Raw genomic sequence first — 57671 nt, 5'->3', positions numbered from 1 at the left:
CACACCTTAAATCTAAAAGCTGTGGTAGTGCTTCTGGAAACAATGCAGATTCAGGTGATGGACAAGGCTGTTGGAATGAAATACGCACAGAAGGTGCTAATGCATTCGCAAATTGGCTTGATAGCAAACCAACCGGTGTTGACGACGAAGATACTATTTTAGTCGGCGATATGAATGCTTACGCAATGGAAGATCCTATACGTGCATTTGCTGATAAAGGCTACAAAAATGTAGTTGCAGAAATTGATGGTGATACGCTTGGTTATTCTTACAGCTTTTCTGGTCGCGCTGGTAGTTTAGATCATGCAGTAGCTACCCAATCACTATTTAGCAAAATTGTCGCAGCAACAGATTGGCACATCAACGCAGATGAACCTATTTCTCTTGATTACAATGTAGAGTTTAAAAGCGAAGGTCAACAATCTAGTTTGTACTCTGAAAGTGCATACCGCGCATCAGATCACGACCCTGTAATTATTGATATTAAATCTGAAATCACTTTAACACCTGAAGAGCAAACGCCAGTTATTAAAGCTGATCAAGTTTTTGCAGTCGATGAAAACAGCGCAATTGGAACAATTATCGGCACACTCGATTTTAGTGATCCAAATGCCGATGAATCACCAGTTGTTAAATTTATTACATCTGATAATGACAGCGTTTCTATTAACAATCAGGGGCAGCTAATTGTTGCTGGAGAGATTGATTACGAATTTGAAAATCGTATTACTTTAACAGTGCAAGCTCAGGATAGCGTGGGTAACTTATCTAACGTTGAAAAAGTAGCCGTGAAAGTAAATAACTTACGCTCAGATGATAATAATGATGCAGGTTCATTATTATGGTTATCACTTCTTTTAGCACCACTATCAATAGTGCGTCGATTTAAAAAGAAATAACTAAGTTAAATCTAAACATTTAAAAGCCGCTCTTGCGGCTTTTTTATTTTATACAAATGTAATTCAGACAAGCTTCATTAAACCCCCCGTAATATGTTCAGACGATCTGTGAATCTTCTAGTAATTAATCAGTAACAACTACATACATTTGAGTGAATTTTACACAAAAAAACCTCAGTGAATTATGTATATAAATATTACCTATTGAAAAATATGAACTTTTATTTAGGTTTAAATTTTGCTCTAAGTTATTTAGAAGATACTTACAAAATAAAATCAATATTTACCCTAAACGTAAAAATAAGTCGTGTTTTTATAAAGGAATGAGAATGAAACAACTAACCCAAAATCTGCCTAAATGGCAAAAGAAGTCAGCACCACTACTGGGTCTACTTATTATTTTTTCGACTTGGGGCAATAGCAACCAAGCGATTGCTGCAACCGTTGATGTAGCAATCCCACAAAGTAGCTTATTTGACGTAATTAGCGCCCGCGCTAAAAAGTTAGCAAGCGAAGAATACGTGGCGCCTAAAAACATTGAGCTTGAAGCACTTAACAATATTGATTATCAAGATTACCGTTCAATTCGATTTAAAAAAGACAAAGCAGTATGGAAAGATGAAGGCCTGTACGAGCTGCAATTATTCCATCCTGGTTTTTTATATAAAACACCTGTGACAATAAATACCGTTGATAGCGACTCTAAACGCAGTCGCTTACCTTTCAGTACTGACTTTTACCAATACGATGGCACTGCTGCACCACTACAAGAAGAAATAGCTAAAAGTGTTGCGGATACTCAACTAGGCCATGCTGGATTTCGCTTACATTACCCGTTAAATACTAACGAGTATAAAGACGAAGTAATGGTATTTCAGGGAGCATCGTATTTTAGAGTTGTTGGCCCTCAGCAAGTTTATGGATTATCAGCTAGAGGCCTTGCCATTGATACTGCAGAAAATTCAGGTGAAGAATTTCCAATGTTCAAAGAGTTTTGGTTAGTTAAACCAAAGGCCGACCAAACACAAATTACCATTTTTGCATTATTAGATAGCCCATCTATATCGGGTGCATACAAGTTTAGTGTTGACCCTACAACTAATATGCTAGTTGATGTTGATATGCAGATATTTGCACGTAAAGACATTAAAAAGCTCGGCGTAGCTCCATTAACGAGTATGTTTTACCACGGTGAAAACAGTACCAAATTTTTTGATGACTATCGCCCTGAAGTTCATGACTCGGATGGCCTATTAACTCAATCTGCTGATGATAAATGGGTATGGCGCCCTCTTAACAACCCTTCACAGCTAAGTGTAACTTCGTTTTCATACAATAATCCAAAAGGTTTTGGGTTAGCTCAACGAGATCGAGATTTTAATAACTATCTGGACACAGAAGCACATTACCACAACCGCCCTAGTCTATGGATTGAACCACAAGGTGAATGGGGAAATGGCCGTGTAGAGCTTGTAGAGATACCTACTGACACAGAAACTAACGACAATATCGTCAGTTACTGGGTACCAGAAAAGCCAATGAAAGCCGGTGATTCGTTAAAGCTAAGCTACAAAATGACGACCTTTAATGCAGCTTTAACTCAGCACGAAAAAGCGAGAGTACTGCGCACAAGAATCGGTAGTGCTGCTTTACCTGGTGAGGACAACCCTCCACCAAAAAGCCATCGCCAATTTACTGTTGATTTTACTGGGTCAGAAATAAATCAACTCTCTGAACAGTTAAAGCTAGATGCCGACATTCAACTTACAACAGGCGAAGTAACCGACGTGAATGTACAAAAACTGCCTGATTCACGAGGATGGCGTGTAGCCTTTAAAATTGCACCACAGGACGATCAACCCGTTGATATGCGTTTATCGTTAAAACTACGTGATAAAGAAATTAGCGAGGTATGGAGTTATGTTTGGTACCCAAATGACATCAAGTAATAAAGGTAAGGGCACTCCAATGCCATTCAAAACATTAAGAGTTTGGCTATTTGCTATTGCAGCGCTTGGCACATCTGGCTACGGCATATCTATTATGTTTGAGATTTTAAGCTCAAACGGTATGACATTACTTGAGTATGCTCTTTTAGTATTATTCTCAATCACTTTTGCCTGGATTGTAACGGCATTTTGTAGTGGAACAATCGGCTTTGTATTACAGCTATTACGAATTGACCCACTTACGCTAAAGCGTATTAAACCAATTGAGTTCAATAGTGAGGCAATTAACGCCCAAAAAACCGCCGTTGTAATGCCTATTTACAACGAAGACACCCACCGTGTTATCGCGGGCTTTGAAGTTAGTCTGCAATCGTTAAAAGAAACAGGTCAACTTGCAAACTTTGATTTTTACTTATTAAGCGACACGCAAGACCCAGAAATAGCTAAAAACGAGCTAAGTGCATGGCATGCATTGTGTGAACGTTTAGGTGATACGGCTAAAAACGTTTTTTATCGTCGTCGCGAAGATAACAAACACCGTAAAGTAGGTAACCTAACCGACTTTTGTGAGCGCTGGGGCAGCCAGTACGACCATATGATTGTGCTTGATGCAGATAGCGTAATGACCGGGAAATGTATGCTAGAGCTTACTACAAGTATGCTCAACAACCCACAAGCAGGCCTGATCCAAACTATTCCGATCCCTGTTCGTCAAGATACCTTTTTTGGCCGCTTTTTACAGTTTGCGTCAGTGCTATATAGCCCAATGCTCGCTACTGGCTCAGCTTTTTGGCAAACTGATAAAGCCAACTACTGGGGTCATAATGCAATCATTAGAGTTGAAGCATTTATAACGTGCTGTGGCTTGCCAACACTAAAAGGTAATGCACCTTTTGGCGGCGAAATTTTAAGTCATGACTTTGTAGAAGCTTCACTACTTCACAGTGCTGGTTGGGATGTATTGTTGCTATCAGATATTGAAGGTAGCTATGAAGAAGTACCAAGTAACATTCTAGACTACGCTGTACGCGATAGACGCTGGGTGCAAGGTAATATTCAGCACTTAGGTTTACTATCATCATCAAAATTAAAATTAATGAGTAAGCTACACTTTTTACTCGGTGCCACAGCCTATATTTCATCACTAATTTGGCTCTCAATGCTAGCGCTAAGTACTATTGATGCAGTAACGCGCGCATTAAATAGTGATGTGTACTTTAACCGTGTTTATCAATTATTCCCTACATGGCAAATAGCTAAAACCGATCTGATTGATTCACTCTTGTATTTAACTATTGTTATTTTATTAATGCCTAAACTAATGGGCATAATAGTAACCTTAATACATAGAAACAAACGCTTTGGTGGTTCATTTAAGCTCATACTAGGTTCAATCATTGAAACCGTATTCGCTATTATTGTTGCCCCATTAATGATGGTATTTCATGCTTACTTTGTACTTTGTGTGTTTTTAGGTAAAAAAGTGAAGTGGGATGCACAACCGCGCGAAGGTCGTATGGTTCCGTGGAAAGAGGCGTTTGGTTATACGTTATTCTCAACTATTGTGGCTATTGCATGGGGTTGTACGGCTTACTACTTCACGCCAGTATTCTTTTGGTGGTTATCACCTATATTGCTGGGCTTAGTATTAGGCGCTCCGATTATCCGTTATACCAGTAGCATTAAACTCGGTGTACAACTAAGAAAGTTAGGTATATTTATTTGCCCTAGTGAAGTTGATAACGACTCAACTCTAGAAGCACTTAAAATACATCTAAAAGAAATTTCGGTACCAAAGGAAGGTGCTTATCCACAAACAATACCGGCACTACCACAAGAGCAGTTGGTAACAATGCCTATCCAGTCTTTTAAGAAGCCACGCAGGCTAAAGATGAAAGCGCTAAAAGCTAAGGCTATAAAAAAGTTTAATTAGCGCGTTATAAAATACAAAAACAAAAAAGGAGCGATTAATCGCTCCTTTTTGCTATCTAAATTAAAGATCAAGCATTGCATTTATCGCTAATATTTTCAATTTTGTTAGCTAACTTATTGCAGTACATTTTAGAAATAGCTGATTGCGTTTCATCATCAAGTTGCCAGTTATAAAAATGGAACGTTTTACCATTATCTAACTCCACCTTAAAAATGGTGAAAAGAAAAAACGAACTAAATGATACGCAACTAATTTCCTCGCTATTGATATAACGCTTTGTGCATAAACGCGTATAACAAATGCCTGCTTTATAACAATGTAAAAAACGAAGATGAAGAATATTAAAAGTAGTAATAATCAGTAGAGCTGGCATTACAGTGAGAAAAACAATTTTTAGGTTCACAGAAAATATAATATGAATTAAAAATATTAAGCTGAATGCTAAAACGCATTTTGTAAATTGTAGCCACCAGTTTGGTGCTAATTTAATAGATTTCATGATTGTTACGTCTTATATAGAATTAATAGCAAACGTCTCTGCTGCGGAGACTTCCTTATCTGACTTTAGAGCTCTAGTCTAAAAGTGCTAGTATTCTACATTACGTATATAGATGCATCAATAGAAGTTCTTAAAATTCATACAGTTACATTTACTTTACAATTAACCTCTTATAAACCAACCAATTAAGTAATTGAGGTAAATAAATTGCTCTCTAGTACCTTTTTATTAATTAGTAACATAGGACTAATTAATAATAAAAAGTAGTTATAAACAACTAAAAAAATAAAACCAAATTATAGGCAATAAAAAACCCGCAACATGTGCGGGTTTTTTTAAAGAGTTAAAGAGCTAATTACTTAGCAGCTTTTTTCTCTTTTTCTGCAGCGATTACTGTATCAGCAACGTTTTGCGGACATGCAGCGTAGTGTGAGAACTCCATAGAGAACTGACCACGACCAGATGTCATTGTACGTAGTGTACCGATGTAACCGAACATTTCTGATAACGGTACGTCAGCTTTAATACGGCTGCCTGTTAAACCAGCTTCTTGGTCTTTCATCATGCCACGACGACGGTTAAGGTCACCGATTACGTCACCAACGTGATCTTCTGGAGTGAACACGTCAACATTCATGATTGGCTCAAGAAGTTGTGCGCCCGCTTTAGGGATCGATTGACGGAAAGCGCCTTTAGCAGCGATTTCGAACGCGATTGCAGATGAATCCACGGCATGGAAACCACCGTCGAAAAGTTCAATTTCAACGTCAAGTACAGGGAAGCCAGCTAGAACACCAGTACCCATCATTGACTTGAAGCCTTTCTCAACTGCAGGCCAGAATTCTTTAGGTACGTTACCACCAACAACTGATGATTTAAACGTGAAACCTGAAGCAACTTCGCCTGGCTTGATGCGGTAGTCGATTTTACCGAACTGACCAGAACCACCAGATTGTTTCTTATGCGTGTAGCTATCTTCAATTTCTTTAGTGATAGTTTCACGGTAAGCAACTTGTGGTTGACCAACAATAAGGTCTACGCCGTAAGTACGCTTAAGAATATCTACTTTGATATCTAAGTGAAGCTCACCCATACCTTTAAGGATAGTCTCGCCTGAATCTTCATCAGTCTCAACTTGGAAAGATGGATCTTCTGCAACCATTTTACCGATAGCAACACCCATTTTCTCATTACCGCCTTTATCTTTAGGCTGTACAGCAATCGAGATTACTGGAGTTGGGAATACCATTGGCTCAAGTGTTACTGGGTGCTTAGGATCACATAGAGTGTGACCAGTTTGCACGTTTTTCATACCTACGATAGCAATGATGTCACCAGCTTGCGCGCTAGTTAATTCGTTACGATCATCTGCTTGCATCTCAACCATACGGCCAACACGCTCAGTTTTACCAGTAAACGAGTTAAGGATAGTGTCACCCTTGTTTAGTTTACCTGAGTAAATACGTACGAATGTTAATGCACCAAAACGGTCATCCATTATTTTGAATGCTAACGCTTTGAAAGGTTCGTCAGTAGATACTACTGCGAACTCGCCATTTTCGTTACCTTCTTCATCCATAAGAGGTTGAGGATCAACTTCTGTAGGACATGGTAAGTAATCAACAACAGCGTCAAGAATAAGCTGCATACCTTTGTTCTTAAACGCAGAACCACAGTATGTTGGGAAGAAAGCAAGGTCACGAGTACCTTTACGGATACAACGTTTGATGTCTTCTAAAGAAGGTGCTTCACCTTCCATGTAAGCTTCAAGTAGTGCATCGTCTTGCTCAAGGGCAGTTTCAACAAGCATTTCATAATACTCGTCAGTTTTATCTACCATGTCTGCAGGAATGTCTGTGATTTCGTAGTTTTCAGGAAGACCAGTGTCATCCCAAACGTATGCTTTTTTAGTTAAAACATCTACAACACCAACAAACTCATCTTCAATACCAATTGGTAAAGTCATGATTAGTGGAGTTGCGCCAAGTACTTTACGTACTTGCTCAGTTACACGGTAAAAATCAGCACCCATACGGTCTAATTTATTTACGAAGATAATACGTGCAACTTCTGAATCATTAGCATAACGCCAGTTAGTTTCTGATTGTGGTTCAACACCACCAGAACCACAGAACACACCGATGCCGCCATCTAGTACTTTAAGTGAACGGTAAACTTCAACTGTGAAGTCAACGTGTCCAGGAGTATCGATAACGTTAAAGCGGTGATCTTTCCAGAAACAGCTTACAGCCGCAGACTGAATAGTAATACCGCGCTCAGCTTCTTGTTCCATGAAGTCAGTAGTAGATTCACCATCATGAACCTCACCAGTTTTATGGATTTGACCAGTAAGCTTTAGGATACGCTCAGTAGTCGTGGTCTTACCCGCATCAACGTGCGCGAAAATACCAATGTTTCTGTACTTCGATAAATCTGCCATTAATTTTGCTCTTAATAAAGTCGATAAATTATTCCGCAGGAGTATAACATCACTTAAAGCGAACATCACCATACAAGCCGCTTAAAATGCAATCAATTCAACATATTTTTTTTATCGTCAGTATCTATTAAATATCAAACATAACAAAAAAAACGTAAGGCACTGAAATAAATAGCATTTAATGTTTTAGCATCAGGTACACAAAGTTACTTCGCTATTTTATAGCAACGTTCAGGGCGGCCAATACTGCCATAACTTTGATCCGCTGTTAACTTACCTGATTCAAGTAAATACTCCAAGTAACGGCGTGCTGTAGAGCGACTAACACCAACCAAATCGCCCATTTGCTGAGCGGTAAATGCAGTGGTTGCGTGCTCTACAAAAGCATCATGTATTTTTTGCAGGGTAAGTTGATCGACCCCTTTTGGTAAACGAACAGACGTGTTGGTTTGCTGCTTTGAACCAAATAACGTATCAACCATTGACTGCGTTACTTCACTTGCATCAGAAAAACATTGTTGACGTGATTCAAAACGTGCGAGTGCTTGATCAAGTCGGTTTAACATTAATGGTTTTACTAAAAAGTCGCATGCACCTAACTGCATTGCTTTTTCAAGGGTTTCGACCTCTTTTGCAGCAGTGAGCAGCATAACCTCACTTTTAATCGTTCGACGTCGTAAGTCGGTCAATAAATCAAGTCCGTTACCATCAGGTAAATGTATATCGAGTAAAATCAAATCGGGTTCAATTGCATGCAGTAAGGCTGTTGCCGTGCTTAAATTACCTGCAATGCCCACTACCTGATACTGTGCTTGCCTTAAACTTTGCTTTGGCGTTTGACTACCTGCGACACCATTTGGTAATAACAAGTACTGCGCTAATAGCTGTGCTACCTCTACTTCGTCTTCAATTATTACTACTGAATACGTCATGTTTAATGCTCTTATTATTTTGGAATGTAAACACTTAGTCTTGCACCAAGTAGGTCTGACTCACCAATTTCTAACGTGCCACCGCATGAGTCTAAATTTGTTTTTACTAAATATAAACCAATACCATGCTCTGCTCCTGATTTAGAGCTGTACTGAGGGGTAAAAATAACATCATGGTCTGAACCTAACCCAAAGCCTGTATCTTCTACATCAAATAAGAGAGTTTGGCTGGTTTCATCAACGGTTACCCGTACTTTTGCAGGGCGAGAGTTCGATGACCTAATAGCAGCCTCAATCGCATTATCTATAAGGTTACCTAAAATAGATACAACTCGCTCGAGCATATCTTTACGTGCAATAACACCAAGTAGGCTGTCGGGGTTAAGCTCAAGCGCAACATTTAATTCTCTTGCTTTATGATATTTACCCACCAACAAACCAGCAAGCACAGGGTCTTGTATGCGCTCTAACAAGTTATGAATTTGTGCCTGAGAGCCCTGGCTTTCTTGCCCTATTATTTCTATAGCTTGTTCGTTTTTGCCCATTTGCACTAACGCACCAATTAAGTTGAGCTTATTAGAATAGTCATGAGTTTGTACCCTTAAAAGCTCTGCAAAAGCCTGAACTTTAGTAAGTTGTTGGCTTAAATACTCAAGTTCATCAGAGGGGCGCATACTCAGTAAAATACCATCCGCCTGCCCTTGCACTTGCAAAGAAAATCTCGATAAAATAAGGCGTTTATCGGCGGCAAATAATTCAAAACCCACTATTTTACGTCGCTGATTACGCAATAAAAATTCTGCATGTTCAGGTAATAAATCGTTTAAGCTGAGGTTCTGATTAATAATTGAAGTTGGTTTATCTAATATTTCGCAGGCGCGTTGATTGAGTTTTCGTACTTTTCCGTCCGGGTCGAGTGCAATAATACCGCTGCGTACCGTATTTAAAATTGCATCTTGTTCTGAAAACAAACGTGCAATTTCATCTGGCTGCAGGCCAAAAATAGCATTTCTGACACGCTGTCCAATATAAATAGCCGCCAGTATACTTAAACCTACAAGTATTAAGCCCCATATTAAAATTTCACTACTGCGAGAGAGAATAAGCGGATCGATTGATTGTACTAAAAAACCAACCGATACAACGCCTACTATTTCATTATTACCTGCGTACACCGGCACTTTGCCACGAATTGATTCACCTAAGCTACCATGGGCCACCGAAATATAGCGCTCACCTTTTAATGCAGCTTGGCTATCGCCTCCGACCATTTTTTTGCCAATTTTATCTTCATCTGGATGCACAATACGAAGCGCATTTTCATCGCCAACAACAATAAAATCAGCACCTACAAGCTGTCGTAAATCTTCAATTTGCATATTAATAGCGGTTAAGTCACTAGGTATTTTCAGTGCATTAATTACATCAGCACGTGTGGCAATACTGCTTGCTACAGCTAATGCTTTATCACCAATATGGTTATGTAAGCTTTGCGCTGTAAGTTGATACACCAACGCGCCAAATAATAAAGCCTGCAATACACACAATCCTGTTACCCAAATAATTAATCGTGTTTCTAATCGCTTAGGTTTTATGGCCATGTTTTGCAATGGATTTAGCTTGTTGGTGTTTTTCATTTCATTCTCAATTATGCATTTACTTTGTCTGCACGGCGTTGCATTAAATAATCTTTTAACGGAAACAACAGCACTAAAATTGAAATTACAAATATGCTCAATGTTAGCGGACGATCCCATAAAAAGCTTAATGAGCCATCAGAAATCATCATTGAACGACGGAAGTTTCGCTCAATCATATCTCCTAATATAAAACCTAATAATAATGGTGCCATAGGAAATGACAGTAATCGCAATACTAGCGCAACCACCGCAAATCCTACCATCATAAATAAGTCGAAGGTATTGAAGGACACTAAGTAAACACCAATTAAGCTAAAGAACAATATCATCACGGTGAGTACCGACTTAGGCATTGCTAATACTTTTGCAAAGTAAGGAATAAGCGGCAAATTTAAAATAAGCAGTACAATATTACCAAAGTACATACTTACAATAACCGCCCAAAATACACTTGGGTTTTCTTGCATAAGCATTGGACCTGGTTGAATGCCGTAAGCAATCAAAGCACCTAGCATAATTGCCGTAGTACCTGAGCCCGGAATACCAAGCGTTAACAGTGGAACAAACGATCCTGTACACGCCGCATTATTTGCCGACTCTGGCGCAGCTAAACCACGTAATGAGCCTTTACCAAACTTTTCTTTCAAACCTTTTGGCGCTAAATTTCGCTCTGTTGCATAAGCCATAAAGCTTGCAATAGTTGCACCAGCACCCGGTAACACCCCCACTATAAAACCTAAAATAGACGAGCGACCAATCACTGGTGCTATCTCTTTAATCTCGGCTTTACTTAACTTGGTTGAACCTATTTGCGGTGTGTCTGAGTCATTAATGTTTTTAGCATCTTTTTTCTCTGGTTTTACAACATTTACAAGCGCCTCGGCTAATGCAAATGTTGCCATAGCAACCAGTAAAAAGCTTATTCCATCGAGTAAATCAGGTTGCCCGAAGGTAAATCGGTCAGTACCTGATGATGGATCAATTCCAACCGTTGCTAGCATCAAGCCAAACACAGTCATCATCATTGCTTTTAAAAATTGCCCTTTATTTGAAAATGCTGCAATAGCTGTTAGGCCTAAAAACATCAGCACAACATAATCAGGGGATTGAAAACTCAATGACACTTTTGCTAATAAAGGCGCAGCTACCATTAATAATATGGCGCCAATCGTTCCGCCTATAAAGGAGGAATAAGCAGCAATTGCCAATGCTTTACCTGCGTGCCCTTGTTTAGCAAGCGGGTAGCCATCAAAGGAGGAAGCTACCGTACCCGCCACGCCTGGCGCATTAATTAAAATAGATGACGTAGAGCCACCAAAAATAGCGCCGTAATAAACACCCGCCATTAAAATCATGCCCGAATCGGCGCCAATGCTGTAAGTAATTGGGATCATCAAGGCAATTGCGGTAATTGGCCCCAATCCTGGTAACATACCTATAAAAGTACCTACCAAGCAGCCAGCTATAACGTACATTAAATTATTAAAGTCGAGCACGGTCGACAAACCAAGCATAATTCCATCAAACATAACTTAACTCCACAAATCGCCCGGAACCAAGTAAATACCTAATACTTGAGTCATCAAAAACCAAAAAAACACCGCAACCGGTATCGATGCAAATAGCAAAATTCCCTTACGTCTTTCGCCCATCACAAAAAAGCCCGCAAGCAAAAACGCACTAGTAGAAATTAAAAAACCAATTGGCTCCAGTGCCGCGCTATAAATTACCATTAATATTAATAAACCAAAGGTGCGCAGTACGTGTGACTTTTCAAGAACATCATCAGTATTAGTTTTCTCTCTTGGTTTAAGCAATGTTGAACCAATAGAAAGTAAGCACACCACAATACCAAACCCGGCATATACTTTAGGAAGTGTCGCTGAGGTAACCGTTTCGTATTCTTCAAACGGTAGTAGCGGAATTTGCCATGCAACCACAGCGTATAAAGTAAATAGCGCCAAGAATAAACTTGGCCCTATTAATTCTCGATTCGTCATTTTAAAACCTCGATTACGGCAATGTGCGGATAAAGCCAAGCTCTTCCATTACAGCTCTAAGCTGCACTTCTTGTGCTTCTAGTGACTTAATAAACTCATCTTTTTCTTGAAAAAGATTTAGCCAACCGTTACGAGCTCGTACAGCTTCCCACTCAGGTGTACTTTGCAACTCACGTAGTTTTTTTGTGTACTGTGCTAACTTTTCAGCGGGTAAATTAGGCGCAGCAAAAAGACCACGCCAATTAACAAATTCCATATCGTAACCTAGTGACTTAAGTGTGGGTATTTTTGGGTAATCAGGTAAGGGCTCACCCGATGTAACCGCTAAAATACGTGCTTGACCACCGTTAGCTACTTCAAGCGCTTCACTTAAGCCAGTAGAAAGTAAATTCACTTCGCCTGAAAGCAACCCAGCCTTAGCTTTACCGCCTGCATCGTAAGGAATATAACGTAGGCGTCGACCATCTATACCCGCAGCTTTAACTGCTTGAGCCGCCACTAAGTGATCCATACTGCCGCGAGCAGAACCGCCCGCTACTTTTACCGAACTTGGATCTTCTTTTATTGATTTAATAACATCCTCCCAAGTTTTAAATGGAGAATCGTTACGCACTACAAACGCGCCATAATCTGCAATCATACTGGCTACAGGTGTTAAATCGCGATAGCTATAAGGAATTCGGCCACTTAACGCGCGCAATACGATAGGCGTTGAGTTAACCATTAAAATATCGCCCTTTTTAGTGCCCGACTCAATTAAATACGCAATAGCACGACCGCCTCCACCACCAGACATATTTTGAAAAGATGCATTATTTTCAATGCCTGACTTAACTAAACCTTCGCCTATACCACGGGCTGTTGTATCCCAACCACCACCAGGTCCGCCAGGGATTAAAAAGTGAGTGTCGGCCATTGCCATTGGGCTGCTAAGTACTAACGATGCTGCAAGTATGGTCGTTTGTAATGATTTAAATAATTTCATTGTGTGTCCCTTTAAAATAAATACTGCATACGTGCACTAAAGCCCATACCAGAGTCTTCGTCGCCAACCAGCGCAGTAGTACCGGCACCTTCTACATCGCTGTAAATTAGATTACCCATAAACTTAATATCACTACTTACGTAATAAGATGTACCTAATGTATAAGTTGTCGCTTTTGTGCCTTGTAAGCTACTTGTAGCATCTACTTCTGAAACACGTGCCACCAACTCCCATGCATCTTTAATATTTTTAGGTTGTACAAATAATGCAGAGCTCGCTTTGTATTGGCGCTGTTCTCCACCTAAAAAGTAACTTGCCGATACATGAAAACCATCAAAGCGCTCGCCATCTAAAAAATCAGCACTATTAGCGGCATCAAGTGAGCGGCTTGCATATTCAGCCTCAAGTGTTAAAGAATCCGCCTGATAAGCAAACTCAAGACCGGTTTGCGATAAACTATCAAGTGGGCTTGTTACACCACCAGCAGCATAATCAACAAGGCGAGTATTAGTCTCGCGCACTTCACCACGCGCAAAACGTGCGCCTAATTCATTGCCACCCATATCGCGATATGAATGCCACACGCCTAAATGAATTACATCGCCAGGTGATGCACTCGACCATGTAGCACGCCCAGTAATAGCAAGAGTAAGCTTGTCGTTTTCATCGCTACCTGTTGCACCAAATGCATCATTTTTATAAACGCCTATCGCGTAACGAAAGCCAGAGTCTTTAAAATATTGATAGGCAGAAGCGCCCCAACGAAAAAATGGGGAGAAAGTATTGGCAAGCGAACTACGCTCAATTGTATTAATGTGCTTTGAACTGGTTAATGCATTTAGCGATATATCTTCGCGAATTTTACCTGCTTTAACTTTAAGTCCGTTATCAAACGCATAACGAACACGCGCCATCACTATTTCAGCAGTGCCTTCGGCAAACTCGAGTAACAACTTGTGATCCCAATTTCCGTGCTCACTTTCAACGTAAGTACGAATACGACGAGGGAAAAAATTGCTCCCGCCAGAGCCCTCGTTATCAGCATTGTAAGCACCATCAAAATAGTTGTAGTCGAGCTGAACCCGTCCACCAAACTCTAAATTAAAACCACTGGTTGTTTTTAATGCACTTACTTCTTTTTGTAACGCATCTAATTGCTCTTGTAGTTTTTGCGTATCGTTATCGGCTAAAACGGATGTACTTGCTAATGCTGCAGCAACTGCCAAAGCGAGTTGTGTGTTACTTGCTTTCATTATTTTCTCCACGCTTGTGTATGTATTTATTGTCAGGTAGATAAGCGACGACAAACTGCTATCTAACTCGCAGCTTATTGTTAACGTGAAATTAACTAAATATTTAGAAGGTAAGGTGCATTGATGATCGTTATATGCTTTTTGCTCATAAAGTTCATGAACAAAAAGAGCAAAAACAGTTACTGTTATATTTTGATTTATAAACACTTTTAAAGGTTTGAATGATTACCGTACGAATAAATAGATAGGATTTTTGCAGCTCTAATAAAGCCCACAATAAAGTAGGCTTAGCTAATTATGATTTAGCAATACAACTAGAAAATCATTTTAGGAACATTTGAGGGGGGTTAAGCGTTTCGCACTTACCATAGCAGTTTATTTATATACTATTAATTAACTGCTCAACAGTGAATTTGTTAACATCTCATTGTCAAAAAAGCCTAAATTTGGTACATTATTCCCTCAATAGTATTTATAAAAACAACTATAAGACCCTACAATGAAATGGAACTTCCTTCGACTCAGCTCTTGGCTAATTGCACTTACCTTATTAATTTTCTCTCATAGTATTTTTGCGCAGCAATATAAAATAGATAAACCAGCTAATTGGGTTAATACACATATTATTGAGCAACCCAAGCATTCCGACATAACCAAGGTACGTGACGGCACACTTTATTTGTTACTCGATAACCAATCCTATATACCGAGCAGACAAAAACAGCAACGCTATACGCGTTTGGTTATGAAAGCTTTAAATCAAAGTGGTGTTGATTATATAAGCCAGCTTAATCTTGATTTTGATCCAAGTTACGAGTCGCTAACACTAAATAGCTTAACGATTATTAGAAATAATGAGCGCATTGATAAGCTTGGTAGCGCGAGAATGACGGTTATACAAGGTGAATCTGAATTAGCTGATCGTATTTATAATGGTAGCTTATCACTCAATATTATTATTGATGATATGCGCAGTGGCGACATACTCGATTACAGCTACACAGTGGCAGGTAGCAACCCTATATATGCTAATAAATTTAGTACAAGACGCACGCTAAACTGGTCGGTACCCGTAGTGCAACAAAATATGCGTGTACTTTGGGGTAAACAAACGCCTTTACATATTAATACAATAAACGGCACAGCAGATATTCAAGAAACGCTTAACAAATATGGCAAAGATTATTCTATAACTCTTTTTGAAGAACCCTTACTCGAGCAAAATTCTCAAACCCCAACGTGGTACGACCCATATACACAAGTTTACTTTTCTGAGTTTGACGATTGGGGTCAGGTAGTTAACTGGGCATATCCACTTTATCAGTCAGCCATAGAAACCCCAAACAGCATTTTGGATGTAGCTGAAGAAATAAAAGCAAAACACACAAAAACATCAGACAAAATTGCAGCAGCACTGCGCTTTAGCCAAGACGAAGTTCGATATTTAGGGCTTGAAATGGGCACTAACTCGCATCAACCAACGTCAGCTTCAGAAACGCTTTCGCTACGATATGGCGATTGCAAAGATAAAACAGTACTGCTTATCTCGTTATTAAAAGCGATGGATATAGAGGCCTTCCCTGCGCTAGTTGATACAGAGGAAACCAAACGTTTAAAAGAACTTCCACCTTCTGCAAGTGTATTTAATCACGTAATTGTTACGCTTAAACAAAACGGAAAACGCTACTGGCTCGATCCTACGGTTAGCTACCAACGAGGTACTCTCGAATATTTAGCACAGCCTGATTATGGCTATGCCCTAATTATTGATAAAGGTGAAACCACTTTAACTTCAATGGCGCAAAAACCTGTACATACAAATGTATCTGTAGAAGATAACTTTTTTATTGCTGAAAAAGTATCTGAGCCATCACGTTTTGAAACCCAGTACACTTATGCTGAATTTGAAGCTATTAACCGAAGAAGCAGTATAGCCAGCAGTGGTCTAAATAGCGTTGCTAAATCTTATTTCGAGTATTACCAAGGCTTTTTAAATGGTCTATCAATCAATGAAGCAATGACTATTAGTGAACAAGAACAAACGGGTAAACTAATAACCAAAGAATCGTATTTAATTAGTGAATTTTGGGAAAAAACAGACGAAGGCTACGAAGCTAGTTTTTACGCGAATGAAATACAAAATAGCGTTTACGAACCAAAGCAGGTAAATCGCACCGACCCACTCTACTTTGGCTACCCCAATATAATTAACACCACAATAAAACTACATTTTGCAGAAAAAGGTTGGGGATTTGATAGCGATCAACAAGAAATTGATAACGACTACTTCAATCTAAAAACAACTACTGAATTTAATGATAACGTTTTAACACTGAGTTATGACTATTACGCAAAACAAGATCATATTAAAGCCGCTCAAATAGATGATTATTTAGCACAGCGTAAAAAGTTAATATCAGCAACCCATTACCCTATTCTAAAATACGCGGAAACGACCGAAACGCCTCAAACAACAGCTGATGTGCTAGATAGCTTTGGTTATAGTTGGCTTAAATATGTGTTGGCTGGCTATATTTTAGTACTCATATTCTTTTTCGCCGATTGGCGATTAGAGTCAGCAAAAAAAGTGAAATTTGAAGATAGTCCATTTTATGCAGTATCTGTAAGTAAGTTTATTATTTACAGTATTTTAAGTTTAGGCATATTTGTTAACTACTGGAGTTATCGTAACTTTAAAGCCATTAAAGAGCGCGATAACTCAAGTATTATGCCTATTGCTCGAGGTATATTTGCATTTTTATGGTATTACCCTTTGTATCTCGCACTTGCAGAGCACAGCCAACAACAGTTAAACAAAAATAGAGTAATGCCTAACTGGACTGCCTTAACACTCTGGCTAATGGTACTTGCCAGCGCCTTTGCTTATCGAATGGACGAATACGCAACCATAGTGATTTGTATAATGCCATTTTTATGGTTGCCTCTAGTTAGTTACATTGAACAAACCGATACAAGTAAAGAAGCCCTACATTACAACTCGTACTGGCGAATTAGACAGTATTTAATCTCGCTTGCGTTTGCACCTCTATTATTTTTAGGCGTACTTCAAGAAGTAAATATTTTACCCAATACCGCAATTATAAAAGGCGATAGTTTATGGTCTTACCAAGTACACTTTTTAAAACGTAATCGCCTAACACCTGAAAACGAAGAAATACTTTATTTTTATAGCGATGCAGTATTTGATTACCGAGAAGACGGTAACGGAATAACCGAGAACTATATTTTTAGTTACTACAAAAACGATGACGGCAGGCTTGAATCGGATCTTAGTCACTTTAAAGACATAGAAAAAATAGAAACCACCTACGGTAAAACCAAACTTGATAACACAAGCATTAAAGTAATAAAAACTGACGGTAGTGATTTCTTGCTCATTGTAGGGCGTCTAAACAAGCAGGATAAAGTACTAGTGGAGCAGATTAATTTACGTATAACAGCAAATAAAGTGCGTTAGTGGCTTAAAATATCCAATTAAGTACGAATATTTTTAGCCACTAATTAAAGGCTGTTGATCTTTGGGGGTTAAGATTTTATAAGAGACTATTTTATTTGATATCAAAGCAGTCGCTGTCTTGGAAGGCGATAAAATCATTCCTAGCTTGAATTTATTTTAACTTTGAAAGATCAATACTTTTATAATAAAAATTCATATCAAATTATTCAATAAGTATTAAACATCTATTTTTTATTCTTAATTTTTCAGCCAAGATAAGCATTTTTATGAAATGGCAGTGCTAACTAGCCGATTTATATATGAATAAAAAACAAGCGCCACAATAATAAGAATTATTTGCATTTAGGTGTTGACAGATAGTTAGATCTAACTGATAATCAATATCAACAAGACGGATTGCATACCACTTGTTAAGGAATGAATTGATTTGTTTCTCGACCCTGAAACAACGTGTGGCGCACGTAAACAGCTATGGTTACTTGTTATGAACCGCAACGCCCCTTGATGTTGATGATGAGTAACCGCCCTACTATTTTACTTGCTACATTGCTCATATCGGTGACGGTAGATATGAAACTAAAAAAGCCCTTACGGGCTTTTTTTATGTCTGTAATTTAATAAAACTAAATCACTTTAATTAAATAACCTGAACTCTGGTTAAATATTAACGACGGTTTTTACGAGCTCTTGCCCGGCGTTGAAGCTTCTCTTCTTCTTTAGCTGCTTTTTTAGCTTCTGCAGCGGCGCGTAAACCAGCAACCATTACTTCTTCTTCCTCACGCATCTGCGGAGTTTCCATAGTAATACGGCCAATAATACCGTCGCGTAATTCGTTGATTAGTATTTCAGACATTTTATATGTGTCTATTTGGTTACCACCACGAATACAGCCGCGTTTTTTACCCGCCATTTCAACAAACTCCCAATCACTTTCAGGTAGTTCGGCAATTTTATAACGTGCTTTTAAAAGCTCAGGGTATGCACGCAATAAGTATTCAGCGGTGTAACTTGCTACTTCTTCATACTCAAGCGCCGTATCACGAATGGCACCTGTAGCGCCTAAACGATAACCTGAGTTTTCATTTTCTACTTTTGGCCACAACATACCTGGCGTATCGTAAAGCATAATACCGTCTTCAAGCTTAATGCGTTGTTGTGCTTTGGTTACCGCAGGTTCATTACCTGTTTTTGCAACTATGCGTCCAGCCAGTACATTAATTAACGTAGATTTACCCACGTTAGGAATACCCATTATCATGGCTTTAATTTGCTTATCTGCACCCACTTTATGCGGCACTAACTTTTTACAAAGCTCATTTATACGACTTACTTCAGCTGCTTTATCATGTCCAAAAGAAATCGCTTTAACACCATTTTCTTGCTCAAAATAATCTTTCCAGATTTGAGTCATTTTAGGATCAGCTAAATCAGCTTTGTTCAAAATTTTGATGACCGGCTTACCTTCACGCAAGGTTGCCACCATCGGGTTTTCACTACTGTAGGGAATGCGCGCATCAAGCACTTCAATGATCACATCCATTTGTGGCATTATTTCTTTAATTTCATTGCGGGCTTTATTCATATGCCCAGGGAACCACTGGATAGCCATTTTTAACTCCTAACGTATAATTAACCGCTATTTTAACTGGCAATTCATTTAATTGCGCTATACTGACGCAAATTTTTTCAGATTAGTTGTTATGGCTCTTAAATCCACCATTATGAAAGTGCAGTTATCGCTTAGCGATATGGACCGCCACGTTTATCAAGATTTTAATTTAACCTTGGCTCAACACCCATCAGAAACCGATCAGCGGTTGATGATTCGCTTACTCGCTTTTGCGCTAAATAGCTGTGATGGTTTAGAATTTACTAAAGGATTAAGCGCTGATGATGAGCCTGAACTTTGGCATGTAAGCTATAGTGAAGAAATAGAGCTGTGGATTGAACTTGGCTTACCAGATGAAAAACGCCTTAAAAAAGCCTGTAATAAATCTAAAAAAGTGGTGCTATATACTTATGGTGAAAACAATCAAGCAATTTGGTGGCAAAAACACCAACCTAAATTGTATGAATTTAAAAATCTAAGTATTTTTAGCCTTGATTATGCAGCAACACAAGCACTTGCTGCTTTGGTTGATCGTGGAATTAAGCTCGCCATTACCATTCAAGATGGTGAAGTATGGATAAATACCGATACAACCAATATTGAAATAAAACCGCTACAGTTAATGTAATTACGGTAGTTATACCAATTGCATTAAATTAGTTATCTATTATAGCGACAAATAAATAAGTCGATAACAAGGCGAAAATTATGACATATAGTTGTTCTATCTAAATAATTCTTAACGCAGGTAGCGGATTATTTAATACGCTAGAATGATCATGTTTTTAATAAAATTGGTATTAGGGAGCATATGAAAGTTAAACACGTTATTGTTTTACATGGCTTGTATATGTCTGGCTTTGTTATGCGCCCACTTTGTTCACGACTTGAAGAATCGGGGATGACGGTATTAAACATTACCTATAATACGCTCGACCCTCACCGCGATACCATATTTGCACAAATTGATGAGTGTATTTCTAACGAACCTGCAGCGCTTGTATGCCACTCAATGGGAGGGCTTATTGCACGTGCTTACCTAGAGGCAAACTCCCCTGCTAGCCAGAATGTTACGAAGGTAATTACACTGGGTACTCCACATAAAGGCAGCCATATAGCGCAAAAAATGAAGCAAAAAGGGTTTGAATCATTTTTAAAAAATAGTGTTGAATTTTTACTCACTAAAAATGGTAATTGGCCTTTTAAAGCTAAGCTTTACAGTATTGCGGGCGATTTACCTATTGGGCTTATGCCCTTAATAGTCAAAGGTAGCCAGTCAGATGGCACTGTATTACTAGATGAAACCAAACTTAAAGGTATGGCCGAACATAAAGTGTTTCATTTAAGCCATACCAGTATGATTTACTCGCGCCAAGTACTCGATTACATTTTAAAGTGCTTAAACGAGAAAGATTAATCCTCAGCATTGGCTGCTATTTTATAACTAATTAAAAATACCACTGCCAATATAAGCGGAATCGGCGCCGCAATGTAGCCAAAAAAATCTGAGTTCGCAAAGCTTGCACCCGCTAAGTGCGCTACTAACCCAAGTACAAATGCGATGACTGCAATTCCTACCACTATTAACTCTGCTTTATTTTGTTTCGCTGTTTTTGCATGCATGTTATCTCTCCTAATTATTTCGACAACATTATTATGCGCCGTTAGGGTGGATGATTTTTGACCTGCATCAATAAAAAAATAGCTAAGTTATTACCTTGAATAAAGTTTGTTTTAGATCATGATTTATATACTTTTGAGGTTTATTTACTTTTGAGGGGTAGTATTTTTATTAATCAGACCCACTTCTATTAATAGTCTAAAGTGAATATAGGTATCAAAAACAGCTAATAGGTTAAAACTATTAACTAGATACATTTAAACGATTTTACTAATTTATCGAAATTAGTAATACTTATCACAAGTTCACAAATCAACGGTTATTCAAGGAGCAAGTTATGTCACATGTAAACGCAATTGGTCTAAACAGCGCAAAAAGCGAAGACATCATAAAGTCACTCAATACATTATTGAGTAGCTACCAGATTCAATACATGAACGCGCGTGGTTTTCACTGGAATATTAAAGGCCGTAACTTTTTTGAACTACACGTTAAGTTTGAAGAAATTTATAACTTACTACTTCTTAAAGTAGATGAAGTTGCAGAACGTATTTTAACGTTAGATGGCGCACCTCTACATGCATTTTCTGATTACCTTGAAGTAAGTAAAATTAAAGAAGCTAAAGGTATTAGTGATGGTGTTACAGCCGTAGAGAATCTACTTGCTGGTTACAGTACATTAATTCACATGCAGCGTGATATTTTAACCCAAGCTGGTGATGCAGACGACGAAGGTACAGCCTCACTAATGAGCGATTACATCTCAGAGCAAGAAAAATTGGTTTGGATGCTAAAGGCTTACTTAGACTAAACTAGCAAAAAAAAAGCCCTCAATGAAGAGGGCCACAAATAGGGATAAATCGTTAAATAATCAAGCGATTCGGTTACTATATTAGTCTCCTCCCAATACTAAACAACGCCCCTGTTACCAGTGGCGTTGTTTTTGGTTTAAGTGGGCACAATGCTCATATATTGGGATAAACAATGTATAAGCATTACTGCTCTTATTATTTTTTCCAATAAAAAAGCCCCAGCGATACTGAGGCTTTGTGAACGTAACTAATTAAGTAACTATATTAGTGTCGTTATTGTTGGTTAGAATTTACTTCTAAAACCTATGTAGAATGATTGACCAATTGGGTCGTACGTACCAGCATCAGTTTCAGTACCAGTACTTGAACCGCTCACACCCGATAAAATGCGTGGTGGCTCTTTATCAAATAAGTTACTTGCACCAGCGTAAAGCTCTGTTGAATCGCTGATATGGTAACTTGCTTGAACATCATGATACGTTACTGAACCAATCCCTACTCCACCTGGAGCAATACCAAAACCACTTAAGAATTGATCATCAAAGTCTGCAGCGCCAATGTAAGTTAAGCTCCAGTTAAAATCAAAGTCGTTAAGTTTATAACCAAAGTTCCAGTTAGCTTTATGCTCTGATGCACCAATTTCTCCAGCAAACTCATCTTTATCAGCGCCTGGAAGTGGAATGCTATAACCATCGATTAGGTAAGTATAAGCAAGGCGAGTTCTAAACGCACCAGGACCAATATCAGCAGAGTACGTTAGTGTTAAATCAACACCTTCTGTACCTAAACCACCACTGTTAGATACACCACTGTCGATAAATTCTAGTGAACCAGCACTATTATTACCTGATGGCGCACTACGACGAGTTACAAAGTCACAAAAGCTTGTATCGCCGCCGCCATAACATTGGTCAAGAATAAACTGACGAGGTGTTGATACGATTGCATCTGTAATTTCGATATCAAAGTAATCAAGCGTAATATCTAGTCCTGATATTAGGTTTTCTGGTGTAAATACTAAACCTACTGTTACAGAGTCACCAACTTCTTCTTTTAAATCTTGGTTACCACGGTTAAAGCCACTAATGCCTTGTAAGTCAGACTGGTTAAGCGTGAACTCACCATTTGAAGCGATATTAGTTGTAACACCACCATCTGTTCGACAAGCATCACCAGCAGCACCACCGCCACTATTAGTAACACCTAAACATGGATCGTTTAAGCCACTTGGGAAAGTTTGTGAAGGCGGAGAAAATAGTTCATCGATATTTGGAGCACGTGTTGAACGAGCACGAGTAGCACGTAAACGTAAGCTATCCATTACTTCCCAATCAACACCCACATTCCAACTTTCAGTGCTACCTACAGTTGAATAGTCAGATAAACGAACAGCTGCGTTCATTGTTACAGTATCAAGCACAGGGATATTTGCTTCTACATAATACTCAGTTACATCAAACGAGCCTTCTGTTGCTGGGATTGCATTACCCGCATTAAGACCTGCTTGCTGTAGTGCATCAAATTCACTGCGTGAAAATTCTTCGCGGTATTCAAAACCAGCTGCAATACCTACCGTACCTGCTGGTAAATCAAATAAATCACCTGAAATATTACCACCAATGATTTCTTGCTCAACCGACGTTGAAAGCGAACTAGGTGCACTTACAAAATCAATAGCACCTTGCGATAACGAATTAAAACCATAAATGTCTACTGGTGCACAATTAAAGCCACGTGCTGTCGCATCGATACAGATAGCCTCATCAGTAATACCATCACCATCTAAATCTTGGCTATCGATCACAGCTTCTAAACCTTGACGGAAGCTTTGTACATTAACTAGACCGCCTGAAACTTGTTGCTCTTTTGTTTTACCGTATACATAGTAAGTATCGTAAAACCAACCATCGGCTATTTCACCTTGAAAACCAAGTGCTAAACGGAATGTATCACGCTCTGCTCGTGCTCCACGATTACCGATATCACTTAAACGTTTTGCAAAGAAGATATCTCGTGCGCCATCACCGTCGGTATCGGTTGCTGCGTTATATATATCGTCTGGAACAAACGCGTTACGTAAAAGCTCACCATTTACATTAAATTCAATTGGTACCTGGCCATTTGCATAAATGTCGTCAGAGGCAAAAGGAAATGGCTCTAATTCAGAAACGGTTGTTGTTGCAGCGTAAGTGCCTTCATAAAAAAAGCTATGCTTGTCGCTTAACTCGTAGCTACCATTTGAGGCAAATAAGTAACGTTCTGTAGGTATTGCTATTGTACGTACACCGCTTCGGTTAAAACCATTTGCAGCTACGCCATCGCCGCCATTAGTACTAAATGAGTTTTGTAGGTTGTTTGCATCATTAAACGTAAATGTTTCATCCCCAGCGCTAAAACGACCTTGTGGTGGAAATGAAGATAAAAACGGGCTTACTGCATCAAATACAGAACCTGGATTTGCTACTGGATCATCTTCGAAGAAAATACCTGAAAATTGGTCTACCGCTGAGCGATCACGGTCACGTGAGAAAACAGCGCCTTGATCAGAGTAACCAAGGTGAAACATTGCGTGTCCTTTACCATCTGAGCTTGATAAGCCTGAGGTAAAGTTAAATTGGCGTGACTCATCATCACCTTCACTCGATTCACCATACTGACCATCAAACTCAACGCCTTCAAAGTCATCTTTTAAAACAAAGTTAACTACACCAGCAACAGCGTCAGAGCCATAAACAGATGAAGCACCACCTGTCATAATTTCAACACGTTCAATAAATTGGCTCGGAATAGTGTTTAAATCGACAGCAGAGCTACCTGGTACACCTGATACATAACGACGACCGTTAACTAATACCAATGTACGGTTAGAACCTAAATTACGTAAATCTACAGTCGCAACACCTGCACTCGCTGTACTAAAGTTTGAGTTAGTACGACTGATTGCCGGTGAACCAAATGCTGGATTATCTAGTAGTAAATCTTGAATATTTAATGAACCAGATGCGTCGATTGCTGTGCTATCTACAACTTGAATAGGCGCTGATGACATCGCCTCAGCTGAACGAATGCGAGAGCCTGTAACTTGTACACGTTCTATTTTAGTAATTTCGTCATCTTCTGCAGCCACACCTTGAAATGAAATGCTTGCAAGTATCGCGCTGCTTAGCGCAACTGTTAACGACGATTTTTTAAATAATCGCGCGCTACCTTTGTTAGTTAATATCATATAATTCCCCTGAATTGTTATTTTTGTAACTAAATAGTTACTTCGCGGATTACAGTAAGGGGATTTATTTAAACACTCTACGTACGTTATTTATTAGGCGTAATCTTTGGTATGAATAGCTAGTTTGATGGGACGAATTAGTACGTCACAATTATTTTATAAATATATTGTACTTTTCATAACAGTTTTTCCGCTAAGCACGGTCTTTATTATTATATACAGCAAGAGATATAAAATAATGGTCGCTTCTTTTCATGCATTAACTTTTGTTAGTAACACTAAGTTTGCAACATTTTTAACAAAGCGCGTGCAAGAGCACCGACACTTTGAATCTCAATCTTTTATTCAGGCAAACAGATTAGATCAGATAGATACAGATCAATACAACGTACTGTTTTACGAACTAACTAATCTGGCTGACCCTATGCAAATAGTGCATTTAACAGAGCTAGCTAAAAAACTTAAGTTAGTCATTATTGCCCAGTCGGGTCATTTTGCGAGTTTTGCTTTTGAAGTTGGCGCTGTTGATTTTTTAATAGTAGATTCAACTGCACCACGTATTGATAAATGCTTTGATAAACTAATTCACCTTTGCCCGATTGCAAGCGCGGCCGAACGTCAATATCAACAAAGCACACAAACCGAAAAACCATCATCACATATCGTAGTTAAAGATGTAGGTAAGGTAAGGCTAATTGATATAAAAGATATTATTTGGATTAATGGTGCGGGCAATTATGTAGAGCTGCATTTTACCCAAGGTAGTACACCGGTATTACACCGCGAAACCATGAAAAATATTGAACAGCAGCTAGAGCCAGAAGGGTTTATTCGTATTCATCGCTCAACGCTGGTAAGAAAACAAGCTATCTGCGAACTGATGCCTACTGACAGTGGCGATTATAAAGTTAGACTTAAAAACGATATGTGCTTAAACCTTTCAAGGCGCTATAAAGGGTGTTTAGAGAGTATTATAAGCCCTCTTCAGTAGCGGTTTATAATACTCATATTAATTACCAGTTCTGTTTTATATAACTATCACTTGGATGCACTAATAAATAGCTTTCAGTATCTTTATAAAAATTAACTTCTACATCGCTATTTTTCCATACTTTTTCAAACATGTTTTTAGCTATGATATTAATGTTTATATAGTCAACTCGTTGATAGCCACGTTCTTTTACACCCGCAAAATAGGCCTCTAACGAATCAAGACTATCTAAAGTTAACAGTTCAAACTCTTTTAAATTAACAATCACAAACTTAATCGTATTTTCAGGGTGAGTGCTCAATTCTTGAATAACACCATTAGTTAATGATGTTATACCTTCATTGTTAAAGCTCCCCTTCAATTTTAAATACATATGAGGGGGCTGTGAACAAATCTGAAATTCGCCATGTGCTCCAAACATAAATTACCTTATATATATCAACTTCTATATATAGAGTAATACAATTTTCCGATTTTGCAGTTAATTTAACAGCGCAATAAAAAAGGCCATTTCGAGGGCTTTTTCTTCTAAGCTTTTAAAACGACCTGATGCACCGCCATGGCCTGCATCCATATCGGTTTTAAAGACTAAAATATTACTGTCTGTTTTAAGTTCACGCATTTTTGCAACCCACTTCATAGGCTCCCAATACTGTACTTGTGAGTCATGAAGACCGGTAGTAACGAGTATGTTCGGGTAGTTTTGTGCGCTAATATTGTCATAAGGTGAGTAAGCTTCAATTACATCATAAAATTGAGGCTCATTTGGATTACCCCATTCATCGTATTCATTTGTTGTGAGCGGAATACTCTCATCAAGCATTGTGGTTAATACGTCTAAAAATGGTACATGACAGCCAACACCGCAATATAACTCTGGTGCCTGGTTTACAACCGCCCCCATTAATAGGCCACCGGCACTGCCGCCTGAGGCAAACACCTTATTGCTATCACAATAACCTTGATCAACAAGCGCTTTTGTCACATCAATAAAGTCACTAAAGCTATTTTGTTTATGCTCTTTTTTACCTTGCTCATACCATTCGCGACCTAGCATTTCAGAGCCTCGAACATGCGCAATAACATAAACAAAGCCACGATCGAGCAAGCTCAGTGACGAACTAGAAAAACTAGGATCAATCGTATAGCCATAGGCGCCATAGCCGTATTGAAATAACGGATTTGTGCCATCTTTTTTAAAGCTGTCTTTTCGATAAACAACAGATACAGGTACTTTAACTCCGTCGCGAGCAGTTACCATTAATCGCTCCGACTGATAGTCATCGGCATTAAAACTACCGACTACTTTTTGCTGTTTAAGTAGTGTTTTTTCGCCAGTTGCTAAATCAACATCATATAAAGAGCCTGGTGTTGTTAAACTTGAGTAATAAATACGCGCAGTGCGAGTGTCTGGCTCTGGGTTCATTGCTATTGCAGCATAATAACAAGGATCGGCAAACTCAAGTGCCATACGATCCCCTAGCCTATTAACAACTACAAATCGAGCTTGCCCTTGCTCGCGTTCACTCAATACTAAAAAGTCATTAAATAACTCTACACCTTCAAGTAGTACATTTTCTCTGTGAGCTGTATGCTCAAACCATTGTGTTTTATCAGCAATCGTTTCGTTTGTTGCCGTCATTAATCTAAAGTTTTTAGCTTGCCAGTTAGTCACAATATAAAATGTGTCACCTAGCTTATCTACGTCAAACTCGTGGCCATCTTCACGCGGCATTAATGCTTTAAATTCGTCAGTGGGCTTATTAGCATCAAGCACCCATGTATCGTTGGTCTCTGTCGATGCTAAATCAATAATAATTAAGCCTTCGTCGCGGCTTTTACCAAGCCCCATAAAAAAGCTGCTGTCTTGCTCTTCGTAAACCATTACGTCTTGGCTTTGCTCGCTGCCAAGCTCATGCCTAAATACTTGGTATCCTAGTAGCGTTTTTAAATCTTTTTTTACATAAAAAACAGTTTTATTGTCGTTAGCCCAAACAACCTGCCCTTCTGTATTTTCAAGTACATCAGGTAGCATTTCACCGGTCGCTAAGCTTTTAAAGCGAACATTATAAATACGACGACCTTCAGTATCTTCAGAGTAAGCCATAAGCTGCTCGCATGGGCTTAGTGCGACTTCTCCTAGCTCAAAAAACTCAAATCCCTCAGCTAATATATTCACATCGAGTAAAAGCTCTTTATTATCAGCCCTTATGCTCGTGCTTCTATAATGGCGAGAGTACTCATCGTCACCACGAACTTCTGAGTGATACCAGTATTTCCCGTCTTTAACGGGTACCGAGTTATCGTCTTTTACAATGCGTGCTTTTAACTCTTCAAAAAGTGTATTTTGGAGTGGCTTCATTGCAGCTAACTGTTCATCGCAATATGCATTTTCAGCATGTAAATGTGCAAGTACTTGCTCATCCTGACGATCGTCATCACGCATCCAATAGTAATTATCAGTGCGTATTTTATTATGAGTACTTAATGTATGGGCTTGCTGTTTAGCAATCGGGAAATTAGGTAATAAACTTAAAGAGTAGTCAGGACGAGACACAACAAAACCAATTAAAAAAATAATGTGATTTGCAGTTTATCATAAAAATAAAAAAGCCCATCCAATAGTTGGATGGGCTAAAACGGTAAACGCTTCATTACTAAAACCGCTATACCTTTGGGAAGATAATTCACTAACAGCCTTATATTTGCTGCCAAGCCATAGCCCAGCTTTGTCCAACACCGGGCTCGAACATAAACTTTTTATCGTCACTCGCGCGGCAAAACTCATTAAATGGCCAAGGCCTACATTGATAAACATGCCCTGTTTTTGGCTGCAATACCTTTGTACCCGCATTATAGTTTTCACAATTTTCAGGGTACACGTAATCATAAGTATCAAGGTTATTAACAACACGCTCATCGCATTTTGCAATACAATGAAAATCGACATGCGCTTTACATATCCCACTGCTTTGCAAAGCAAAAATTTCATTGTTTCTATAGGCAACAATTAAACCTTGTTCGGTCATTTTACCTGCGCTAACAAGAGGTACATGCACGTTAATATGCTCGGCAACTAAACGTGGCCATGCGTGAGGCTCACCTTGTTCAAGCGAGGTGATTTTGTAATCAAATGATAAACTAACTAGCTCTCCTTGCATGTCATAAAAGGTTACACTCACCACATCGCCAATAAACAATTGGGTATGATGATTTAAGCAACCTATTGTTGACCACTTTCCACAGGCCAACGACGTATGCATAAACACGGCAACACCTTAAGAGTTACAAAATCTTATCCATACACTATGGATACACAAAAAATACACTGAGGGCAAGTGATACATAACAACACGTTATGCAGTAGTCCCGCTACCATAGCTTTATAAAAAGCCTTAGACCGGAAACTTTGCGCCCTAATCTTTCGATTAGTTTGCCAGCAATGCGGCGATTATAATTCGGCCCCGCATAACAATCAAACAAAAGAATGTAACCAAAAACAAAAACCAACCCTTTAGGGTTGGTTTAGTGTGTTTTTAACTAAATAAATAAGTTAAAGGTTCTTTTGCCCACGTAAATATCAGCAGCACCAATAAAGATATAAATATTAGCCACGCAGGCCAAGACGCTTTTGTTACTTTAGCCTCAGAGCCATCCGCTTTTAACTCTTTTGAGCCTGTGATCATCGCCTTAACTAGCGGCTTACCTTTTATTCTATAAACAATAATAGCTAATACATGTAGACCAATAGCATAAAGTAAAATGTCAAAATTCAGCTCATGTAGCCAATTTGCAAAATCAATCGTATCGCTAGACACATATTGAGCAAGCGGGCCGTCAGTTAAAATGCCATCACTACTCATTAACCCGGTAATAAGCTGCGTAATTATAATTATAAAAAATACCATTACCATACAACTGCCAGGTGCTGAATGACCTAGCGAATCGCTTGGTGTCTTTAGTGCCTTTAAAATAGCACGAGGAGAGTGCAGCAACCCACTTAATCTCGCAGTTTTACTTCCGATAATGCCCCATATTAAACGCGTTACGATGAGTGCTAAAGTAAAGAACCCAGCAACAAAATGAAGCTCAATCATGCCCTCTTCAATACTAAAATAAAGCACCGCAATACTTACAACCAAAAACCAATGAAAGCATCTAATAAACCCATCCCACACTTTTAACGTCGTCATTGCGCCTATCCTTAAAAAAACAGTATTATCTAATTCGTTAACTACTTTAACATCATAATATTAAGGTATCCTTATGAGCCATTCTACAAGCCGTGCGAGTAAATATCATGCAACCAGTTAAAAAAGCTATTTTAAAAGGCTTTTTAGATATGCTACCACTGTGTTTAGCTGTTGTTCCTTGGGGCATTTTATGTGGTTCTTTAGCGATTCAAAATGGCTTTAGTGCACTAGAAACCCAAGCAATGTCGTTATTAGTCTTTGCAGGCTCTGCACAGCTTGTTGCGATTGAACTTATGGCGGGCAACACACCATTGCTTACAATTTTATTCACAACATTTATTATTAGCTCTCGGCACTTTTTATACGGTTTAGCTGTGCGTCATAAGGTAATTGACCAACCTATGCGTTGGCGCTTACCAGTAAGTTTTGTATTAACCGATGAGCTATTTGCATTTTCTCACCATAGAAAAGCGTACAGAACAAAAACACGTTTAATATACGCATTGAGCGCTGGTTTTAGCTTTTATATTGCATGGAATATTTGGACGTTAATTGGCATTGTAGCAGGCACAATGCTGCCCGATTTAACTAATTTAGGGCTCGACTTTGCCATTGCTGCCACGTTTATAGCTTTGGTTATTCCGGGCATTAAAAATTTGGCCTCACTCGTTACGGTAGTTGTAGCAGGCATTAGCGCAACGCTTTTAAAAAGCACAGGATTTGAGTTATGGCTTGTTTGCTCAGCGCTGCTGGCAATGGCCGCAGGTTACAGCACAGCAAGACTAGCCACTAAAAAGGAAGTAACGCCATGATGACGACTATTTTACTCATGGCGTGCATTACATTTTTTACGCGTTATTTATTTTTACACCGTGCTTTGCCGTTTAAAGTAGGCCCTAAAATGCAGCAATTTTTAAGCTTTAGCGCACCAGCAGTGCTTACAGCAATTTGGGTGCCTATCGTGTTTTTGAATGAAGATGGCATTAACTTAAACTGGCAAAACCCTTATTTAAGCGCAGCAATAGTCGCCATTATTGTTGCCTACAAAACACATAATATTTATTACACTACGCTTGCCGGTATGGGGCTATTTCTAATTTTAAATTAGTGCGATCTTTATACTTTATGAAATACTGCACTCAGGTTAAAATGCGGCTAACAACAATAAAAAGACGCCAATATGCACAAATTCCATCAATTAAGCGCAACAAGCTTGCAGGGTCAACCTATCAACTTTAATGATTTTGAAGGGAAGGTTGTGCTTATTGTTAATACCGCAAGTAAATGTGGATTTACCTACCAATACGAGTCGCTTCAAGCTTTGCATAATAAATATGCCAGCCAAGGTTTAGTTATTCTGGGATTTCCGTGCAATCAATTTGGTCAGCAAGAACCCGGCGACGCAACACAAATAGAGCAAGGGTGCTTAATTAATTTTGGTGTGAGTTTTTTAATAGCGGCCAAAGTAGATGTAAACGGTGAGCATGCACATCCTGTATTTCGTCACTTGAAATCGGCTTTATCTGGTTTTTTAACACGTAAAATAAAGTGGAATTTTACTAAATTTTTAATTGCCGCAGATGGTACACCAATTAAACGTTATGCACCTTTTATTAAACCCGAAAAGCTAGAACTTACAATTCAAGAAGCATTAGCACAGGCTAAAAGTACGCTTTAAAAAGTAATAAAGAGGCGCAAGGCCTCTTTATTGCCAATACTATTGAAACTTAAACATACGCATAACTGCACATTTAAACTCTCAATATTAATTGGTATTTTATTTATACTAGTGAAATTTAATCGGTGTAATCGCTTAAATCGTCTTCGCCTAGATTTTTACGCAAGCGTTTTTGCTCAAGGTAGTCTTCCAACTTCTTTTTAACCTTTTGCTTGTTCTTATCGTGTTGATTACGTCCGAGCATTTCGTACTCGTCTTCAACAAAATCGTCATCTAGCGCATCGTAACTAAATGTCTTACCCACAACCCACTCCATAAAGTGTTTGAGACCAACCAAGGATTTTATTATCGCAATAGCCGGTAAAATTAAAAATGTTTAATGCCAAAGTGCTCTGCAAATTAACATCAAAATAAAGCCACGCGACTACTGTAAATAGTCTTCATGTCAGTAATGTGAATAAATAGCGCTAAATTTGAATTGAGGAAAGTGAGAGTTTTTTATCGTATCGATAAATAAAATTTATTAATTTTTATTAGTTAGCCAATTTGACTAAAAAATAGCTATTTATTAATTTTTTTGACTTGCTAAAAAATAAAGAAAAACACTTAATCAATTGTTTTTTATGGAAAAATAAAACTGGCATCAAACTTGTTATTAATTAATCGTCATCAACAAAAAGTAGAGAACAAATATGAAAAAATTACTATTAGTTAGCGCATTAATTTGTACGCCAGCCGCTATGGCTCATAACGACAACGATTCTGCAATTTCATTTAGTAACGATGAATGTAACGTCGAATTTAAAAACGATGTACGTATTAAACCAAACGAATTAGAAATTTTTACTGCCAATAATAAAACTATGCAATTTAATACCCATGGTGACTTAACCGTAAATGGCGAGCTTGTAGCGCTTAATAGCTCACAACGCGAAGCACTGAATAAGTACTCTGACAGCTTACGCACTCAATTACCTGAAGTAGCTAATATAGCGTTAGAGGGTGTTAAAATTGCCGGTGTAGCATTAGAAGAAGTAGGCAATGCATTTAATATTGACGGTCTTGATAATATGTCTGAGCTTATGGACGACATTAAAATTGAGGTAGAAAATACATTTTACCAGCAAGGTACATTTGTAATGGGCCAACAAAGTTTTAATCAATTTGGCGAAAACTTTGAACAACAATTTGAGCAGCAGATAGAAACAGCGGTTGAATCAGCAGTAATGCAATCAATGGGCAGCATTTTAGTGGCTTTAGGTTCTGAGTTACTTGGTTCAGGCGGCGATATGGATGCCTTTGAACAACGCATGGAAAATATGGGTGCACAAATAGAAGAAAAAGTAGAGCTACATGCAAGCGCACTTGAAGAGAGAGCTAACTCTTTATGTGAAAACTTTGCTGATATTGCAAAACAAGAAGAGCAATTAGTAATGCAAGTGCCTGAGCTTAAAGGTTACCAGTTATTTAGCTTTAAACACAATTAGTACAGCAAACGTTATTTAACATCCCTTTGGCAGCACTTAAGTTTACTTAAATGCTGCTTTTTTGTGTTTCCCAAACTTATACCAACCTGCATAAATCTTTGATCAATTTAACGAATTAAATTGCACTATAACTTCGTTAAAAATTTTTTATTTAGAACAACTAGATACAAAAACTTTTGCCTAGTTCTAGCGTAATTTTCTTAACGTTAAATAGACCCCATATATAAGCAGATTGGTATTACTTTTTAGCTAATAAAGTGAGCTTGCCCAATGTAACTATTGCTTGCTCTATCTGCTCGCTCCACGGCACACCATAACTTAACCTTACGCAGCTTTTATACTTATTAGAGGCTGAAAAAATAAGCCCAGGGGTAATACTAATACCAACCTCAAGAGCAAGTAAAAATAATTTTTGACTATCGTACTCGCTTCCTAAATCTAGCCACATTACGCAACCCCCTTTTGGATCGCTTATACGTGTATTTTTTGGCATAGCTTGTTGTAAACACCATCGCATACGCTCTTTGTTATCGCGCAGGCGCTGCCTGAGTACCTTTAAGTTACGGTCGTACTCGCCGCTGGCAATAAATTCTGATAACGCCCATTGGTTTATTAACGAAGCGGAGCAACTTAGTGCTCGTTTATATCGCCGCGCTTGTGTTGCAAATTTACCGGCAACGACCCAACCCACACGATAGCTAGGCGCTGCCGTTTTAGAAAAAGATGAGCAACTGATCACTAATCCTTTTTTAGAGTACGCTAAAGCAGGTGTGCCTCGTCTAGCCGTAAAATATAGATCGCCGTATACGTCATCTTCAATAAGCACTACGTCGTGGCTTTCGAGTAACTCCACCAGCTGCTGCCTATTTGTATCTGGCATAAAGCTGCCCACAGGGTTGCTAATTGCTGTCGAGAATAAACACGCTTTTATGTCATGCTCATTCAAAGCGCGATCCAAATCGCTTAACCAAATGCCATTATCTGGGCACAGTGGTATTTCGAGCGCTTTAAGCCCTAAGCTTTCTATTAGCTCTATAATCCCGTGATAACAAGGTGTCTCAATAGCCACTACATCGCCTGGCTTTGTCACGCACTTAAGCGCAATAGCCATGGCCTCTTGCGCACCATTGGTGATAACAAGCTCGTCCATATCAATGCCAATACCAAAATCTAAATAGCGATGCACTAATTGCTTTTTCAGCGGTACAAACCCATCTGTTGGGCCATAGTTTATGGCTTTACTGCCCGCAATTGTCATTACGCGGCGCATGTTTCTGGCGAGTGCTTTATCGGTAGGTGCTGCGGCAATTGGGTTAGCGATACCAAAAGGGACTACGTTCGCTTGATGAATCGCGCTGTACACCTGCTCTATTAAGGCTTGTTTATTTACCACAACAGGTTCGCGACTTAATTTAACTCGCTTAGGTAAATTATGCGCCATGCTAACGACTTTTAAAAAATATCCTGATTTTTCACGCGCCTCTACTAACCCTTGATCTTCAAGTGACTGGTAAGCCTGTTTTACAGTGGGGATACTTATGCTTAAGTTATCTGCCATTTTACGCAGTGATGGAAGTTTTTCGCCGGGGAGTAAAACTTGTTGAGCGCTCATATCTCTAATCAACTGAATAACTTGCTGATATAAAAACTCATGCCCTTGGCTATTTTTTTGTCTTATCATCACACACCAAATCTGTATAGGTTACATTTTTACTTTTCTGTATATGGTAAGTATACAGATAGGTCTTAAAATAGCCATTCAATCGGGCTTTGGAGACTAACCATGAAAAGTGCAGCGCTATACATTACAACTGTTTTAATTTGGGGCTCAACTTGGTTAGCCATAGAGTTTCAGTTAGGTGATATTGCGGTAGAGTTATCGTTATTTTATCGCTTTGCTATTGCAGCGCTTTTAATGTGGTTATATGTAGCGTACAAAAAACCCGACATGCGATTTAAGTTACTGGATCATGGCTTTTTTGTTTTATTAGCCATTTGTAATTTTGGATTAAATTATTTAATGCTTTACTGGGCACAAAATCACCTTACCTCAGCCATGACCTCTATTGCCTTTTCAATGCTGCTGGTTATGAACATAGTCAATACTCGGTTATTTTTTGGTAAGCCAATCTCAAAACGAATTTATACAGGTGCTGTACTCGCTGTATTAGGTATTACGTGTCTGTTTTGGCCACAGTTACAGCAGTTCGACTTGAGTAATGGTGCGTTGGTCGGGTTACTACTTGCCCTCGGTGGCACCTTTGTGGCTTCATTGGGAAATATGGTAAGCGTTCGTAATTCTCGTAAACAAATTGGTGTATTGCAAGGCAATGCATGGGGTATGTTATACAGCGCTATAGGCTTGGCTTTATATGTATTAATGAACAATGTGCAATTTAGTTTAAACGCTCCACCAAGTTACTGGTTATCACTACTTTATCTATCAATATTTGGCACTGTAATCGCTTTTGGTTGCTACTTTGCTCTACTTAGAAATATAGGCCCTGAAAAAGCCAGCTACGTTATTGTTTTATTCCCACTAGTGGCAGTAACACTGAGTAGCTTTTTTGAAGGCTTTGAATGGCAAGCAAATACCTTTGCAGGATTTAGCCTAGTGCTATTAGGTAACGCCATTGTGCTTACCCCAACAAAACGAATTAACGCCTTTTTAGCTAATAGAGCAATGGCTAAAAGTGGCTCCGTCCCCAGTTAGACGCGTTATTAACGCAACTAACGTAAAAGCGCCTACCCTACTGTAGGCGCTTTTTTATTGGCATATGAAAAAGTAAAGCCTGCCCATGTACACTAATAACGGCAGGAGTTTTACCTACCAGTTCACCATCTGCTTCAATCAATAACCCTTCAGTTTTTATGGAAGCTGTATTTAAGCGACTGTAGTTAAGGTTTTTTATATGCTGATGGCGCTTAAAAAATAACTTCATAAAGCTTATTACATTATAAAAAAGCCCACCCGATCGCATTTGATAACACTCAAGCAGCCCATCAGTTAAATCTGCTTTTGGCGCTATTTCTAGACCACCACCAAAGTACTTATGATTAGCAAATACGGTAATTAAATTTTTATACTGCCTAACATCGTTATTAAACGTACCTTGTAACTGCTGAGCTTGATAATAAAATAGCTCCTTAATGCTCGTCCAACTGTAATCAAAAGATGAAAAACTAGCTTTTAGCATTAATCGCTTTAACTACATGAGCATCAAACCCTACCCCTGCAGTATTAATAAAATAGCGACTATTAATTTTTCCTACATCAATTGCTGTCGGTGTATTAAATAATGCCTTTCGCCAATCATCTTCTTTGCAACTAAACCCTCTCGAGAAATCATTACCTGTACCGCAAGGCAATAATGCTAACGTACAGCTACTCCCTATTAACGCATTAACCGCCAAGCTCAATGTACCGTCTCCGCCAAGTACAACTACTTTGGTAAATTTACTGAGTAGCAACCTTATTTGAGCGCTGTCATTGTTAAAGTTTCCTGTTGTAGTAAACATACAATAAGAAAAACTGCGTTTTTTACAAATGCTTTTAAGCCACATTAGTGATTTTTCATTCTGTTTTTTTGTACTTGGTTTAATAATTATTAGTAGTGACAAGCTTTTGTTTCCAACAATGTATTTGAGAACGAATAAAAAAGAGTTTAATTGAGTTTTTTTAATCTGAATAACTAGTCAAAAAAGGTTGTGTAAAATGCATATAAATAAATAAAAACACACACAAATACCAGTATTGGTGAGAGTAACGCCGATTTTATTTTAACTACTTATGCAAAAACCATAATAAAAAACACTGGACCGCACGTTAATAAAATAAATAAGGATTAGTTTAACTAATCCGTCAGGCTCAATTTTTATCGTTGTCTTTTTAATCAAACAACGTGCAAAATGCACGCGATTTCAACATATACAACCCGGAGCAAAATAATGAAACCAATTAACACATTAAATCAAACAGCAGCAGCTCAAGTAGCAGTTAAACCAACTAACCGTAAAGCAAGAATGTTAGCTAGACTTAACACTATTGGTAAAAGACTAGCACTTAGCGGCGCAGCTCAATATAAATAATCACCCAACCATGATTATTTTTCGGTGCAGCGAACACTCAACCACTAAATGAAGTCACTTATTTAGCTCCCCCTTGTTTGCTGCAACCTATTTATTTTATTAAAAATTGCCTTAATTTCCCCTTATTTACAAAAAAAACCTCATTTACGTATGTTTTTTAGGCAAACAGTCATTTTGCTATTTACACAGCGGTATCACCTAAGTATTATTCTGCGTCACGGAGAGATGGCAGAGTGGTCGAATGCACCGGTCTTGAAAACCGGCATGGGTTTATAGCCCATCTAGGGTTCAAATCCCTATCTCTCCACCATATTTTAATTGGTGGTTTTTTTTACTTCCATCAATACAAACGGTTATGCGTTGGAGAGGTGTCCGAGTGGCCGAAGGAGCTCCCCTGCTAAGGGAGTATAGAGTTTGTAGCTCTATCGAGGGTTCGAATCCCTCCCTCTCCACCATACTTAATTTAAACCACTTGATTGTGGTTTTTTTGTGCCTAAAAATTATAAAAACTAAACAAATTGTGCCTAGTAATAACTTAGGGCATTATTAACATAACTTTAGCCACTTTAGGTTTAGCTATGATCCGGTTCATATTGCTATCAGTTTGCGCGGCAGCACCATTTTTTACCTTGGCACAAAGTACAACAGTGTATAAGTGTGTAATTAAGGGCGTTCCTACCTTTAGCCAAACGCCTTGCGCTAAAGATGCACAAGTTATTACTCTTAAAGATATAAACGTAATTGAAGCATACAAAAGCTCTACGCCCGGTAAAGGTATTACCGACACCTCTGTGGATGACTACTTAGAAGTTCAACAAATAGAACGAGAAATAAAGCGCCTTGAGCTATCTATTGCACAAAGCCAAAAAGAATACGCAGCTAAAAAACAGCAGATAGATTACATGACTCAAGATAAAGCCAATCGTTTAGGCGCTTCGTCTATTGCTGATGCTATCGCAACTAAAACAAATTCGTTAAAGCAAGCTTACGACGCATCAATTAATCAAACGCAGCAAAAAATAGAGTCATTAAAACAAAGAAAACAGCAGCTTAGCCAAAACCCTTAAGCGCTCGTTTTACTATCAAAATAAACTGCGCAACGTCTTCTTGAGTATTATAAATATGTGGCGATACTCGTATCCCAAATTTACGGGCATCTACACTGACTTTCGCTTTATTAAGCCCTGTAAGTACATGGTCTTGCTCCTTGTTAAAAAACAAAATAACAGTCCCGCTGCATTTATCACTACTCATAGGTGATGCAACATATTTGCCTAGTTGCTCATGAATAAGCGTAAGCATAGCTAAATTATGATTCCTTACCTTGTGAGCAGTTAGCTCTGCAAAGTAAGCAATGCTATTTGCGGCAATAATATAAGGCGCTACAGAGGGAGTGCCCCCCCAAAATTTGAGCGCACTGGCGTTATATTCAAAGTGGTTTATATTGAACTCAAATGGATTTTGATGCGAAAACCAACCCACATCTTTAGGCTCACAATACTCTATTTGATTTTTGTTAACCCATAAATAAGCTGCACCTGGGCCACCACATAACCATTTAACGCTCGAGCCAATCATAAAGTCCGCATCGAGTATGCTTAAATCAAGCGGTATAACACCCGCTGACTGAGCAACATCAACTATTGATAAACTATTGGTTAATTTACTTATAGCTACAATATCGTATACAGGCGCCTGTACACCTGTATTTGAATACACATGACTTATAAAAACTAAATCGATGTCGGCGGTTATATAACGCTGCCAAACACTAATATCAGTTAGGTTTTCGTGCTCTGGTATAAACATAATTTGTGCGCACTCTGGTAATGCTTTTTGCATTGCAAAACCCATGCTCGGAAAATCACTTTGTGCCATTAGCACTTTACAATTTTTTTGCTGTAACCGTGGGTGCGACATAAGCAACTTTGTTAAGCCACTTGATAAATTAACCTGAGGACAAAACTGCGAACTAGGCGCATTAAATAACTTACCAAGCGCGGTAGTAAATTGCTCAACTGCGGACAGCCATTGTTGCCAAGGTTCTTTATTTGAGCTCTCCCACGGTAAAAAGTAGCGCTGAGCTAAATATTGCTGCGTATTTTTAAGAGGACGCCCTACCGAGTGGTTTAATAAATAACAGCCATCGGCCATACAAAAATCATTTTTAAGCATGCTATTTAACCCATTCTTTAAGTGTATTTAGATCGTCAAAACGTGTTTTTATATCGTCGCGTTTGGCACTGGCTCGCCTATCTCTTAATTTTTCGAGCGAATCAAGTAACACATTAAGCGGCGGACCACTTGCTGTTACCTTGCTCATATGCTGCTGTTGCATATTTTTTGAGGGCTGAGCAATAAACTTTTCAACCAGTTGATTATGATGACCGACTGCGGTGTCGCCATGTAATTTACACACTTGAATAAATAACGTTGCGTGGCTTTTAAACCAATCTGTATTTTTATATGGTTTGGCTTGTAAAAAGTCATCCATAAAGCTTTGCATACGCATAGCTTCTCGTAGGATTTGTTGATCCTCTGGCATCATATATAAAAACTTATCCACCAGCATTTGCGAGTAACTAGGCTCGTTTGCACTACACAGTCCTAACAGCATATCAATCACGTTAATACCTGCAAAGTCACCAGCATTTGCACCTCTGTAAACCTCTTTACCTACACGGTACGGTTTATAATAAGGGCGAACGCAGTTAAAAAATCGATCTGTATCGAGCTCAGAATAAAGTGCATTGTTTGACTCAATTACATCTATAAGCGCTTGTTTAGCTACTTTTAATAACTCACCACACAAGGGATGTGAAATACCTAACGGCAATATTTTTAATAATGCATCACTTGCCCGTTTGTAGGCCAAAATGCCTTGAGTGTTATAATCAAGAAATAGCTTTTCATCAGGTAAATTAGTAAATCGTTTATAAATACCGTTAAGTGCTTTGTTATGAGTAGTTAAGTGGGCGGTAGCAAAGCGAGGGGTTACGCCAATCGATGCGCCAATATGCATAGCAAGCGCTGAAGCATCTATTAGTGGGGAGCTGGTTTCTCTGCTTGGTTCGGTAATTTCATGGCGTCTACACGCCGCCATAAACAATCCTACGTTACCGAGTAAGTCAAAAGCGCTATCAAAGCCTTGATCTGTGTTTCCCTCGGCTAATAAATTGCTAATTAATACGTTGCCTTCTTTTTCTAATTGTTGCTTTAAGGCCTCGCCTACCCCTTCTACATTGGCTTTATCGGTTTGCTGCCAATAAAGCTGCTCTAATTCACTATTTAAAGTGACAAACTCTGTTCGTATCCAGTGATCGAAAATAGCGGTATGTGTGTTCATTGGTGTGCTCTATTATTTTTATAGTTAAATGCTAACAGAGTTCAATGAGGGTAAAACGCCAAAAAAATTAGTAAAAACTGTAATACTTAGCAATAATCACTACAAATATAAAAATAATTAATAAAAGCCGACAACTATGTTAGATAAAAAAGATCAGCAATTACTCATTGCACTGCAAAGCCAAGCTCGTATGTCGGTTTCAGACTTGGCCAGCGGTATCAACCTATCGGATACACCTTGCCTAAGGCGTATAAAAAAGTTAGAGCAAGAAAACATTATTACCGGCTACCACGCCGCCATAAATCCTAAAGCACTTAACCTTAATGTGTTGGTATATGCGTTCGTACGATTAAGCCAAAACTCAGTAAGTGCTGCAGAGCAATTTGAGCAACATGTAGAAAAATTACCACATGTATTAGAGTGTTGTGTAATATCAGGAAGCTATGATTATTTATTAAAAATCATTGCACATGATCTTGAGAGCTACGAAACATTTGTAAAACATCAGCTAGGTAGTTTAAGTTGTATTGCGAATATAGAATCAACAGTCGTGTTAAAGCAGTCATTTAGCAAAAAACAGTTACCATTATAAAAATAACCAAAATAACTTACTGTTAGCTATACTGATATTTCAAAACGATAATAATAATTGCTTGGAACTTATGTGAAAAATTTTAACTCTAAAAATCATTCCATTATTTTTTACATCATGTTTGCTTTAGCATATTTTTTAGTCGGCATAGCACTCACTAAACTTGCTTTTAACTCGCAAATAATTCCAATTTGGTTACCTGCCGGCATAGCTCTAGTCGGTTGTTATATTTGGTGGTGGCGCTTTATCCCGCCTTTATTTGTAGCTGCAATTGCCTTTAACCTTAATATTTTTGACAGTTCAGCTCATGAGCTAGTCCTGGTCGGCAACTCATTCAACGAGGCAATGTATATCGCCTTTGGTGTTGTTATACAGGCAATGGTCGGCGCAGCTTTTTTAAAGTATTGGCTTGGTCACCCGCTGCGCTTTAAAAAGCGCAAGAATATAATTTACTTTATTTTAGTCATAGCCATATTGGTCAGCTTAATTTCAGCTAACTTTGGCGTATTCGCACTGAGTCAATTTAACTCGATTTACAGTATTGATAATCATTGGAATAATGTTATTTACTGGTGGCTTGGCGATACATTAGGGGTATTAATTGCAACTCCGTTTTTACTTTCTTTATTACCACAAAAGTCTAATCAACATACTATATCTGCATTTCCGACAATTGCAGTATGCTCAGTTTTATTTTTATCAGTCGCGGTAACAACACAATTATACGATCAGGAAAATCGTATAAGCACTATTAAAATTGCCGAACGTGAAGTCCACGTTATAGAAAACAGCCTTTATAGATATACAAATCGTAGTATTATTGCAGTGCAGAGCTTAGCAAGTCAGGTCCAATCATCCCCCATGCTGAGCCAGCAAGATTTTTATTCTTATGCTAGTCAGTTACTAACTCAATACGAGTTTATTAACGCTTTATCGTGGAATGCAAAAATACCTCAAAATCAACGCGAAGTCTTTGCTCAAGAAATATCAAACATTTACCATTTAGATATTGATATAGTTGGCGAACCTCTTGAAATTAACGATCCCCTTGTTATAGTAAAATACATAGCTCCTTTTAATGGTAATCAAAAAGCGATTGGCTTTAATGTATTTTCAAACCCTGATCGAAAAAACTCTCTGCTTAACCCCGCTATAAAGTACATGCCAGTCGGAACTAAAATAATTCAGTTGGTGCAAACCAAACAACCTAAACCAGCCTATTTATTATTTGCCCCTGTGTACTCCCAATATAACGATGAAAAAACAATTAAAGGCTATGCCACTGGTATATTTTTAGTGCGTAGTATTATTGAGCAGGCCATTTCTAAAGAACAGTCTGATATGTTTTCGATTGGTATATACGAAGATACAAACACACCGCCGTTTTATAGTAATTACTCTCAGGATGTTCAGCAAGCCAAAGGCAGCCGTTTAATGTCGTTTGACGTGGACTTTGCAGGGCAAAAATGGATTGTAAAACTAGCCCTTAAAGAAAGCTTTTTAACACAACATAATAGCCAACTAACTCTATTATTGCTCATACTCCAAGTTGCCGTATGTTCTTTAATTTTAATGGTTTTACTGCTGTTTAATCAGCAACAAATTGCACTTACACGTCAAGTTGCAGAGCGTACACACTCACTCGCACAAGCAAAGCAGCAGTCTGATTTAGCTAATCAGGCTAAAAGCCAATTTTTAGCGAATATGAGCCACGAAATACGTACACCATTAAACGCCGTTATTGGTTTTTCTTCACTTGCTCGAGAAACAGACAGTGCAAGTACACTCATTGGCTATTTAGATAAAATAAACTCATCATCTAAAAGTTTATTAAACTTAATTAATGACATTCTTGATATATCAAAAATAGAATCCCAAAAGTTAGTTATTGAATCTATTGCATTCGACCTAGGTGCCTTAATAACACGCATAGACAATATGTTTGAACAAAGCGCAGTTAACAAAGGTATTAACTGGCAAGTTAACTCAAAGCTACCTTTAAATACCTGGTTTATTGGTGATCCTATGCGAATTGAGCAGGTATTACTTAATTTATGTAGTAACGCGATTAAATTTACAAGCCAAGGCAGCGTTGCTTTAAACATAGAAACAGAGTTTACTGCCGCCAATAAAGTACAGCTTGTTATAAACGTTAGTGATACAGGAATAGGTATAAAACCAAGCCAGCATAAAAAATTATTTAACGCATTTACCCAAGCTGATAGTTCTACCTCAAGGCAGTTTGGCGGTACAGGACTTGGCTTAACCATAGCTAAAGAGCTAAGCCAGCTAATGGGGGGAGAAATAACACTTAAAAGTGAAATAGATAAAGGCTCTACTTTTACATTTTCCATGCGGTTAGAAACAACAGAGCCTAAAAAAGAACATGTTATTACATTTGATAATACTAATATTACTTCGCTAGACATTTTGGTCGCAGAGGATAACCCAGTAAATCAAATGGTTATTAAAGCGATGCTTGGCTCGTTAGGGATTGTGCCGTATATAGTAGAAAACGGTGAGTTGGCGGTCGATATAGTGAAAAAACAACATTTTGATTTAGTCCTTATGGATTGCCAAATGCCTATAATGGATGGCTATAGAGCAACGGCACTGATCCGCCAGTTTAAAACCGAACAAGAACTCCCGATTATTGCTTTAACTGCCGACGTAATGCCAGAGGATAAAGCACATGCACAAGCAGTTGGATTTAATCAACATCTTGCAAAACCGCTTGAACTCATTAAGCTAACCGAGTGTCTTGTCCAATATGCAGAAGTTAATGAACAATAGTGGTTTAATTTTAAGAATAGTTTTAAGAGTATTTTTGGGTTTTGTTTTAAGTGTTTTTTCTCATACAGCTGTCGCTCAAAACTGTATATCGCAGGCGAGCGACTTTAAATTTATAACAAAAAGTAAGCAACAAGGCTTATTACGCTTTGAAAATGAGCACAACCACCAGCGCTTTAATTACCACGCCCTTTTGCCATTTAACGATTACTTAGATTTTGCATATAAACATATAAATAAAGCCAATCCACGTGCAAATATGCCATGCCCTGTTATTACACAAACGTATCAGCAATTAGTAACACAAGGTACGCGAAAACCTGACCCTACTATTGCAGATATTATTGCCCCTTTTGAGCTTACGCATCCAAACAGCAATAAAGTTGCGCTATTAATCCACGGACTAACTGACTCCCCCTTTACGTATCACGATTTAGCACAAGTGTATTATCAGCAAGGCTATACTGTGCGTACTATTTTATTACCAGGACATGGTAGCGCCGCAAGTGCCTTACTTAATGTAGACGTTAGCCAATGGCAACAAGTAATAAAATACGGTATTGAACGCTCCGTACAAGACTTTGATGAGGTGATACTCGCAGGTTACTCTACCGGTGCAGCGTTACTTCTTGATTACGCAACCAAACACACTGTATCCCCTAAAATTAAAGCGCTTATGCTTTATTCGCCAGGCTCTGAGCCACATAATAAGTACGGCTGGATAGCAAAGTGGATTGATGCCATACCCTTTGTTAATTGGATTGATAAAGACGCCGATGTAGACTTTGCTAAGTATGAGTCATTTCCTTTAAATGCAGCTGCCGCTTCGTACGATGCAATGTCACTTGCAAGCGTAAGTAGCTTAAACAAACGCCCTGCACTTAAATTACCTATTTTTAGTGTACTTAGCGATATTGATACCACGATAGATACGCGTGCCACGCTAAAATTATTAAGTGCATTACACCAAGGTAATTCAATCAAATATAAGCCGCTCGATACTTTAGTACTTTATGGAAGCACTGATATTTTACCGCCAGACTTTGCTAGTGACTACACAGTAAATAATCCGCAATGCACAACACGTCAATGTAAAAAGGTTCATGGTATGTCGCATATTGCTGTTGTTAACTCACCGCAAAATCCACATTATGGAATTAACGCAACTTATCGCAATTGTGGCAGCTTTATTAACGACGAGTCCCTATATAAAACATGTAAAACAACTAAAAACCCACAACTAGGAGAGCGTACAAGCGCCAACTTAAAACACTATCCGGCTTTACAGCGCTTAACTTATAATCCTCATTTTACCGAGCTTAAAATGCAAATTAGTACGTTTATTAAAAACGTAGAACAGCTTAGAACAACTACAAGGTAAGTAGTCATGGGAACGTTTTCGCACCAATGGTTTAGCAGTATTAATGAGATTGATCAGGCGCAGTGGCAACGTTTATTTGGTGATGAACCATTTACTCAACATGCTTTTTTATATGCCCTTGAACAAAGCCAATGCGTAACACAAAAAAGTGGTTGGCAGCCCCATCACCTCGCTATTTTTGAAAGTGATACGCTCGTTGCACTTGCACCTGGGTATTTAAAAAGTCATTCATACGGCGAGTATGTATTTGACTGGGCCTGGGCTGAGGCATACGAAAAACACGGTTTAGAATATTATCCCAAGTGGCTATCTGGCATTCCTTTTAGCCCTATTGAAGGCAAGCGCATTGCTATCGAGCACGCTAATCCAAATGCGGTATATCAATACATTACAGAGCAACTTAGCTTACACAGTGCTCAGCAAGGATGGTCGGGATGGCATGTTAATTTTTGCGACCAAGCCCAAGCCACCTCATTAACTGAGCAACACGCCATGTTAAGAGTGGGTGTGCAATTTCAGTGGTTTAATAAAGGTTATGAATCCTTTGACGACTTTTTGCAGATGCTTAGCTCACGAAAACGTAAGTCACTTAAAAAAGAGCGAGCTAAAATAGCGCAACAGAACATTGATATTGAATGGCTGCAAGGAACGCAAATTACGCCCGAGATAATGCAATTGTTTTGTGAGTTTTATCAGCGTACCTACTTAAAGCGCTCTGGTCATTTGGGCTATTTAAATATGGAGTTTTTTACGCTTTTACATGCCTTAATGGCTAATACTCTCGTTATTATGCTGGCCAAAAGAGACGATAACGTGATTGCTGCAACACTTAGTTTAGTAGGTAAAAATACGCTTTATGGGCGCTACTGGGGAGCAAGTGAGGAAGTAGATTCGCTGCACTTTGAATTGTGTTATTACCAAGGTATTGAGTTTGCAATAAAGCATAAACTCAACTGTTTTCATTCGGGTGCACAAGGTGAGCACAAAATAGCACGCGGATTTGAACCCGTACTTACCTACTCTGCTCACCATATTGTTGATGGCGACTTTAGTAATGCAATAAGCGACTACTTAAAGCGTGAACGCGGCCATATTGATATATATAAAGAGCAATGTAGCTCATTACTGCCGTTTAAAAACGAGTAACTGATTATTTGCAGGCATGGCTGTATCGCTAATAAGCGTAAGCCCTGCTTGCTTAGCTAGTTGTTCAACTGCTTCAAAATCTCTTATTCCACTTAACGGATCGCGCTCTGTTAAAAAGGCACTAAAGTCATCATTACTTGGGCTGGTAAATTCACCTTGGTATTTGAATGGCCCATAAATACACAACATACCGTCGCTATTTAAGTGGCGTTTAACACCATCAAAAAAACGCTCAACTAATTGCCAACTTACAATATGAAATGTGTTTGCAGTATAAATAGCGTCAACTTTATCTATTGGCCACTCATTATTTAAATCAAGCTCAAGTGGTGCATGTAAATTAGTTGAATTAGCTTCGCGGTGCCATAAATTAATCCCTTCGTGGTTTATAGCACGATCACTTGTATGCCATTGTAAATGTGGTAATTGCTCTGCAAAAAAAACACTATGCTGGCCGGTTCCTGAGCCAACTTCGAGTACTGTTTTAGTATTTTTTAATACGTCCTTTAATTGCTCTAAAATAGGGGTTTTATTGTTTTCACAGGCTTGTGAAAATGGCTTTGTCATTACTGTGCACCAAAATTGTAGATTAATGCACAACAGTAAAGCAAATTTAGCTTATTTTGTCGTGATGAAAAAAAGATAATTTTTAAACACTATAACTATCATATGGTTGAGCTAATTTATTATGATTGGTACGTAATATGCTTTTATATAACTAACCCACTAAAGGGTTTAACTTATATTAAATTTCAAAGGATAAAATTATGCATATACCCCCTTATACCGCTGTAGACGCAGCTATTGCTATAACCGAAAAAACCACCGACGATCATAGTTACGCCGTTGATATGAGAGCTACAGTAATCGATTTACTTTCGCACCCTAAACATAATCAACAGGCGATGACCAAACATGAAACAGATCAGATATTTATTCTTGGCTACAATTAAAACTCAAATTAGTATCGCAAATAATTTTTATAATAACTGTTTACACTGAAACTGATTAAATGTAATGATAACTATTATCGTTAACTTAAGTCGGTTTTTTTATGTCTTCAAATTATGCCCAGCATCGTTACCATCAAGAACTCTCTTGCCATTGCTTAAGACCTGGCCTGCATGCACCCATGCTCGTTGCCGATTACATAGAAACCGCCCTTAACGTCGCCAAAAAATTTGAGCAACAACGTAATCCCTTGCTTCAAGAGTTTTATCTTAGACGCACACACCATGAAATTATGAACAAAATGTGCGACCCTCTTATACATAATGCTATTCGTAAACAATGTTTAGAGCAGTTATACAAACCTTTATTAGCACTAAAACGGTTTTATAAAGTGCATAACAATACTGCACAATTTTTAATACTTGAGCGTGAAGCTCGTATTCTTAGTCACGAATTCAACCCTTTTTAAGGAGCACACTTATGAGCAACTTTAGAACAGAATCAGACAGCATGGGCGAGCTACAAGTACCTACTGATGCGCTCTATCAGGCGCAAACACAGCGAGCGGTTAATAATTTTGCCATTAGTGGCTTACCTATGCCAAAGCAATTTATAACTGCACTGGCTTATATAAAACAAGCCGCTGCACAAAGTAACTGTGAGCTAGGCCATTTAAGCAAAGCTAAAGCCGATGCAATTGAGCAAGCTTGCCAAAGTATTATTGATGGTGAACATGTTGAGCATTTTCCCGTTGATATTTTTCAAACAGGTTCTGGCACAAGCTCAAATATGAATGCCAATGAAGTTATTGCAACGCTTGCTAGCCGGATAGGCAATGAAAGCATTCACCCTAATGATGATGTAAACATGGGGCAAAGCTCTAACGATGTAGTCCCTACTGCTATCGCACTCAGTAGCGCAATAAATGTAGTGTACGAATTACTTCCTTCGCTTGAAAATTTATCGCAAAGCCTGGAAAAGAAAAAAGCTGAAGTAGGCCATATAGTTAAAACGGGCCGTACGCATTTAATGGATGCAATGCCTGTAACGTTTGATCAAACACTCAGTGCATGGCAGTCACAAGTTAATCATGCCGCAGCAGGAATTAGACATAGCTTAGAGCGTGTATGCGAACTTGCACAAGGCGGTACAGCTGTTGGAACAGGAATAAATGCCGACCCTAAGTTTGCAGCCAAATTTGCAGAAAATCTGAGTGCCAATGTAGGCATTAGATTTACGCCCAGTAGTAACTTTTTTTATAATATAGGTTCACAAGACGCCATCGTCGCACTTTCTGGGCAATTAAAAGTACTCGCTGTCGCACAAATGAAAATAGCCAACGACCTACGCTGGATGAACTCAGGACCACTTGCAGGTTTAGGTGAAATAGAGCTTGAAGCGCTTCAACCAGGCTCATCTATTATGCCAGGTAAGGTAAACCCAGTAATACCAGAAGCCGCAGCCATGGTAAGCGCACAAGTTATTGGCAACGACGCCACTATTACCGTAGCAGGTCAAGCGGGTAATTTTGAGCTAAACGTTATGCTCCCAGTCATTGCGTATAATATTTTGCAAAGTATTGAGTTACTTGCAAATAGCGCACAAGCGCTGGGCGATAAAGCGATTGCCAGTTTTAAGGTGAATCAGCCAAATATAGATAAAGCACTCGCTAAAAATCCAATTTTGGTAACTGCGCTTAATCCGGTGATCGGTTATGAAAAAGCAGCAAAAATAGCAAAGCAGGCTTATAAAGAAGCTCGCCCAATTATTGATGTAGCTGAGCAGGAAACCGATTTACCACGCAGTGAACTCGAAAAACTACTTAACCCCACCAAACTAACGCAGGGTGGACTTTAACAAAACGATATTTTTTCGCGGCTTTAATTACTTGATAATATAGTTTTTATTGCCGTAAAAAATGCACCGTGTATGATAGTGATGAATATTTCATCACTATCAAGGTTTGTTATGCGTACCCCATTGTTAGCCATACTTTTACCACTTTGTTTAACTGCATGCTTAGATAAAGCACCCACTGAAACGCAGCAAGTAACAATCACCTCAGAAGCTGAAGCACCTAAGCAAGAGCTACAAAAGCTAAAAGAGAACACTCAATTACAAGAAAATACTAAAAAGAACGTAGTTGCTGAAAAAATACCAAAAGCTGATTTAAAAAACGTTTCAATAGACGATATAAAAGCAGCCAAAACCGAATTAAATACGCTAATTACAGATAAGCAATGTGATACCAGCACTCAATGTAGAGTAAATGCAGTAGGTAGTCGCGCATGTGGCGGACCAAGCAGCTTTGTCGTGTATTCAACAAACGCAGCGTCTGAGGATCAAGTAACAGCCCTTAGCGATAAAATCACAAAGCTTGAAAGTAGTTATAATTCACAAAAAGGAATGATGAGCATTTGTCAGCATTTAACAACGCCAAGCACGCAGTGTGTTGAAAATAAATGTGTTAAACTTGAAGGCTCAGCGGTAAGTGCATTTTAAGGATAACGTTATGAGTTGTTTACCATCGGCAATTAAACTATCAATTTTAAGCATTGCTAGCAGCATTTTATTACTAAGTGGTTGTGCTAGTACTGTGACGTCAAATGAGCAAAGTAAAAACTTATCTGACTTAAACTATGATCTGAATAACATGGTGAGTAATAACAGCTGCACTGCAAGCTTTCAGTGCAAAGTACTTGAAGTGGGTGCCCGCGCATGCGGCGGACCGAGTAAATATGCTGTTTATTCAACGCTAAACACATCTCAAGAAGAAGCAGAACAGCTTGCTCAACAAATAACAAAACAAGAAAACATACAAAATAAAGCACAAGGCTTAACTGATTGTTCTCCTGTACTTGAAGTGCAATCGCTGTGTATTAACCACCAATGCCAGTCGTTTGATATAAAATAAAAACGGCCGCGTATAAGCTAATTTCAGCGTTAACTTAAATACGGAATTAACGCTGAAATTACTACCACCAGTACCACGCAAATACCCGCTTTAATAATGTATTTCATGGGCATTGTTTTAAGCACCCAATATGCATAAATAAAACGTACAAAATAACTCGCCGCAGTACCAAACAACGCAAAAATAATTAAGTAAGCAATTAAAATAATATTCATAAAAACCTAATTAAATTATTTCACTTTTTTATTTTTAGTGTGAGCTATTAATAAATCAGCTACTTGTTGCTTTACGGCTCGCTTATCATCGCTTTGTACATCAAAGCGACTGGCTAGTTGCGCTATTTCATCATCATTTAAGTTAAACGATAAACGTTGACGCGTTTTTTTAGACTTTACGTCTAAGCCAAGTATTTTTCGGATCATATCTGACGGCGTTAGCTCTTGATCAATTGCCTGCTTTTTTATCAGCTTTTGAACTTCGCTGCTTAGATCGAATGCCATTTGTGTGGCACGTACAGCTTGTTCCTGACGTAACCACTTATCTTTAGCATCACTCACTTAGCATCTCCGGGAAACAAGTCTACAATGTCTGACATTGGACGCATGAGCGTTAGCGATACTTCGGTTTCGCCGCCATCCCAAATTTCGATATTTAAACCAAAGCCTTCATTATCTGACGCTAAGCAAATCATTTCACATGGCTCACCACCTTCTTGCTCATAGCGAGGCAAAGTTTGGTTGCGGTAATCTTTATTATGGAAATAACACACATAAGGCGACTCGCTTTGTTGGTAGCTTTTAGCTAAAAACTGCATAAAGCGCTCTGGTGTATTTTGCACTGTAATGTGGGTTAACGACTCTTCATCAAAAATACGCGCAAACTCATCAAGGCTAAATATCTCTTCAACTTCGTTTCGCTGAATTTTAATAGAAAAGTTAGCCCACTCTTCGCCATCATCTTGCTCAATTTGTAAAAATACAACTTGGCCGCTATTTGTCTCAAGTACAAATTCAGTATCGCTACTGTGCTGATATTGGTAAGTCTGAATATCAGTAACACGTAACGTTTCACCCTTTAACCATGCAGGATAGGCAAATGAATCGATAACGCTAAACATGTCGCCTTTTTTAAGATCGCTCGGATGATTAAGTTGACGTTCTGGCTCTTTTTTAGATTTGAAAAAATTAAACATAGGAAGGCTGCCTTCTAAGCAAAAAAGGTAACTGAGAAAAACTCGGTTACCTTTTTAAAGTATAAACGTAATAGTTAGCTATTTTGCTTCGCTTTGATGCGAGCTAAAATATCAGCGCTTTTTGGACTTGTGTCGCCAATGCCTGCTTCAGCCATTTTTGCTTTTAAGTCATCGCCATTTACGTCTGACTCAAGTTGCTTTGCAGCACCAAGCTGGTCACTTCGATCTTGTTGGCGCTGTTTAATGCGTTCAAGCGATTGACGAGCCGATGTCATAGACGAGCTGTTTGTATTAAGCGTGCTATTAACAGCCATTGTTGCTTGCTGTACGCTTTCAGTGGTTTTAACCATTGTAAGCTGACGCTGATTTTCTTTAATCGATTTTTCAGCATCTTTAACTTGCTGCTTAAGCGCAACAATGTGATTGCTAAAGCCAGACAATACTTGCTCGTTTTCCGCTTTTTCAGCTTCAAAGTCACCAATTTTTTCTGCAATTTCTAATGCTAACGCTTCGTTACCCTTTTCAAGAGCTTGGCCTGCATACGCTTCATGTTCAGCGATTGATGCATCTACAGCGCTAATTTTACGCTTAGTTTGCATTTCTTTGGCCATTACTTCAGTAAGGCTTTTTTTAGCACGGTGAAGTGCATTTTGCGCGTCTGCAATTTCTTGCTCAAAAATACGGATGCCATTTTTGTCTACAATTGCTTCGCCTGCTTCACGAGCGCCGCCACGTACTGCTGTAAATAATTTTTTTAAAATACTCATAATCTTAACTCCACTAACTAGCTATTAATCGTTTAAATACAAGGTCACGGCTTCTAGTGCATCGATAGCGTTATCGGCTAATGTCACTAGTTCGTGGGTAACGTCATCCAATGATGAATTTACCGACAGTGCACCAAAAATCGCGTATTTGTTATCGATTTTAGCAAATGCACTCAGTGGAATTGGCACGTTTAAACGTAGTAATGTTTCGTTTAACTCGTTGCGTAATTCACTTTTAACTTCATCTTCGTCAAACAAGTAGCTAATACATAATAACTGCTCTTGCGTTTGCGTAACAAAAATTGGAAGCTCATCATTTCCATCAACAATGACTTGTAAAACATCTTGCTCGCCTGGGTTGGCAATCAAGAAAGACTCAAAGTTAGCGCCTTCAGTTTCAAAAGAAGCTAATTTTATTGAAAGTTCATTTAATTCCATGTCTCTGCCTTTTGTCGTTTGACATATTATGTCTGAGTTAAGATTCTCATGGTCGACATATTATGTCAACCATGTTTTATTAGTTTTTATACAATTCGCTTTCTATTTGCCATGCAGTTCGGTAGTAATCATACAACTGACCAGACCCTAACCTATTGACCTCAATACTTTTAACTTGTTCAAAGTAGTGGTTAGGAAATACAAAACTTGCCAATAAATATTCTTTACTAATCCACCTTGATGGCACAGGCATAGCCGTCGTATCATTAATACGACCACTGGCCGACTGCCCCATTTTAGTCGCTATAGTCCAGCCCCACTGCCCAAAAGAAGGTATGTTTTGCTGATACTGCTCAACATAGCCAAACCCAGCAGCTTTAACTGTTTTAGCAATGCTTAAAAACGCTTTTTTAGCGTGATAAGGTGAGGTTGATTGAACCGCCATTGCGCCATCGGGTGCTAATAGCTGCCGTACATGATTATAAAAGTAGTCACTGTACATTTTATTTAGATCAGGATGATTAGGGTCAGGTAAATCAATTAAAATAGTGTCGAACTGCTTAGATTGGTCAAGTAGCTTTTCTACTTCTAAAAATGCATCACCCACAATTATGTTGGCTCGCGAATCATGCATCGATTTATTGTTTAGCTGTAGTAATCGCTTATTGATGTGCTCTGGCGGCGTAAAGTCACCGTCTTTATGACCAAATAAATTGAGTAGTTGCGCGTCTAAATCTATTAGCGTTACTTCGCTTACAGGCCATTTTAAAACATCTCTAAGTGCAAGCCCGTCACCACCACCAATTATTAATACACGGTCGTGTCTGTTAGAGGCAAGCATTGCAGGGTAAACCAGCATTGAATGATATATTTGCTCATCAATACTTGAGAACTGTAAACGCCCATTTAAATATAAATCGGTAATTGGCTGAGGTTGGTTTTTGCTTAATCTTTCGGTTAAAACTACGTGTTGGTATTTAGTTGCTTGCGAATAAATTACTTTATCTTTGTATAAAACATTACTTAGATTGTTCATCCAGCTACTGCCAAATACTAAAATAAAGCCAAATAATGCCAGTAATACTATATGGCAAACTAAAAGTGCCTTAGCAAAGCGCACATGGGTATGGTAGCGCCATAAAAACGCGAGTCCTGCGATGATATTAAATAACGCCGTCCACGCTGCAGCTTGCATTATAGGCATTGAGAGCATGATACTTACCCAAATGGCTGCACCAATACCAGCACCAATATAATCGGCACCATAAATAGTCCCTGCGTTGTTTTCTAAAAAACGGCCATAAACGTGCTGACGAATGCGCGCTATAAGCGGTATTTCCATACCAATAAATAAGCCAAGTATTAAACCAAAAACATAAGGTAGAAAACGTGACCACTCTTGTAGCTTTTGAAATACGTAACCATTAAGTACAACATCAGGGGGTAAATTAAAAATGCTCGAAAATAAATGAGGAAGAGAATAACTAACTGCTATTACACCCGCTATCGCTAAAATGCAGCCCATGCCAACCAAAGCAATAATGCTTTCTAGCCAAGCAAAAGCGGTAAATGCATCTTTAAACCAACGCGCTAAAAAAGCGCCCAAGCCCATTGCTACAATCATAGTACCGATCATGGCGTAAATAGCGCTCTCTACCGAGCCAAGTACACGGCCCGCATAATGAGACAGTAAGTATTCATAAATAAGGCCGCACCCAGCAAGCACGGCCATAACAGTAATAAGTAGTATATCGTGCCCAAGTAAGCGAGACTTACTTGGGGGAGTGTTGGTTGATGACACTGATTATGCGCCTAGTAATGTTGCCATAGTGATACCTACAGCAAATGATACTGCTGCAGAAATAGTAGCTACACCTACATTTTTTTGACGATTAACTTCATCGGAAATATCGCAACCAGATAAAATTATTTTAATTGTCACTAAGTGCAAAATAATAAATGCAACAAGGCTCACTACTGCGCTAATAGCCCAGTATAGTAAACTCGCATTAATATTATCAGCCGCGTAAGGTGCAACACCCGTTGCTGCTGTAATAGCTAATGCACTACCTACTAAAAATCCAGCGTAACGAATACCCACAGCTAAGTTACCATCAACAATTGCTTGTTGTAGGCAGTCGCCACTTTTATTTGTACGTTTAAATAACTGCACTCGGTACTGGCTAACAAGTAGTAATACAACACTACCTATAATAAAGGCGGCAATTACAATTGGAAGACCATGCCAGCCGTCAGTAGCCACCCATAAAAGAGCTGAGCGAATAACGATAGCAACACTGACAACATGGCCAAAATCAATTATTGAAGCTGTAACGTTACCTTTAACGATTTCGTCGTGCAGGCTTACTTTACGAAGCGCTACTTTATCTTGAAAAAAGTGACCCAACTTAATCAGTACAATTGCTAATGCGCCATAAGCTAACATTTGCAGTGCTTCTTGTTGCAGTGTTGCAGCAAAAGCTCCGCTACTTACACCCGTTAATACAATCGCCAGTGCCACTAAGCCAGCGGCAAAGCTAATCCCAAAAGCAAAGTTATCACGCTCTGTTATTTCATCATTTGCATGTAAGTTTGAAACCCAGCCTTTTATATATTTGAGGCTTACAAATAATAAAACAATAATTGCAAAATCAATCGCCAGCGCTTGCAGTGACCACATAGTTATTCCATTAAATTCATACATATTATTCTAACTCCAACTTTATTCTTTTACTTACCACGGCTCACGCCACGAGAGGTTCTGCTACCGCTATCACGCACCGATCCTGAGCTATTGCTATAACTGCTCGAACGAGAATAACTACTGCGGCTTTTTGCTGGCGTATAACTACTACGGCTTAAACCTGATGCACCTGTTTTTTTACTCGCATAAGGGCTTGTAAACTGCTTACCTTGGCGTTGGTATGTTTGGCGCGTGCGTGTTTCTAAAGCGCTTTGGGTTTTAATTTGTTTAGGGCTTGAATAACGCGAGCGGCCATAGTCATTGTAATAGCTATACTTTCGGCGCTTACTCCAGCTTCCATATTCAACACGATCAAATACATCACCTAAAATACGGTACATTCCGTACCATTGCCAAAAGCTAATACCGTTACTATTTGATTGCCAGTTACCATAGTTAGGGTTACCTACCATTTGGTTACCAACACCCTCACCTTCAGCTTGCTTACTAATTGCGCCTACACGCGCTAAAGTGCCTTTGGACATATCAGCTAGCATATTGATAGGATCGGTTAACGCATCAGAAAATAGCGTAGGTTTAGATGCATCACGTAACAAATCAATGCTATGTAACGTATCTTCGTAAGGAGGAATTAAGTAAGTTCCTTTAATATCTTTAAGTCGCTGTGTTAAGCCACTATAAAGTGCGCCTTGGCGCGTTGCATCAAGGGTAATTACATCAACAACTTTTGTAAGCTCTGGTTGTTGTTTTTTAAGAAGCTCGCCATATTCTTTAAGTAACACAGCATTGCGTACACTTCCATTATCGAGTGCAGTACCAAGCTGAGACAGCTCCGTATCTACCTTTTTAATAGACTCTTGAATTGTTTGTTGCAGCTGCTCTTCTTTCGATTGACAACCCATAAGCACTGCGAACAAACAAAACAGGCTTATAAGTTTCCAAGCTTTAATATTCGACATTCATGTCACCTGATTTACTAAATTAACTCAGGTAGTTTTACACAGGTCACTTATTAAACCAAGAATGAAATTGCAACAAAATGAGAAGAAGTAGCTAGCTTTTAAATCAGACTGTGATTTAGTGAAGATAATGAGTCGTATCGTGAGGTTAGAATTGAAGTAGAAGCTTTATAATACCAATCTGCTTATATATGGGGTCTATTTAACGTTAAGAAAATTACGCTAGAACTAGGCAAAAATTTTTGTATCTAGTAGTTCTAAATAAAAAATTTTAACGACGTATAGTGCAATTTAATTCGTTAAATTGATTAAAGATTTATGCAGGTTGGTATAAGGGTACTTTCAGCGTAGGGAGTCGCGGCGCTCACCCGACCTACGTGCTAGGTGTTGGTGTGTGTACATTAATTACGCGTATTTTACTTTTCTGCAGACGTAAAAAAGCCCGAATCGTTAGATTCGGGCTTTCTACAATTTGAAGCCTGGTAATGTCCTACTTTCACATAGCAAATGCTACACTATCATCGGCGCTGTTTCGTTTCACTACTGAGTTCGGCATGGAATCAGGTGGGTCCAAAACGCTATTGTCACCAAGCAAATTTGGGCGTTAATCCGTATTACTACGCACTAACTGAATTTGGAAAATATCTGATAATATTTTTTAAGTCTTTCTTAAGTAATATCTACTTTAGTCATATTAACTTCTTCGCTTGTTTCACTATCACATAAAACGCGTTTGGCGTTGTATGGTTAAGCCTCACGGGTAATTAGTACAAGTTA

General features: G+C 38.6%; 52 protein-coding genes, 2 tRNA genes, 1 rRNA gene, 1 pseudogene and 1 riboswitch (1 of these 57 running past the window's edge). Of the genes and pseudogenes, 26 read left to right on the top strand and 30 right to left on the bottom strand.

Translation table 11 applies throughout. The features are described from left to right. From GQR45_RS17800 to mdoH, 3 genes and pseudogenes are all read left to right on the top strand, one after another. Positions 1–899: pseudogene (locus GQR45_RS17800) on the top strand (ExeM/NucH family extracellular endonuclease) (it extends 1834 nt beyond the left edge of the window). A gap of 329 nt (positions 900–1228) precedes the next feature. Then, positions 1229–2848, top strand: coding sequence for a glucan biosynthesis protein G (locus GQR45_RS17795; RefSeq protein ID WP_165726630.1), 1620 nt, complete (start codon positions 1229–1231; stop codon positions 2846–2848). Then, a complete protein-coding gene (gene mdoH, locus GQR45_RS17790) occupies positions 2820–4781 on the top strand; it encodes a glucans biosynthesis glucosyltransferase MdoH (protein WP_165726629.1) in 1962 nt (653 codons plus the stop codon). The genes GQR45_RS17795 and mdoH overlap by 29 nt, the downstream gene beginning before the upstream one ends. 854 nt (positions 4782–5635) lie before the next feature. Here mdoH and fusA read toward each other — a convergent pair. The 7 genes from fusA to GQR45_RS17755 all read right to left on the bottom strand — a co-directional run bounded on the left by fusA (position 5636) and on the right by GQR45_RS17755 (position 14530). Further along, on the bottom strand, positions 5636–7720 hold the full coding sequence (fusA, locus tag GQR45_RS17785; RefSeq protein WP_010554859.1) for an elongation factor G: 2085 nt from the start codon (positions 7718–7720) through the stop codon (positions 5636–5638). Between the two features lie 206 nt (positions 7721–7926). After that, positions 7927–8652: a response regulator gene (locus tag GQR45_RS17780; RefSeq protein ID WP_024589479.1), complete on the bottom strand. Its 726-nt coding sequence runs from the start codon at positions 8650–8652 to the stop codon at positions 7927–7929. A gap of 14 nt (positions 8653–8666) precedes the next feature. Then, positions 8667–10289: a sensor histidine kinase gene (locus GQR45_RS17775; RefSeq protein ID WP_165726628.1), complete on the bottom strand. Its 1623-nt coding sequence runs from the start codon at positions 10287–10289 to the stop codon at positions 8667–8669. Between the two features lie 11 nt (positions 10290–10300). Continuing rightward, positions 10301–11821: a tripartite tricarboxylate transporter permease gene (locus GQR45_RS17770; RefSeq protein ID WP_008136529.1), complete on the bottom strand. Its 1521-nt coding sequence runs from the start codon at positions 11819–11821 to the stop codon at positions 10301–10303. Positions 11822–11824: 3 nt separating this feature from the next. Further along, positions 11825–12292, bottom strand: coding sequence for a tripartite tricarboxylate transporter TctB family protein (locus tag GQR45_RS17765; RefSeq protein WP_165726627.1), 468 nt, complete (start codon positions 12290–12292; stop codon positions 11825–11827). Positions 12293–12305: 13 nt separating this feature from the next. Beyond that, positions 12306–13277, bottom strand: coding sequence for a tripartite tricarboxylate transporter substrate-binding protein (locus GQR45_RS17760; RefSeq protein ID WP_008136527.1), 972 nt, complete (start codon positions 13275–13277; stop codon positions 12306–12308). A gap of 11 nt (positions 13278–13288) precedes the next feature. Continuing rightward, the gene (locus tag GQR45_RS17755) at positions 13289–14530 is read right to left on the bottom strand and encodes a porin (RefSeq protein ID WP_024589482.1); all 1242 of its coding nucleotides are present in this window, start codon (positions 14528–14530) and stop codon (positions 13289–13291) included. A 499-nt stretch (positions 14531–15029) separates the two neighbouring features. Between GQR45_RS17755 and GQR45_RS17750 the strand changes: the two genes are divergently transcribed. Continuing rightward, on the top strand, positions 15030–18008 hold the full coding sequence (locus tag GQR45_RS17750; RefSeq protein ID WP_165726626.1) for a DUF3857 domain-containing transglutaminase family protein: 2979 nt from the start codon (positions 15030–15032) through the stop codon (positions 18006–18008). 664 nt (positions 18009–18672) lie between these two features. Here GQR45_RS17750 and ylqF read toward each other — a convergent pair. Continuing rightward, a complete protein-coding gene (ylqF, locus tag GQR45_RS17745) occupies positions 18673–19617 on the bottom strand; it encodes a ribosome biogenesis GTPase YlqF (RefSeq protein ID WP_007579822.1) in 945 nt (314 codons plus the stop codon). A 91-nt stretch (positions 19618–19708) separates the two neighbouring features. On the opposite strand from ylqF, the gene GQR45_RS17740 reads away from it, so the two are divergent. Together GQR45_RS17740 and GQR45_RS17735 are read left to right on the top strand one after the other, a co-directional pair. Further along, positions 19709–20245 (top strand): YaeQ family protein, encoded by a 537-nt coding sequence (locus GQR45_RS17740; RefSeq protein WP_165726625.1) that lies wholly within the window; start codon positions 19709–19711, stop codon positions 20243–20245. 183 nt (positions 20246–20428) lie between these two features. Then, complete coding sequence (locus GQR45_RS17735) at positions 20429–21034, top strand: alpha/beta fold hydrolase (protein ID WP_010554854.1); 606 nt, start codon at positions 20429–20431, stop codon at positions 21032–21034. Here the strand turns inward: GQR45_RS17735 and GQR45_RS17730 are convergent. Beyond that, positions 21031–21240: a hypothetical protein gene (locus GQR45_RS17730; protein WP_007579816.1), complete on the bottom strand. Its 210-nt coding sequence runs from the start codon at positions 21238–21240 to the stop codon at positions 21031–21033. The genes GQR45_RS17735 and GQR45_RS17730 overlap by 4 nt on opposite strands. 335 nt (positions 21241–21575) lie before the next feature. On the opposite strand from GQR45_RS17730, the gene GQR45_RS17725 reads away from it, so the two are divergent. After that, positions 21576–22049 (top strand): Dps family protein, encoded by a 474-nt coding sequence (locus tag GQR45_RS17725; protein ID WP_165726624.1) that lies wholly within the window; start codon positions 21576–21578, stop codon positions 22047–22049. Positions 22050–22333: 284 nt separating this feature from the next. Here the strand turns inward: GQR45_RS17725 and GQR45_RS17720 are convergent, their stop codons facing one another. Next, a complete protein-coding gene (locus GQR45_RS17720) occupies positions 22334–25276 on the bottom strand; it encodes a TonB-dependent receptor (RefSeq protein WP_165726623.1) in 2943 nt (980 codons plus the stop codon). A gap of 238 nt (positions 25277–25514) precedes the next feature. Between GQR45_RS17720 and GQR45_RS17715 the strand changes: the two genes are divergently transcribed. Continuing rightward, positions 25515–26267, top strand: coding sequence for a response regulator transcription factor (locus GQR45_RS17715; protein WP_007579810.1), 753 nt, complete (start codon positions 25515–25517; stop codon positions 26265–26267). 22 nt (positions 26268–26289) lie between these two features. Here the strand turns inward: GQR45_RS17715 and GQR45_RS17710 are convergent, their stop codons facing one another. The 4 genes from GQR45_RS17710 to GQR45_RS17695 all read right to left on the bottom strand — a co-directional run bounded on the left by GQR45_RS17710 (position 26290) and on the right by GQR45_RS17695 (position 30460). After that, positions 26290–26688: a hypothetical protein gene (locus GQR45_RS17710; RefSeq protein WP_007579808.1), complete on the bottom strand. Its 399-nt coding sequence runs from the start codon at positions 26686–26688 to the stop codon at positions 26290–26292. 60 nt (positions 26689–26748) lie between these two features. Continuing rightward, positions 26749–28824: a S9 family peptidase gene (locus GQR45_RS17705; RefSeq protein ID WP_165726622.1), complete on the bottom strand. Its 2076-nt coding sequence runs from the start codon at positions 28822–28824 to the stop codon at positions 26749–26751. 142 nt (positions 28825–28966) lie between these two features. Next, on the bottom strand, positions 28967–29530 hold the full coding sequence (locus GQR45_RS17700) for a hypothetical protein (RefSeq protein WP_010554848.1): 564 nt from the start codon (positions 29528–29530) through the stop codon (positions 28967–28969). A gap of 96 nt (positions 29531–29626) precedes the next feature. Then, positions 29627–29715, bottom strand: a riboswitch (cyclic di-GMP riboswitch). Positions 29716–29803: 88 nt separating this feature from the next. Further along, a complete protein-coding gene (locus tag GQR45_RS17695; protein ID WP_010554847.1) occupies positions 29804–30460 on the bottom strand; it encodes a cytochrome b/b6 domain-containing protein in 657 nt (218 codons plus the stop codon). A gap of 107 nt (positions 30461–30567) precedes the next feature. Here GQR45_RS17695 and GQR45_RS17690 point away from each other — a divergent pair, with 107 nt between their 5' ends. From GQR45_RS17690 to GQR45_RS17680, 3 genes are all read left to right on the top strand, one after another. Then, positions 30568–31272, top strand: coding sequence for an AzlC family ABC transporter permease (locus GQR45_RS17690; protein ID WP_165726621.1), 705 nt, complete (start codon positions 30568–30570; stop codon positions 31270–31272). Further along, a complete protein-coding gene (locus GQR45_RS17685) occupies positions 31269–31568 on the top strand; it encodes an AzlD domain-containing protein (RefSeq protein ID WP_004335020.1) in 300 nt (99 codons plus the stop codon). Before GQR45_RS17690 ends, GQR45_RS17685 begins: the two co-directional genes overlap by 4 nt. A gap of 72 nt (positions 31569–31640) precedes the next feature. Continuing rightward, positions 31641–32138, top strand: coding sequence for a glutathione peroxidase (locus tag GQR45_RS17680; protein WP_165726620.1), 498 nt, complete (start codon positions 31641–31643; stop codon positions 32136–32138). Positions 32139–32256: 118 nt separating this feature from the next. Here GQR45_RS17680 and GQR45_RS17675 read toward each other — a convergent pair whose 3' ends face one another. Beyond that, on the bottom strand, positions 32257–32442 hold the full coding sequence (locus GQR45_RS17675; protein ID WP_007579801.1) for a hypothetical protein: 186 nt from the start codon (positions 32440–32442) through the stop codon (positions 32257–32259). 388 nt (positions 32443–32830) lie between these two features. On the opposite strand from GQR45_RS17675, the gene GQR45_RS17670 reads away from it, so the two are divergent. Beyond that, positions 32831–33625: a YggN family protein gene (locus tag GQR45_RS17670; protein WP_007579800.1), complete on the top strand. Its 795-nt coding sequence runs from the start codon at positions 32831–32833 to the stop codon at positions 33623–33625. Between the two features lie 238 nt (positions 33626–33863). Here GQR45_RS17670 and GQR45_RS17665 read toward each other — a convergent pair whose 3' ends face one another. Further along, positions 33864–35306, bottom strand: coding sequence for a PLP-dependent aminotransferase family protein (locus GQR45_RS17665; RefSeq protein WP_165726619.1), 1443 nt, complete (start codon positions 35304–35306; stop codon positions 33864–33866). 102 nt (positions 35307–35408) lie between these two features. On the opposite strand from GQR45_RS17665, the gene GQR45_RS17660 reads away from it, so the two are divergent. Continuing rightward, complete coding sequence (locus GQR45_RS17660; protein ID WP_165726618.1) at positions 35409–36338, top strand: DMT family transporter; 930 nt, start codon at positions 35409–35411, stop codon at positions 36336–36338. Positions 36339–36375: 37 nt separating this feature from the next. Here the strand turns inward: GQR45_RS17660 and GQR45_RS21430 are convergent, their stop codons facing one another. Beyond that, a complete protein-coding gene (locus GQR45_RS21430; RefSeq protein ID WP_240920266.1) occupies positions 36376–36822 on the bottom strand; it encodes a hypothetical protein in 447 nt (148 codons plus the stop codon). After that, on the bottom strand, positions 36809–37189 hold the full coding sequence (locus tag GQR45_RS21425; RefSeq protein ID WP_240920269.1) for a diacylglycerol kinase family protein: 381 nt from the start codon (positions 37187–37189) through the stop codon (positions 36809–36811). The genes GQR45_RS21430 and GQR45_RS21425 overlap by 14 nt, the downstream gene beginning before the upstream one ends. Positions 37190–37573: 384 nt before the next feature. On the opposite strand from GQR45_RS21425, the gene GQR45_RS17650 reads away from it, so the two are divergent. From GQR45_RS17650 to GQR45_RS17635, 4 genes are all read left to right on the top strand, one after another. Next, positions 37574–37714, top strand: coding sequence for a hypothetical protein (locus GQR45_RS17650; RefSeq protein WP_010554841.1), 141 nt, complete (start codon positions 37574–37576; stop codon positions 37712–37714). A gap of 219 nt (positions 37715–37933) precedes the next feature. Continuing rightward, positions 37934–38024 (top strand) — tRNA-Ser (locus GQR45_RS17645). A 52-nt stretch (positions 38025–38076) separates the two neighbouring features. Next, a tRNA-Ser gene (locus GQR45_RS17640) sits at positions 38077–38169 on the top strand. Between the two features lie 123 nt (positions 38170–38292). Further along, a complete protein-coding gene (locus GQR45_RS17635) occupies positions 38293–38781 on the top strand; it encodes a DUF4124 domain-containing protein (RefSeq protein ID WP_007579794.1) in 489 nt (162 codons plus the stop codon). Here the strand turns inward: GQR45_RS17635 and GQR45_RS17630 are convergent. Together GQR45_RS17630 and GQR45_RS17625 are read right to left on the bottom strand one after the other, a co-directional pair. Beyond that, positions 38765–39889 (bottom strand): aminotransferase class V-fold PLP-dependent enzyme, encoded by a 1125-nt coding sequence (locus GQR45_RS17630; RefSeq protein ID WP_165726617.1) that lies wholly within the window; start codon positions 39887–39889, stop codon positions 38765–38767. The two genes, GQR45_RS17635 and GQR45_RS17630, sit on opposite strands and share 17 nt — an antisense overlap. A 1-nt stretch (position 39890) precedes the next feature. Further along, the gene (locus GQR45_RS17625; RefSeq protein WP_165726616.1) at positions 39891–41060 is read right to left on the bottom strand and encodes a monodechloroaminopyrrolnitrin synthase PrnB family protein; all 1170 of its coding nucleotides are present in this window, start codon (positions 41058–41060) and stop codon (positions 39891–39893) included. A 136-nt stretch (positions 41061–41196) separates the two neighbouring features. Between GQR45_RS17625 and GQR45_RS17620 the strand changes: the two genes are divergently transcribed. The 4 genes from GQR45_RS17620 (at position 41197) to GQR45_RS17605 (ending at position 46969) form a co-directional block, all read left to right on the top strand. Then, positions 41197–41652: an Lrp/AsnC family transcriptional regulator gene (locus GQR45_RS17620; RefSeq protein ID WP_010554838.1), complete on the top strand. Its 456-nt coding sequence runs from the start codon at positions 41197–41199 to the stop codon at positions 41650–41652. Between the two features lie 72 nt (positions 41653–41724). Beyond that, the gene (locus GQR45_RS17615) at positions 41725–44445 is read left to right on the top strand and encodes an ATP-binding protein (protein WP_165726615.1); all 2721 of its coding nucleotides are present in this window, start codon (positions 41725–41727) and stop codon (positions 44443–44445) included. Then, positions 44435–45823: an alpha/beta fold hydrolase gene (locus GQR45_RS17610; protein WP_165726614.1), complete on the top strand. Its 1389-nt coding sequence runs from the start codon at positions 44435–44437 to the stop codon at positions 45821–45823. The genes GQR45_RS17615 and GQR45_RS17610 overlap by 11 nt, the downstream gene beginning before the upstream one ends. 6 nt (positions 45824–45829) lie before the next feature. Next, positions 45830–46969, top strand: a complete 1140-nt coding sequence (locus tag GQR45_RS17605) for a GNAT family N-acetyltransferase (RefSeq protein ID WP_165722814.1) — start codon at positions 45830–45832, stop codon at positions 46967–46969. Here the strand turns inward: GQR45_RS17605 and GQR45_RS17600 are convergent. Further along, the gene (locus GQR45_RS17600; RefSeq protein ID WP_010554834.1) at positions 46946–47536 is read right to left on the bottom strand and encodes a DUF938 domain-containing protein; all 591 of its coding nucleotides are present in this window, start codon (positions 47534–47536) and stop codon (positions 46946–46948) included. The two genes, GQR45_RS17605 and GQR45_RS17600, sit on opposite strands and share 24 nt — an antisense overlap. 200 nt (positions 47537–47736) lie before the next feature. On the opposite strand from GQR45_RS17600, the gene GQR45_RS17595 reads away from it, so the two are divergent. The 5 genes from GQR45_RS17595 (at position 47737) to GQR45_RS17575 (ending at position 50834) form a co-directional block, all read left to right on the top strand. After that, positions 47737–47922: a hypothetical protein gene (locus GQR45_RS17595; RefSeq protein WP_010554833.1), complete on the top strand. Its 186-nt coding sequence runs from the start codon at positions 47737–47739 to the stop codon at positions 47920–47922. A 101-nt stretch (positions 47923–48023) separates the two neighbouring features. Then, on the top strand, positions 48024–48389 hold the full coding sequence (locus GQR45_RS17590; RefSeq protein ID WP_231609258.1) for a hypothetical protein: 366 nt from the start codon (positions 48024–48026) through the stop codon (positions 48387–48389). A gap of 11 nt (positions 48390–48400) precedes the next feature. Beyond that, positions 48401–49777, top strand: a complete 1377-nt coding sequence (locus GQR45_RS17585; protein ID WP_008137933.1) for a class II fumarate hydratase — start codon at positions 48401–48403, stop codon at positions 49775–49777. A 111-nt stretch (positions 49778–49888) separates the two neighbouring features. Beyond that, positions 49889–50422, top strand: coding sequence for a hypothetical protein (locus GQR45_RS17580; protein ID WP_165726613.1), 534 nt, complete (start codon positions 49889–49891; stop codon positions 50420–50422). Positions 50423–50432: 10 nt separating this feature from the next. Next, a complete protein-coding gene (locus GQR45_RS17575) occupies positions 50433–50834 on the top strand; it encodes a hypothetical protein (protein WP_024589501.1) in 402 nt (133 codons plus the stop codon). 29 nt (positions 50835–50863) lie between these two features. On the opposite strand, the gene GQR45_RS17570 is transcribed toward GQR45_RS17575, so the two are convergent. The 9 genes from GQR45_RS17570 to rrf form a co-directional block, all read right to left on the bottom strand. Beyond that, the gene (locus tag GQR45_RS17570; RefSeq protein WP_007579770.1) at positions 50864–51049 is read right to left on the bottom strand and encodes a hypothetical protein; all 186 of its coding nucleotides are present in this window, start codon (positions 51047–51049) and stop codon (positions 50864–50866) included. Between the two features lie 15 nt (positions 51050–51064). Next, positions 51065–51391, bottom strand: a complete 327-nt coding sequence (locus tag GQR45_RS17565) for a hypothetical protein (protein ID WP_010554828.1) — start codon at positions 51389–51391, stop codon at positions 51065–51067. After that, positions 51388–52026 carry a hypothetical protein gene (locus GQR45_RS17560; protein ID WP_024592232.1) on the bottom strand — a complete coding sequence of 213 codons (639 nt, stop codon included), beginning with the start codon at positions 52024–52026 and terminating at the stop codon, positions 51388–51390. The genes GQR45_RS17565 and GQR45_RS17560 overlap by 4 nt, the downstream gene beginning before the upstream one ends. A 74-nt stretch (positions 52027–52100) precedes the next feature. Beyond that, positions 52101–52793 carry a PspA/IM30 family protein gene (locus GQR45_RS17555; RefSeq protein WP_004335088.1) on the bottom strand — a complete coding sequence of 231 codons (693 nt, stop codon included), beginning with the start codon at positions 52791–52793 and terminating at the stop codon, positions 52101–52103. A gap of 24 nt (positions 52794–52817) precedes the next feature. Continuing rightward, positions 52818–53231, bottom strand: a complete 414-nt coding sequence (locus tag GQR45_RS17550; protein ID WP_004335098.1) for a DUF2170 family protein — start codon at positions 53229–53231, stop codon at positions 52818–52820. 79 nt (positions 53232–53310) lie between these two features. Continuing rightward, a complete protein-coding gene (locus tag GQR45_RS17545) occupies positions 53311–55032 on the bottom strand; it encodes a polyamine aminopropyltransferase (RefSeq protein ID WP_024609366.1) in 1722 nt (573 codons plus the stop codon). A gap of 3 nt (positions 55033–55035) precedes the next feature. Then, the gene (locus GQR45_RS17540; RefSeq protein ID WP_024589503.1) at positions 55036–55935 is read right to left on the bottom strand and encodes a DUF350 domain-containing protein; all 900 of its coding nucleotides are present in this window, start codon (positions 55933–55935) and stop codon (positions 55036–55038) included. A 26-nt stretch (positions 55936–55961) separates the two neighbouring features. Further along, positions 55962–56894: a hypothetical protein gene (locus GQR45_RS17535; RefSeq protein WP_007579759.1), complete on the bottom strand. Its 933-nt coding sequence runs from the start codon at positions 56892–56894 to the stop codon at positions 55962–55964. A gap of 477 nt (positions 56895–57371) precedes the next feature. Continuing rightward, positions 57372–57486, bottom strand: a 5S ribosomal RNA gene (gene rrf, locus GQR45_RS17530). Positions 57487–57671 lie beyond the last annotated feature (185 nt).

This window comes from Pseudoalteromonas sp. SA25 (assembly GCF_011378705.1).
GTDB classification, from domain to species: Bacteria; Pseudomonadota; Gammaproteobacteria; order Enterobacterales; family Alteromonadaceae; genus Pseudoalteromonas; species Pseudoalteromonas arctica.
Note: the sequence above shows the minus strand (reverse complement) of the source record. Positions and strands in the feature narration are given on the sequence as shown.

Coding starts and splice junctions, on each gene's coding strand:
- GQR45_RS17795 (WP_165726630.1), top strand. CDS start 1,229: ATGAAACAACTAACCCAAAATCTGCCTAAATGGCAAAAGAAGTCAGCA.
- GQR45_RS17650 (WP_010554841.1), top strand. CDS start 37,574: ATGAAACCAATTAACACATTAAATCAAACAGCAGCAGCTCAAGTAGCA.
- GQR45_RS17725 (WP_165726624.1), top strand. CDS start 21,576: ATGTCACATGTAAACGCAATTGGTCTAAACAGCGCAAAAAGCGAAGAC.
- GQR45_RS17700 (WP_010554848.1), bottom strand. CDS start 29,530: ATGCATACGTCGTTGGCCTGTGGAAAGTGGTCAACAATAGGTTGCTTA.
- GQR45_RS17570 (WP_007579770.1), bottom strand. CDS start 51,049: ATGAATATTATTTTAATTGCTTACTTAATTATTTTTGCGTTGTTTGGT.
- GQR45_RS17590 (WP_231609258.1), top strand. CDS start 48,024: ATGTCTTCAAATTATGCCCAGCATCGTTACCATCAAGAACTCTCTTGC.
- GQR45_RS17580 (WP_165726613.1), top strand. CDS start 49,889: ATGCGTACCCCATTGTTAGCCATACTTTTACCACTTTGTTTAACTGCA.
- GQR45_RS17585 (WP_008137933.1), top strand. CDS start 48,401: ATGAGCAACTTTAGAACAGAATCAGACAGCATGGGCGAGCTACAAGTA.
- fusA (WP_010554859.1), bottom strand. CDS start 7,720: ATGGCAGATTTATCGAAGTACAGAAACATTGGTATTTTCGCGCACGTT.
- GQR45_RS17780 (WP_024589479.1), bottom strand. CDS start 8,652: ATGACGTATTCAGTAGTAATAATTGAAGACGAAGTAGAGGTAGCACAG.
- GQR45_RS17605 (WP_165722814.1), top strand. CDS start 45,830: ATGGGAACGTTTTCGCACCAATGGTTTAGCAGTATTAATGAGATTGAT.
- GQR45_RS17595 (WP_010554833.1), top strand. CDS start 47,737: ATGCATATACCCCCTTATACCGCTGTAGACGCAGCTATTGCTATAACC.
- GQR45_RS17600 (WP_010554834.1), bottom strand. CDS start 47,536: ATGACAAAGCCATTTTCACAAGCCTGTGAAAACAATAAAACCCCTATT.
- GQR45_RS17710 (WP_007579808.1), bottom strand. CDS start 26,688: ATGTTTGGAGCACATGGCGAATTTCAGATTTGTTCACAGCCCCCTCAT.
- GQR45_RS17765 (WP_165726627.1), bottom strand. CDS start 12,292: ATGACGAATCGAGAATTAATAGGGCCAAGTTTATTCTTGGCGCTATTT.
- GQR45_RS17575 (WP_024589501.1), top strand. CDS start 50,433: ATGAGTTGTTTACCATCGGCAATTAAACTATCAATTTTAAGCATTGCT.
- GQR45_RS17690 (WP_165726621.1), top strand. CDS start 30,568: ATGCAACCAGTTAAAAAAGCTATTTTAAAAGGCTTTTTAGATATGCTA.
- GQR45_RS17685 (WP_004335020.1), top strand. CDS start 31,269: ATGATGACGACTATTTTACTCATGGCGTGCATTACATTTTTTACGCGT.
- GQR45_RS17610 (WP_165726614.1), top strand. CDS start 44,435: ATGAACAATAGTGGTTTAATTTTAAGAATAGTTTTAAGAGTATTTTTG.
- GQR45_RS17680 (WP_165726620.1), top strand. CDS start 31,641: ATGCACAAATTCCATCAATTAAGCGCAACAAGCTTGCAGGGTCAACCT.
- GQR45_RS17750 (WP_165726626.1), top strand. CDS start 15,030: ATGAAATGGAACTTCCTTCGACTCAGCTCTTGGCTAATTGCACTTACC.
- GQR45_RS17665 (WP_165726619.1), bottom strand. CDS start 35,306: ATGATAAGACAAAAAAATAGCCAAGGGCATGAGTTTTTATATCAGCAA.
- GQR45_RS17660 (WP_165726618.1), top strand. CDS start 35,409: ATGAAAAGTGCAGCGCTATACATTACAACTGTTTTAATTTGGGGCTCA.
- GQR45_RS17630 (WP_165726617.1), bottom strand. CDS start 39,889: ATGCTTAAAAATGATTTTTGTATGGCCGATGGCTGTTATTTATTAAAC.
- GQR45_RS17740 (WP_165726625.1), top strand. CDS start 19,709: ATGGCTCTTAAATCCACCATTATGAAAGTGCAGTTATCGCTTAGCGAT.
- GQR45_RS17535 (WP_007579759.1), bottom strand. CDS start 56,894: ATGTCGAATATTAAAGCTTGGAAACTTATAAGCCTGTTTTGTTTGTTC.
- GQR45_RS17760 (WP_008136527.1), bottom strand. CDS start 13,277: ATGAAATTATTTAAATCATTACAAACGACCATACTTGCAGCATCGTTA.
- GQR45_RS17695 (WP_010554847.1), bottom strand. CDS start 30,460: ATGACGACGTTAAAAGTGTGGGATGGGTTTATTAGATGCTTTCATTGG.
- GQR45_RS17670 (WP_007579800.1), top strand. CDS start 32,831: ATGAAAAAATTACTATTAGTTAGCGCATTAATTTGTACGCCAGCCGCT.
- mdoH (WP_165726629.1), top strand. CDS start 2,820: ATGTTTGGTACCCAAATGACATCAAGTAATAAAGGTAAGGGCACTCCA.
- GQR45_RS17775 (WP_165726628.1), bottom strand. CDS start 10,289: ATGAAAAACACCAACAAGCTAAATCCATTGCAAAACATGGCCATAAAA.
- GQR45_RS21430 (WP_240920266.1), bottom strand. CDS start 36,822: ATGCTAAAAGCTAGTTTTTCATCTTTTGATTACAGTTGGACGAGCATT.
- GQR45_RS21425 (WP_240920269.1), bottom strand. CDS start 37,189: ATGTGGCTTAAAAGCATTTGTAAAAAACGCAGTTTTTCTTATTGTATG.
- GQR45_RS17715 (WP_007579810.1), top strand. CDS start 25,515: ATGGTCGCTTCTTTTCATGCATTAACTTTTGTTAGTAACACTAAGTTT.
- GQR45_RS17720 (WP_165726623.1), bottom strand. CDS start 25,276: ATGATATTAACTAACAAAGGTAGCGCGCGATTATTTAAAAAATCGTCG.
- GQR45_RS17625 (WP_165726616.1), bottom strand. CDS start 41,060: ATGAACACACATACCGCTATTTTCGATCACTGGATACGAACAGAGTTT.
- ylqF (WP_007579822.1), bottom strand. CDS start 19,617: ATGGCTATCCAGTGGTTCCCTGGGCATATGAATAAAGCCCGCAATGAA.
- GQR45_RS17550 (WP_004335098.1), bottom strand. CDS start 53,231: ATGGAATTAAATGAACTTTCAATAAAATTAGCTTCTTTTGAAACTGAA.
- GQR45_RS17635 (WP_007579794.1), top strand. CDS start 38,293: ATGATCCGGTTCATATTGCTATCAGTTTGCGCGGCAGCACCATTTTTT.
- GQR45_RS17540 (WP_024589503.1), bottom strand. CDS start 55,935: ATGTATGAATTTAATGGAATAACTATGTGGTCACTGCAAGCGCTGGCG.
- GQR45_RS17735 (WP_010554854.1), top strand. CDS start 20,429: ATGAAAGTTAAACACGTTATTGTTTTACATGGCTTGTATATGTCTGGC.
- GQR45_RS17555 (WP_004335088.1), bottom strand. CDS start 52,793: ATGAGTATTTTAAAAAAATTATTTACAGCAGTACGTGGCGGCGCTCGT.
- GQR45_RS17560 (WP_024592232.1), bottom strand. CDS start 52,026: ATGTTTAATTTTTTCAAATCTAAAAAAGAGCCAGAACGTCAACTTAAT.
- GQR45_RS17770 (WP_008136529.1), bottom strand. CDS start 11,821: ATGTTTGATGGAATTATGCTTGGTTTGTCGACCGTGCTCGACTTTAAT.
- GQR45_RS17755 (WP_024589482.1), bottom strand. CDS start 14,530: ATGAAAGCAAGTAACACACAACTCGCTTTGGCAGTTGCTGCAGCATTA.
- GQR45_RS17620 (WP_010554838.1), top strand. CDS start 41,197: ATGTTAGATAAAAAAGATCAGCAATTACTCATTGCACTGCAAAGCCAA.
- GQR45_RS17730 (WP_007579816.1), bottom strand. CDS start 21,240: ATGCATGCAAAAACAGCGAAACAAAATAAAGCAGAGTTAATAGTGGTA.